General features: G+C 72.6%; 45 protein-coding genes (2 of these 45 running past the window's edge). 25 read left to right on the forward strand and 20 right to left on the reverse strand.

The window, feature by feature from the left end; translation table 11 throughout:
- The 3 genes from AB0C33_RS44010 to AB0C33_RS44020 all read left to right on the forward strand — a co-directional run.
- Positions 1-200: the end of a sugar-binding protein gene (locus AB0C33_RS44010; protein WP_358299395.1), read on the forward strand. The gene continues 2,953 nt to the left of window position 1, outside the view; the window shows 200 of its 3,153 coding nt (coding positions 2,954-3,153); its start codon lies beyond the left edge, outside the window; the stop codon is at positions 198-200.
- A gap of 94 nt (positions 201-294) precedes the next feature.
- Positions 295-1,002 (forward strand): RraA family protein, encoded by a 708-nt coding sequence (locus AB0C33_RS44015; protein ID WP_358299398.1) that lies wholly within the window; start codon positions 295-297, stop codon positions 1,000-1,002.
- Positions 1,002-4,154, forward strand: coding sequence for a hypothetical protein (locus AB0C33_RS44020; RefSeq protein WP_358299401.1), 3,153 nt, complete (start codon positions 1,002-1,004; stop codon positions 4,152-4,154). The genes AB0C33_RS44015 and AB0C33_RS44020 overlap by 1 nt, the downstream gene beginning before the upstream one ends.
- On the opposite strand, the gene AB0C33_RS44025 is transcribed toward AB0C33_RS44020, so the two are convergent.
- Positions 4,079-4,861, reverse strand: a complete 783-nt coding sequence (locus AB0C33_RS44025) for a polysaccharide deacetylase family protein (protein WP_358299404.1) — start codon at positions 4,859-4,861, stop codon at positions 4,079-4,081. The two genes, AB0C33_RS44020 and AB0C33_RS44025, sit on opposite strands and share 76 nt — an antisense overlap.
- Positions 4,862-5,003: 142 nt before the next feature.
- Here AB0C33_RS44025 and AB0C33_RS44030 point away from each other — a divergent pair, with 142 nt between their 5' ends.
- From AB0C33_RS44030 to AB0C33_RS44040, 3 genes are read left to right on the forward strand one after another with little or no spacing between them, the layout of a single operon-like run.
- Positions 5,004-6,488, forward strand: a complete 1,485-nt coding sequence (locus AB0C33_RS44030) for a twin-arginine translocation signal domain-containing protein (protein WP_358299407.1) — start codon at positions 5,004-5,006, stop codon at positions 6,486-6,488.
- Entirely contained in the window at positions 6,485-10,096 is a 3,612-nt protein-coding gene (locus tag AB0C33_RS44035; RefSeq protein WP_358299410.1) for a beta-galactosidase, read from the forward strand. Before AB0C33_RS44030 ends, AB0C33_RS44035 begins: the two co-directional genes overlap by 4 nt.
- A gap of 42 nt (positions 10,097-10,138) precedes the next feature.
- Complete coding sequence (locus AB0C33_RS44040; protein ID WP_358299413.1) at positions 10,139-12,004, forward strand: glycoside hydrolase family 97 catalytic domain-containing protein; 1,866 nt, start codon at positions 10,139-10,141, stop codon at positions 12,002-12,004.
- Here AB0C33_RS44040 and AB0C33_RS44045 read toward each other — a convergent pair.
- Positions 12,001-13,290: an ROK family transcriptional regulator gene (locus tag AB0C33_RS44045; protein ID WP_358299415.1), complete on the reverse strand. Its 1,290-nt coding sequence runs from the start codon at positions 13,288-13,290 to the stop codon at positions 12,001-12,003. The two genes, AB0C33_RS44040 and AB0C33_RS44045, sit on opposite strands and share 4 nt — an antisense overlap.
- A 128-nt stretch (positions 13,291-13,418) precedes the next feature.
- Here AB0C33_RS44045 and AB0C33_RS44050 point away from each other — a divergent pair, with 128 nt between their 5' ends.
- Both AB0C33_RS44050 and AB0C33_RS44055 read left to right on the forward strand, forming a co-directional pair.
- Positions 13,419-15,650, forward strand: a complete 2,232-nt coding sequence (locus AB0C33_RS44050) for an FAD-dependent oxidoreductase (protein ID WP_358299418.1) — start codon at positions 13,419-13,421, stop codon at positions 15,648-15,650.
- An 18-nt stretch (positions 15,651-15,668) separates the two neighbouring features.
- A complete protein-coding gene (locus AB0C33_RS44055; protein ID WP_358299421.1) occupies positions 15,669-18,638 on the forward strand; it encodes a glycoside hydrolase family 38 C-terminal domain-containing protein in 2,970 nt (989 codons plus the stop codon).
- On the opposite strand, the gene AB0C33_RS44060 is transcribed toward AB0C33_RS44055, so the two are convergent.
- Positions 18,619-19,653 carry a LacI family DNA-binding transcriptional regulator gene (locus AB0C33_RS44060; protein ID WP_358299424.1) on the reverse strand — a complete coding sequence of 345 codons (1,035 nt, stop codon included), beginning with the start codon at positions 19,651-19,653 and terminating at the stop codon, positions 18,619-18,621. The genes AB0C33_RS44055 and AB0C33_RS44060 overlap by 20 nt on opposite strands.
- Positions 19,654-19,902: 249 nt before the next feature.
- Between AB0C33_RS44060 and AB0C33_RS44065 the strand changes: the two genes are divergently transcribed.
- The 5 genes from AB0C33_RS44065 to AB0C33_RS44085 all read left to right on the forward strand — a co-directional run bounded on the left by AB0C33_RS44065 (position 19,903) and on the right by AB0C33_RS44085 (position 27,232).
- Positions 19,903-21,243 (forward strand): extracellular solute-binding protein, encoded by a 1,341-nt coding sequence (locus AB0C33_RS44065; protein WP_358299427.1) that lies wholly within the window; start codon positions 19,903-19,905, stop codon positions 21,241-21,243.
- On the forward strand, positions 21,227-22,114 hold the full coding sequence (locus tag AB0C33_RS44070; protein ID WP_358299430.1) for a sugar ABC transporter permease: 888 nt from the start codon (positions 21,227-21,229) through the stop codon (positions 22,112-22,114). Before AB0C33_RS44065 ends, AB0C33_RS44070 begins: the two co-directional genes overlap by 17 nt.
- Positions 22,111-22,989 (forward strand): carbohydrate ABC transporter permease, encoded by an 879-nt coding sequence (locus AB0C33_RS44075; RefSeq protein WP_358299433.1) that lies wholly within the window; start codon positions 22,111-22,113, stop codon positions 22,987-22,989. Before AB0C33_RS44070 ends, AB0C33_RS44075 begins: the two co-directional genes overlap by 4 nt.
- A 4-nt stretch (positions 22,990-22,993) precedes the next feature.
- The gene (locus AB0C33_RS44080; RefSeq protein WP_358299436.1) at positions 22,994-26,122 is read left to right on the forward strand and encodes a glycosyl hydrolase; all 3,129 of its coding nucleotides are present in this window, start codon (positions 22,994-22,996) and stop codon (positions 26,120-26,122) included.
- A 108-nt stretch (positions 26,123-26,230) separates the two neighbouring features.
- Positions 26,231-27,232 carry a LacI family DNA-binding transcriptional regulator gene (locus AB0C33_RS44085; RefSeq protein WP_358299439.1) on the forward strand — a complete coding sequence of 334 codons (1,002 nt, stop codon included), beginning with the start codon at positions 26,231-26,233 and terminating at the stop codon, positions 27,230-27,232.
- Positions 27,233-27,327: 95 nt separating this feature from the next.
- Here AB0C33_RS44085 and AB0C33_RS44090 read toward each other — a convergent pair whose 3' ends face one another.
- The 5 genes from AB0C33_RS44090 to AB0C33_RS44110 all read right to left on the reverse strand — a co-directional run bounded on the left by AB0C33_RS44090 (position 27,328) and on the right by AB0C33_RS44110 (position 31,455).
- The gene (locus AB0C33_RS44090) at positions 27,328-28,047 is read right to left on the reverse strand and encodes a cupin domain-containing protein (RefSeq protein ID WP_358299442.1); all 720 of its coding nucleotides are present in this window, start codon (positions 28,045-28,047) and stop codon (positions 27,328-27,330) included.
- Positions 28,044-28,988 (reverse strand): PmoA family protein, encoded by a 945-nt coding sequence (locus AB0C33_RS44095; RefSeq protein ID WP_358299445.1) that lies wholly within the window; start codon positions 28,986-28,988, stop codon positions 28,044-28,046. The genes AB0C33_RS44090 and AB0C33_RS44095 overlap by 4 nt, the downstream gene beginning before the upstream one ends.
- Positions 28,989-29,265: 277 nt before the next feature.
- Positions 29,266-30,450 (reverse strand): lipase, encoded by a 1,185-nt coding sequence (locus tag AB0C33_RS44100; protein ID WP_358299448.1) that lies wholly within the window; start codon positions 30,448-30,450, stop codon positions 29,266-29,268.
- A gap of 226 nt (positions 30,451-30,676) precedes the next feature.
- The gene (locus AB0C33_RS44105) at positions 30,677-31,072 is read right to left on the reverse strand and encodes an STAS domain-containing protein (RefSeq protein WP_358299451.1); all 396 of its coding nucleotides are present in this window, start codon (positions 31,070-31,072) and stop codon (positions 30,677-30,679) included.
- A complete protein-coding gene (locus AB0C33_RS44110) occupies positions 31,072-31,455 on the reverse strand; it encodes an STAS domain-containing protein (RefSeq protein ID WP_358299454.1) in 384 nt (127 codons plus the stop codon). Before AB0C33_RS44110 ends, AB0C33_RS44105 begins: the two co-directional genes overlap by 1 nt.
- Before the next feature lie 228 nt (positions 31,456-31,683).
- Here AB0C33_RS44110 and AB0C33_RS44115 point away from each other — a divergent pair, with 228 nt between their 5' ends.
- Genes AB0C33_RS44115 through AB0C33_RS44125 form a run of 3 tightly spaced genes read left to right on the forward strand, consistent with a single transcriptional unit; the run spans position 31,684 to position 32,800 of the window.
- The gene (locus AB0C33_RS44115) at positions 31,684-32,001 is read left to right on the forward strand and encodes a winged helix-turn-helix domain-containing protein (RefSeq protein WP_358299457.1); all 318 of its coding nucleotides are present in this window, start codon (positions 31,684-31,686) and stop codon (positions 31,999-32,001) included.
- 51 nt (positions 32,002-32,052) lie between these two features.
- Entirely contained in the window at positions 32,053-32,625 is a 573-nt protein-coding gene (locus AB0C33_RS44120) for a dienelactone hydrolase family protein (protein ID WP_358299460.1), read from the forward strand.
- Between the two features lie 52 nt (positions 32,626-32,677).
- On the forward strand, positions 32,678-32,800 hold the full coding sequence (locus AB0C33_RS44125; RefSeq protein WP_358299463.1) for a hypothetical protein: 123 nt from the start codon (positions 32,678-32,680) through the stop codon (positions 32,798-32,800).
- 18 nt (positions 32,801-32,818) lie between these two features.
- Here the strand turns inward: AB0C33_RS44125 and AB0C33_RS44130 are convergent, their stop codons facing one another.
- Positions 32,819-33,304: a DUF4232 domain-containing protein gene (locus tag AB0C33_RS44130; protein ID WP_358299466.1), complete on the reverse strand. Its 486-nt coding sequence runs from the start codon at positions 33,302-33,304 to the stop codon at positions 32,819-32,821.
- 242 nt (positions 33,305-33,546) lie between these two features.
- Entirely contained in the window at positions 33,547-36,552 is a 3,006-nt protein-coding gene (locus tag AB0C33_RS44135; protein ID WP_358299469.1) for a M4 family metallopeptidase, read from the reverse strand.
- 419 nt (positions 36,553-36,971) lie between these two features.
- Between AB0C33_RS44135 and AB0C33_RS44140 the strand changes: the two genes are divergently transcribed.
- Positions 36,972-38,981 (forward strand): hypothetical protein, encoded by a 2,010-nt coding sequence (locus AB0C33_RS44140; RefSeq protein WP_358299472.1) that lies wholly within the window; start codon positions 36,972-36,974, stop codon positions 38,979-38,981.
- Between the two features lie 15 nt (positions 38,982-38,996).
- On the opposite strand, the gene AB0C33_RS44145 is transcribed toward AB0C33_RS44140, so the two are convergent.
- The 3 genes from AB0C33_RS44145 to AB0C33_RS44155 all read right to left on the reverse strand — a co-directional run bounded on the left by AB0C33_RS44145 (position 38,997) and on the right by AB0C33_RS44155 (position 44,594).
- Positions 38,997-40,412 carry an amino acid permease gene (locus AB0C33_RS44145; protein ID WP_358299475.1) on the reverse strand — a complete coding sequence of 472 codons (1,416 nt, stop codon included), beginning with the start codon at positions 40,410-40,412 and terminating at the stop codon, positions 38,997-38,999.
- 86 nt (positions 40,413-40,498) lie between these two features.
- Positions 40,499-43,870, reverse strand: a complete 3,372-nt coding sequence (locus AB0C33_RS44150) for a PDZ domain-containing protein (protein WP_358299478.1) — start codon at positions 43,868-43,870, stop codon at positions 40,499-40,501.
- 298 nt (positions 43,871-44,168) lie between these two features.
- Positions 44,169-44,594 (reverse strand): hypothetical protein, encoded by a 426-nt coding sequence (locus tag AB0C33_RS44155; RefSeq protein ID WP_358299482.1) that lies wholly within the window; start codon positions 44,592-44,594, stop codon positions 44,169-44,171.
- 159 nt (positions 44,595-44,753) lie between these two features.
- Here AB0C33_RS44155 and AB0C33_RS44160 point away from each other — a divergent pair, with 159 nt between their 5' ends.
- The 6 genes from AB0C33_RS44160 to AB0C33_RS44185 all read left to right on the forward strand — a co-directional run bounded on the left by AB0C33_RS44160 (position 44,754) and on the right by AB0C33_RS44185 (position 50,124).
- On the forward strand, positions 44,754-45,413 hold the full coding sequence (locus tag AB0C33_RS44160) for a DUF998 domain-containing protein (protein ID WP_358299485.1): 660 nt from the start codon (positions 44,754-44,756) through the stop codon (positions 45,411-45,413).
- A 40-nt stretch (positions 45,414-45,453) separates the two neighbouring features.
- Complete coding sequence (locus AB0C33_RS44165) at positions 45,454-45,825, forward strand: YciI family protein (RefSeq protein WP_358299488.1); 372 nt, start codon at positions 45,454-45,456, stop codon at positions 45,823-45,825.
- A complete protein-coding gene (locus tag AB0C33_RS44170) occupies positions 45,822-47,060 on the forward strand; it encodes a DUF6596 domain-containing protein (protein ID WP_358299491.1) in 1,239 nt (412 codons plus the stop codon). The genes AB0C33_RS44165 and AB0C33_RS44170 overlap by 4 nt, the downstream gene beginning before the upstream one ends.
- A gap of 122 nt (positions 47,061-47,182) precedes the next feature.
- Entirely contained in the window at positions 47,183-48,307 is a 1,125-nt protein-coding gene (locus AB0C33_RS44175) for a winged helix DNA-binding domain-containing protein (protein WP_358299494.1), read from the forward strand.
- A 63-nt stretch (positions 48,308-48,370) separates the two neighbouring features.
- Positions 48,371-48,997 (forward strand): PAS domain-containing protein, encoded by a 627-nt coding sequence (locus AB0C33_RS44180; RefSeq protein WP_358299497.1) that lies wholly within the window; start codon positions 48,371-48,373, stop codon positions 48,995-48,997.
- Positions 48,994-50,124, forward strand: a complete 1,131-nt coding sequence (locus AB0C33_RS44185; protein WP_358299500.1) for a pyridoxal phosphate-dependent aminotransferase — start codon at positions 48,994-48,996, stop codon at positions 50,122-50,124. The genes AB0C33_RS44180 and AB0C33_RS44185 overlap by 4 nt, the downstream gene beginning before the upstream one ends.
- Here the strand turns inward: AB0C33_RS44185 and AB0C33_RS44190 are convergent.
- From AB0C33_RS44190 to AB0C33_RS44205, 4 genes are all read right to left on the reverse strand, one after another.
- On the reverse strand, positions 50,111-50,920 hold the full coding sequence (locus AB0C33_RS44190) for a TetR/AcrR family transcriptional regulator C-terminal domain-containing protein (protein WP_358299503.1): 810 nt from the start codon (positions 50,918-50,920) through the stop codon (positions 50,111-50,113). The genes AB0C33_RS44185 and AB0C33_RS44190 overlap by 14 nt on opposite strands.
- 126 nt (positions 50,921-51,046) lie before the next feature.
- A complete protein-coding gene (locus tag AB0C33_RS44195) occupies positions 51,047-51,400 on the reverse strand; it encodes a hypothetical protein (protein WP_358299506.1) in 354 nt (117 codons plus the stop codon).
- Positions 51,401-51,610: 210 nt separating this feature from the next.
- The gene (locus AB0C33_RS44200) at positions 51,611-52,246 is read right to left on the reverse strand and encodes a GNAT family N-acetyltransferase (protein ID WP_358299508.1); all 636 of its coding nucleotides are present in this window, start codon (positions 52,244-52,246) and stop codon (positions 51,611-51,613) included.
- 73 nt (positions 52,247-52,319) lie between these two features.
- Entirely contained in the window at positions 52,320-52,709 is a 390-nt protein-coding gene (locus AB0C33_RS44205) for a MerR family transcriptional regulator (RefSeq protein ID WP_358299510.1), read from the reverse strand.
- 55 nt (positions 52,710-52,764) lie between these two features.
- Between AB0C33_RS44205 and AB0C33_RS44210 the strand changes: the two genes are divergently transcribed.
- Positions 52,765-54,069 (forward strand): MFS transporter, encoded by a 1,305-nt coding sequence (locus tag AB0C33_RS44210; RefSeq protein ID WP_358299513.1) that lies wholly within the window; start codon positions 52,765-52,767, stop codon positions 54,067-54,069.
- On the opposite strand, the gene AB0C33_RS44215 is transcribed toward AB0C33_RS44210, so the two are convergent.
- Positions 53,993-55,444, reverse strand: a complete 1,452-nt coding sequence (locus tag AB0C33_RS44215) for an LLM class flavin-dependent oxidoreductase (protein WP_358299516.1) — start codon at positions 55,442-55,444, stop codon at positions 53,993-53,995. The two genes, AB0C33_RS44210 and AB0C33_RS44215, sit on opposite strands and share 77 nt — an antisense overlap.
- Before the next feature lie 78 nt (positions 55,445-55,522).
- Between AB0C33_RS44215 and AB0C33_RS44220 the strand changes: the two genes are divergently transcribed.
- The gene (locus AB0C33_RS44220) at positions 55,523-55,993 is read left to right on the forward strand and encodes a MarR family transcriptional regulator (protein WP_358299520.1); all 471 of its coding nucleotides are present in this window, start codon (positions 55,523-55,525) and stop codon (positions 55,991-55,993) included.
- A 22-nt stretch (positions 55,994-56,015) separates the two neighbouring features.
- Here AB0C33_RS44220 and AB0C33_RS44225 read toward each other — a convergent pair whose 3' ends face one another.
- Together AB0C33_RS44225 and AB0C33_RS44230 are read right to left on the reverse strand one after the other, a co-directional pair.
- Complete coding sequence (locus tag AB0C33_RS44225; protein WP_358299523.1) at positions 56,016-56,861, reverse strand: alpha/beta fold hydrolase; 846 nt, start codon at positions 56,859-56,861, stop codon at positions 56,016-56,018.
- 59 nt (positions 56,862-56,920) lie between these two features.
- Positions 56,921-57,671 carry the 3' portion of a DsbA family protein gene (locus tag AB0C33_RS44230; protein WP_358299526.1) on the reverse strand. It continues 209 nt past the right edge of the window, so only the last 751 of its 960 coding nucleotides appear in the window; its start codon lies off the right edge, out of view; the stop codon is at positions 56,921-56,923.

A 57,671-nucleotide genomic window follows, 5' to 3' on the forward strand; every position in this document is an offset into this window, starting at 1 on the left:
CCGAGGAGACCGTCTACGAGTTGTCGCTGCCCTGGGCGGCACTCGCCCCCCTCACCCCGCAGGACGGCCTGTTCAGCCTGTCCGTCGTCGCCAACGACAACGACGGGACCGGCCGCGAGGGCTGGATCGAATGGGGTTCCGGCATCGCCGGGACGAAGAACCCCGCCCTCTTCCGCCCCGCCCGCTTCATCGGGCAGTAGACGAAACCCCCCTTGCCCCGCACCTCACCCTGCCCGCCGGGACCCGCACCGGTCTTCGCGCGGGGCCCGATCACGAGCGTCACCTAGGAGTGGCATGCATCGGCTGAAACGCTGGAACACCCCCACCGTCTACAACGGCTGGGAACAGATCACCCAGCGCGACATCGCCTTCCACCAGGAGGAATCGCGCGACTTCATGCCCCAGATGGGCCCCATGGTCGGCCGGGCGGTCACCGTCGTCATCGAGCCGGGCAACCCGGAGCACCCCGCTGACGTGTGGGACGACTACCGGCGCTACGTGGCCTCGGTCGACGGGCCGAAGATCGTCGTCGTCCAGGACCTCGACAAGCCCAGGACCGTCGGCTCGTTCTGGGGCGAGGTCAACAGCGGCGCGCACCGCGCGCTGGGCTGCGTCGGCACCATCACCGACGGCGCGATCCGTGACCTGGACGAGATGACCGGCGCCGGGTTCAAAGCCCTCGCCAGGCGGCTGTGCGTCGGGCACGCCCATGTCCGCCCGGTGCGCTGGGGCGTGCCGGTCGAGGTGTTCGGGCAGGTCGTCGAGCCGGGGCAGCTCGTGCACGCCGACCAGCACGGGTTCCTGGCGATCCCGGCCGAGGACGAGGACGGGCTGCTGGAAGCGGCGGCCTTCATGGACGCCAACGAGTGCGGCACCGTCATCCCCGCCGCGCAGGCGGCGGGCCGCTCCCACGAGCAGGTGATCGCCGACCTCGGCGCGGCGGGCGAGGACTTCGCCCGCGCGGCCGCAGAGCGCTACGGACGGCAAGGAGAATCCCGCTGATGAAGATCACCTCAAGGAGGGTGGCCGCCGCCTGCGCGGCCACCCTGGCGGCCGGGCTGCTGACGGCCCTGCTGACGGCCCTGCCCGCGCAGAGCGCGAGCGCCGCGGCGGCGGCCACGGCCGTGCTCGGCGCCGACCCCGTCTACACCGGCGTCGTCAAGGCGTGGCCGGGCGACGGCGACAAGGACCCGGCCCACGCCGTCGGCGAGCGCGGCGGCGAGTCGTGCTGGCAGATGTCCGGCACGCCGTACAACCGCTACGTCTACGTGGACGTGGCCGACGCCGCGATCCCGGCCGGGGCGACCCGCGCGTGGGTGGTGGTCCGCTACTTCGACGCCGGACCGGTCGGCCTCGACGTGCACTACGACGGCAAGGCCGGCGCCTTCACCGGCAGCGCCAACGTGGCGCTGACCGGCACCGGCACGTGGAAGAGCTCGGTCATCGGGCTCAGCGACATCAACTTCAAGAACCGGGCCAACGGCGCCGACTTCCGGCTCAACGTCAAGGCCGACGCCGCCTCGATGCCCGCCGTGTGCTTCAGCCGGGTCGAGGTGCACTTCACCGACCCGTCGCAGCTCACGATCACCAACCCGTCGCTGGTCTTCACCCAGGGGACGAACACGATCGACGTCGCCGCGGCGGCCGACCAGGTGGAGTGGACGATCGGCGACCCGAACGGGGTCCCGCTGCGGTCGGGCACGCGGGCGGTGGCCGGCGGCACCACGAAGATCGACATCTCCGATCTCGGCCCGGGTTACTACCGGCTGACCGTCTCGACCGGGCTCACCACCCGCTCCACCTCGTTCGGGGTCGTCACCCCGTTCGCCACGAGGGATCCGTACTTCGCCGCCGCCATCCACTACGGCTGGCAGCCGGGCATCGAGGAACAGCTGCTCAGGACGGCCGCGCAGATCGGATGGACCGAGGTGCGCTCCGACGCCAACTGGTCGGGCATCGAGAAGCAGGCGGGCGCTTACGACTTCACCGGCGCCCTCGACACCGGCCTGCGCAAGGCGCATGAGAACGGCATCACCACGATGCCCATCCTCGGCTACCGCAACCCGCTGTACGACGGCGGCAAGACGCCCAGCACCCCCGCCGGCCTGGCCGCGTTCGCCCGCTTCGGCGCGGCCGTGGCGGCCAATTACGCCTCCTTCACCAAGGACGTCTCGGTCTACAACGAGTACAACTCCACCGGCTTCAACGACGGCGCCTGCGGCATCACCCCCCAGTGCTACCTCGACGTCGTCAAGGCCCTCTACCCGGCCATCCACCAGGCGGTGCCCGCGGCCAACGTGGTCGGCCCGACCTCGGCCGGCACCCAGCTCGCCTGGCACGACCAGTTCCTCGCCCTCGGCGGCCTGGACTACCTCGACACGCTGAGCGTCAACTTCTACGGCTACGCCGACGCCGGGGCCGGCACGCCGCCCGAGCGGACCGTGATGACGACCGAGTTCCCGCAGCTCGTGGCGAAGGTCAAGGCCAGGAAGGACATGCCGATCTGGATCAGCGAGAACGGCTGGCCCACCCACACCGCCGGCTCCACCGAGGCCCAGCAGGCCGACTATCTGATCAGGGCGCAGACGCTGGCCAGGAGCGCGGGCGCGGACAAGTACTTCTGGTACGACCTCATCGACGACGGCGACAACGCCGGCGAGCGCGAGCACCGCTTCGGCCTGTTCCGCCGCCCGGTCTCCGGCGTCGCCGCCCCCTCGCCCAAGCCGGCCGCGATCTCGCAGGCCGTGCTGATCCGCAAGCTCGCTGGCCGTACGCTCGGCGCCCGCCAGGACACCGGCGACGCCGACGTCCACTCCTACCCGATCAGCGGCGGCACCCGGCTGCTGTGGGCCGTCCAGCCCCGCTCGGTCACGCTCTCCGCGCTCGGCGACGTCACGCTGACCGACCAGTTCGGCGCGGTCAGCACGCTCAGACCGCAGGCCGGCAAGGTGCGGCTCGACCTGGACGGCAGCCCCGTCTTCGTCTCCGGCCCCGTCTCCTCGGTCGAGGCCGGCGCCTCGCCCCTGTCGGTCAGCGCCCCCGAGCAGTCGGTCACCGGCGAGAAGCTGGCCGTGACCGTCACCGCCGACCGCACCGGCGGCGCGAAGCTGCCGGGCAGGCTGGCCGTGGCCGCCGGCGGCGTCAAGGCCGACCTGGTCACCCGCAAGGGCAGGAAGACGTCGGTCACGCTGGAGCTGCCCGCCACTCCGGTGACCGGCCGCAGGCCGGTCACCGCGACGGCCGCCGCCGACCGCGGCCCCATCGCCCGGCTGCGCTCGGGAACCCAGGTGGTCAGGCCGTACACGGTCAACGGGCGGCCGGTCGTCGACGGGAGGAAGCTCCGGGTCACCGTGACCAACAACAGCCCGTCCGCGCCGGTCAAGCTGAGCTCCGTCGGCTGGCAGGTGGGCTCGTGGCGCGGGGTGGTCGCCGATCCGGCCGAGGTGCCCGCGCTGGGCTCGGCCTCGGTGGAGGTGCCGGTGCCGGACGCCCTGCCGTACGTGAACTACAGCTACGCGGTCACGGCCGGGAACGCGAGCGACACCGGGTCGCTCAGCTTCAGCCCGATCGAGAAGGCCGGGGCGACCACCCTGGACCCGATCGACCTGAACGGCCTCGGCCGCTGGGTGGGCCTGCGCGGCGGCACGCGGACCGGCCCCGACGACCTGTCCGGGACCATCCGGTTCACGCACAGCCCGGACGCGCTGATCCTGGACGCGGTCATCAAGGACGACGTGCACAACGCCGCCCGCACCGACCCGTCGCTGACCTGGCAGGTCGACTCCGTGCAGTTCAGCCTGTACTCGGCCTTCCCGGGCGAGCTCACCGGCGACCGCGTCGAGATCGGCGCGGCCCTGCTGCCGTCGGGGCCCGCCGCCTACACCTGGACCGGCCCGGCCGGGCCGCCCCCGGGCGCCGACGTCGCCATCACCAGGGACGAGACGGCCAAGACCACCACGTACCGGCTGGCCGTGCCGTGGGCGTCGCTCGGCTACGACCAGCCGCCGACCGGCGTGATCGGGATCTCGTTCCTCGTCAACGACGCCGACGGCGGAACGGGCGGCGACGCCCGCGACGGCTACCTCGAATGGGGGAGCGGCGTCGGCAGCGCGCCGAAGAACCCGGCGCTGTTCCGCTCCGCCCAGCTCGTCTGAGCGGACCGGTCCAGGTCGTCGAAGCCCAGGACGTCGAGTCCCAGCTCGGCGGCCTGGGCCAGCACCGTCTCCAGCCGCGCCGGTGACACGTGGTTGCACTCGTGCGAGTCGGCGACCGCGTGCGCGTAGAACGTCACCGCCTCCTGCCGCCCGGCCGCGCGCACCAGGGCCGAACGCACCGAGGCGTCGTCGACCCCGGCGGGCTTGAACAGCTTGCCCGTGTCGATCCCGGCCCCGATCAGCACGCGGCGCCCGGCGAGCTCGGCGACCGGGGTGAAGATCTCGTCCACGGTGTCCAGGCCGCCCTCGGCCGGGTGCCGGGCGCCGCCGCGCAACCGGGGGAACACCCCGCCCAGCACCGCGTCCGATCGTTCGTCGCGGCGGCTCACCGGATAGGCGAAGCAGGCGGCCTCGAACCCGTGCGCGCGCAGCGCCGCCAGGCACGGGGTGACGTCCTCGGCCAGGTAGCCGTCGCCGCCGAGGGCCGCGATCCGGTCGGGCGCCCACAGGTGCCGGTAGCCGTGCGCCCCCACGGTGTGCCCGTCGTCCGCCAGCTCGCGCAGCCGTTTCCAGCCGTCGTCGTCGATCCTGTACGGCTCGCTGACGAAGAACGTCACCCGCGCGCCGTACTCCCTGAACAGGCCGCGCACCGCGCTCCATTCGGGGACGAAGAAGTCGTCGAAGGTCATCAGCAGGAGGCCGCTCATGGCGGTGATCATAACGTGTTAACGCGTCAACTTGAAGGCGTACACGTCACTCGTACGCGTCCGTTGACGGGAGGCGGTCCGGATCTCTAGTCTCCACTTAATCCGGGGGATGGATTTAGTCGCCGTTCGCGAAGGAGAACCCGTGACCGCAGCCGATCCGCCCGACGTTCCTCGTGCCCTCTCCCGCCGTGCCGTCCTCGCGGGCGCGGGTCTCGGCACGGCCGCCGCCGTGCTCGGGCTCCCCGGGCCGGCGAACGCCGCCGCGACGCCCGTGCCGCTGGGGGCGCTGCTCGGCACCAACCACGCCGCCGGGGCCGGTCCCGGCATCGGCGCCCTGGCCGGGATGTCGTGGGATCGCGCCGACGTCCTCTGGGCCGCCGTCGAACCGGCCCAGGGGACGTACGACGACACCGCCGTCCACGCCTTCGGCGCCCGGTTCGCCGCCGCCGCGCTGAACGGCGTCACCCTGCTCCCGGTCCTGGCCTACTCCGCCCCGTGGGCCGCCCGGACGACGGCGTACGGCTGGACGCACTGGGACGTGCGGTACGAGGTCGGCGCCGCCCAGGCGAACACCGGCTCGGGCTGGTCGCGCCGGGTGACCAGGACCCGGATCAGCACCGGCGAAATCCTCCAGGACGAGGTCGTCGTGCTGCCCAAGGACAGGACGCCGCCGGCGGACCCGGCGAGGTGGAGCGCGTTCGTCGACCACGTCGTGGGGATCCTGCGCGGCACCTACGGGGTCGAGTACTTCCAGGTGTGGAACGAGGCGTACTGGTCGGCGGGGTTCTGGTACGGCAGCCCGTACGAGTACGTCGACCAGATCCACAAGCCCGCGTCGGCGGTGATCCGCGGCCACGGCGGCAAGGTCGTCTACGGCGGCTGGCCCTCGGTGGCGGCGATCGCCCGCTTCACCGCCCTGCTGACCGAGACGAGCGCCTGGTCCAGCATCGACGTGCTCGACGTGCACTACTACAAGCCGTCCGACCTGGAGTCGCTGCGGGTCGCGTGCGTCGCCGCGCTGGGGACGTCGCTGCCGATCTGGCAGACCGAGATCGGCTACTCGACCAGCCCCGCGGCGGCCGCCCTGGTGTACCCGGGACTGCTGCACTGGGCGATCACGCGCGGCCTCGCGCAGCGGCCGGACGGCTTCAAGCTGCTCTGGTACGCCTGGCAGGCGCCCGCCTCGGCGTCCGCCGCCGACGCCGGCCGCTACCTGCGCAAGGCCGACGGGACGCCGACCTCCCACGGGGTCTGCCTCGGCACCGTCGCCGACCTCTTCGACGGCGTGGTGCCCGAGACCTACGACACCCACACCAACGACGCCGGGCTCACGACGTCCCGGGACTGGGCCTCCGGTTCCGTCGAAGGGTTCCTGGTCGGCGGCAGCAGGATCGTCATCGCCGTCCACACCCCGGCCGGCTGGGCGGGCACGCACGTGACCTTCACCCTGGCCTCGCCGCCGCCCACGGCCGTCGCGGCCCGCGTGGACCTGACCGGTCAGCGCACGCCGCTGACCCTCACCGGCGACACGGTCACCGTGCCGCTGGCCGACGCGCCGGGATCGGCCGCCGCCTCCTGCAACGCCGCTTCCAGCATCCGCACCTGCTATCTCGAGGTCTCCTTGTGACAATCTCCCGCCGTACCTTCCTGCGCGGCGTCGGCGTCTCCGCCACCGCCGCCGTGCTCCCCGCCGTCACCGCCCAGTGGGCGGCCGCCGACCCGCGCTCCGCCCTGCTGACCCGCGAACAGCTGACGGCGCTGCTGGGACGGGGCGCGCACCTCCCGCTCGTGAGGCTCGCCGCGGCGGGGGACCTCGGCGGCGCGTTCGGCGCCCGCCTGCCGAGCCGCGACGACCAGGTGTCCATCACGGGGTGGGCCGGCGCGGACGACCTGTCGGCCGACCTCGCGCTCGGCTACGACGCCGAACGGCTGTACGTCGCCGCGACGGTGACCGACGACGTCCACCACCCGATCGGCGGCACCAACCAGTGGCAGGGCGACGGGCTCCAGATCGCCTTCGGCGACAGCGGCGGCGGATACGGCCCGGAGTACGGCCTCGCGCTGCTCGACGGCGGCCCCGAGGTCTACCGGTTCAGCGACGGCCCGGTCACCTCGCCGGTCGGCGACGTCACCCTGACCGCCCGGCGCGAGGGGACGAAGACGCACTACCTGGCGGCGTTCCCATGGGCCTCGACCGGCGTCGACGCCCCGGCTCCCGGCGGCTCGGTGCTGTTCAACGCGATCGTCAACGACAACGACGGCGCGCACCGGCGGGGCTGGATCCAGTGGCGTCCCGGCATCGCCACCGGCAAGTCCGCGCAGGAGTTCGTGCGGCTGGCGGCCCTGCCCGAGTCGGGCGCGTGCCAGGCCTGGATCACCCTCGACGAGGACGAGGTCGAGGCTGGGTCCACGATCGAGGCGGCGATCTACGTCCTGAACTGGGACGACGCCGACCGCCGTGTCGAGGTGACCGGCCCGGACGGCGCCGCCACCTCCGCGACGATCCCGGCTCGCACCACCCTGCGGCTCACGATCCCGATCACCGCGACGACCGCGGGCGAGCTCGCGATCAGCGCCTCGGTCAAGGACCTGACCGGCGGCGCGACCACCGATCTGGCGGCGACCGGCCGGGTCACGATGTCGGCGGAGGCGATCGCGCGGGACCTCGCCGCGATCGCCGCCTCCGTCAGGACGGCCGGGGACCTGCTGGCACAGTGCGAGGACCGGGGGATCCCCGCTCACTACGAACGCGTCGACGCGACCACCTTGGAGAAGTTCACCGGCTACACCCGCGACGACGTCACGGCAGGTCAGAGGTGGCGTGCCACCTACAACACGGTCACCATGACGGCGATGGCCGACCACCTCCTCACCCGCCTGCGATCCCTGGCCGCCGGGAAGGCCCAGGGGACGCGGGTGCCGCGCTACGTCACCGGGCCGATCGGCCGCGACGACTGGATGTTCACCGGCACGGTCTCCGACGGCACGACGACCAGGAAGGGCCGCCCGGTCGTGTTCAGCGGCCCGATGGGATGGGCCGAGGTGGTCGCCGACCTCCCCAGGCTGGCCGATCTCGGCTTCAACGCCTGCGCCCTGGAGATGGGGCCGCAGAGCGCGATCGTCCCGCCGGACGCGATCCCGGGCTGGGGCACGGCGGGCGTCGGCGACGCCGCGGTGACCTTCGCCCGTGACCCGTCGGTCGCGCACGGCTCCGCCGCGTCCCTGCGGGTGTCGTTCGCCGGTCCGAGGCGGCCGAACAACTACCGCCAGCTCTCCCAGCTGCTGACCGTGGAGCCCGGGGCCGCCTACCGGGTCCGCGCGTGGATCAAGGGGCAGGACGTCACCCTTCGCGCGGTGTCGATCCCCACCGCCACCTGGGCCACCCGCTACTACCCGCCGGCGGGCAGCTACGACTGGCAGCAGGTCGAGTTCACCCTCACCCCCGGCAACGTGTCGTCCTACCGCTTCTCGATCATCTGCGAGGGCCAGGTCGGGGCGCTGTGGATCGACGACCTGACCATCACGCGCGCCGACGGGACGGGTCCGGAGAACATCGCGGGCAACGGCGGGTTCGACGAAGCGGTGACGGTCGCGGCGAGCGGCGAGTACGCGGTGTCGCCGTACGAGATCGACCGGGGCCCGGTCCGCTGGCTCGCGGCGGCGGCCGAGGCGAACGTCGCCCTGAGCCTGCTGCTGGCGCCGCAGTACTTCCCGGCCTTCCTGACGGCCAGGCACCCCGAGCTCAAGCTGGCCGAGGGATACGAGGTGCACCACCCGCTGGCGCGGGAGGTGATCGAGGCGTTCCTGCGTGCGATCGTCCCCAGGATCGCGAAGTCGCCGGCGCTGCACAGCCTGATCCTCAGCAACGAGCCCCGCTACGTCGACACGGCGAGCCCGTCGACCAGGCTCGGCTGGGCGCGCTTCCTCACCGCGGAGTACGGCGACATCGCCGAGCTCAACAAGGTGTACGGCACCGTCCACCGGACCTTCGACGAGGTGCCCGCCCCCGGCGTGCGGGCGGTCGAGCCGACCGTGCGGTGTCACGACTGGATCACCTTCAACACCAGGGCGTTCGCCGCGTGGCACGCGTGGATGGCCGAGGTGGTCCACGACATCGCCCCGGACGTCCCGGTGCACTCCAAGATGGTGGGCAGCACCCTGAAGGACCGCAACTACCTGCTGTGGGGCCCCGATCCCGAGCAGTGGGCCACCTTCTCCCAGCTGTCGGGCAACGACGCGTCGAACTACCCGGGACAGGGCGCCGACGGCTTCCTGGGCAAGTTCGCGTTCTACGACCTCCAGGCCGGCATCGCGCGGACCCCGGTGTTCGACTCCGAGGACCACGTGATCCCCGACCGCAGCACGTCGTACTCGAAGGTGGAGGCGGCCCACGTCGCGGCGGACCTGTGGCAGGGCGCCCTGCACGGCCGTTCCGCCACCGCCTTCTGGGTGTGGGCGCGGACCACCGAGGCGGCGTCCACGCTGGCGGGCAGCATGCTGCACCGGCCGGACGTGATCGCCGCGGCCGGCCGGACCAGCCTGGACCTGAACCGGTTCGCCGCCGAGGTGGCCCTGCTGCAGGACGCCGGGGCCGGGGTCGGCATCCTGTACTCGCGCACCTCGTCGGTGTACTCCGCGCAGCACCTGGCCGCGGTGCGCGAGGTGTACAAGGCCCTGACCATGAACGGGGTCCCCGTGCACTTCGTCACCGAGTCCGGCCTGTCCGGGCGGCAGGCCGCCGAGGGGGTGAGGACGGTGATCGCACCCGGGGTGACGCATCTGCCGTCCGCCTGCCTGCCAGGGCTGCGGGACCTGGCCGGCAAGGCCCGGCTCGTCGTCGCGGGCGCCGACGCCCTGACGCGCGACGAGCGGAACCGGGCCCTTCCGGCCGGTGAGCGCGCGCAGGTGCTCAGGAAGGCGACCGTCCTGCAGGCCGACGGCCCGGCCGGCATCGGGGCCGCCGTCCTCGGCCTGGCACGGCGGCTCGGGCTCGACGTGGTGACGCTGGAGCGGACGTCCGGCGGCACGCCCGCGGACGTCGAGTGGCGGCCGGTGCACGACGGCAGGCGCTGGCTGGTCGGCGTGACGAACTACGGCAAGCGGCCGGAAGTGGTGACGATCAGGCTCCACGGCCGCGGGCCGCGCGACCTCCAGGACCTGCTCACCGGGGAACGGCTCGACCGGTCGCGGACGGAGCTGGCCCCGCTGACGCCGCGCCTCCTGACCCTCCGGTAATGCCGCTTTTTATTCCATCCATCGGACTAAAGGAAACCCAACGTGTTGTGGACCGTGAAGTCGCCCGAGGGCGCGGTCGAGCTCGACGTCTCACTGGACGACCGGGGCCGGCTCTTCTACGACGTGCGGCGGCGCGGCGTCGTACTCCTGCGGCGGTCCAGGCTCGGCGTCGAGCGGCGGGACGCGTCGTTCCACGACGGGCTCACGCTGGTCGCCGAACCCGTGGCCGAGGTGCGGGAGGACGGTCACGCCGCGCAGCACGGCAAGCGCGCCGTGCTGCGCGAGCGGTCCACGGCGGCGACGCTGTCGGTGCGCGGACGCAACGGCGCGCGCCTCGACCTCGACCTCCGCGTCCTGGACGACGCCGTCGCGTTCCGCTACCGCTTCCCCGAGGGCTCCGGCACGGCCACGGTCACCAGGGAGCTGACGACCTTCGCGTTCGCGGCGGAAGGGCGGGCCTGGGCGCAGCCGACCTCGCCCTCCGACGGCGGCGGGCCCGCCCACGAAAACCTCTACACCAACGGTGTGCCCATCGGCACCCCGACCGGCGCGCGCTCGTACGACCTGCCCGCCACGTTCGAGGTGAACGGGCAGTGGCTGCTCCTCTCCGAGGCCGGGCTGGACGAGACCTTCCACGGCACTCGGCTGGCCCCCGTCCCGGCCGGCCGGGAGTACGGCGTGCTGGGCCCCGACCCGGACGAGGGCCTCGGGCACGGCGACGCCCTGGCCACCTCGGCGTTGCCGTGGACGCTCCCGTGGCGGTTCGTCGCGATCGCGGACACCGCGGCCGGGCTGATCGGGTCCACGACCGTGTGGCACCTGGCCGAGCCCGCCGCGATCACCGACACCTCGTGGATCAGGCCGGGACGCGTGTCGTGGAGCTGGTGGTCGGAGAACGCCAGCCCGCGCGACCTGGCCGCGCTGCGGCGCTTCGTGGACCTGGCGGGCGAGATGGGCTGGGAGTACTCGCTCGTCGACGCGAACTGGACGGTCCACACCGAGCAGGAGATCCGCGACCTGGTCCGCTACGCCGCGGAACGGGACGTGCGCCTGTTCCTCTGGTACAACTCCGCCGGGCCGAACAACGACTCGACCGAGGGGCCGCGCGACCTCATGCACCTGCCCGAGACGCGGCGGGCGGAGCTGGCCAGGATCGCGGGCTGGGGGATCGCCGGGATCAAGGTCGACTTCTTCCACTCCGACAAGCAGGCCGGGATCGCGCACTACCTCGGCATCCTGCGGGACGCGGCCGAGGCCGGGCTGATGGTCAACTTCCACGGCAGCACCATCCCGCGCGGCTGGGAGCGGACGTGGCCGCACCTGATGACGCTGGAGGCCGTACGCGGGGCCGAGTGGTACCTGTTCGGGCCGGCGTTCGCGGAGGAGGCCGTGTGGCACAACACCGTGCTCCCGTTCACCCGCAACGTGATCGGCCCGATGGACTACACGCCGGTGACCTTCGGCGACGCGCTGCGGCCCCGCAGGACCACGGCGGCCCACGAGCTGGCGCTCGCGGTGGTCTACGAGTCGGGGCTGCTGCACTTCGCGGACTCGCCCGAGTCCTATCGGGCGCAGCCGGCGGAGGTGCGCGAGGTGCTGCGGGCCGTGCCGGCCGCCTGGGACGACACGGTCGGGCTGGCGGGGGAGCCGGGCGACCACGTCGTGCTGGCCCGCCGTACGGGAGGGACCTGGTGGCTGGCGGGCATCAACGGCCCGGTCGCGCGCCCGGCGGCCACCCTCGGCCTCGGGCGCCTCGGGCCGCTGAGCGGCACCTGGCGCCTGGTCGGCGACGGCGCGGACCGCGACGCGGTGGCGGTCTCCGACGTCGCGGCGGGCGAGGCGTTCCAGGTGCCCGCCATGCCCCCGGGCGGCGGCTTCGTGGCCCGCCTGCTTCCCGAGCAGACCTAGGGGCGGGCCGAGAAGCGTTCGTCGAGGATCAGGCAGGCGGCGCCGATCGCGGCCACGTCGGCGCCCAGCGCGGTCCCCATGACGCCGAGATCGTGGATCTCGCGCATCACGAACCGCTCGGCCACCGCCGACCTGAGCAGCGGCAGGTAGTGGTGTGCGGCCGGCGCCCATGCGGGCCCGCCGCACACCACGAGCTCGGTGTCGAGCAGGTTGCCGACGGTGAGGATCGCGCGGGCGAGCCGCCGCCCGGACCGGCGCAGGATCTCCACCGCCCGCGCGTCGCCGTCGTCGGCCGCCCGGCACAGCGCGCCGAGCCGCCGGACCGCCTGGACGAGCTGACCGTCCTCCGGCGTGGCGGGCAGGACGCCCGCCGCGACGGCCTCCTGAATGAGGAACAGCGGCGAGCAGGCGGTGCCCAGGCAGCCGCGCTGCCCGCACTCGCAGGGCGGCCCGTCGGCGTCGACGATCAGGTGCCCGATGTCGCCGGCGTTGCTGGACCGGCCGCGTACGACGATGTCGCCGCTGACCAGCCCCACCCCGACGCCGGTGCCCAGGTAGAGGAAGACGAAGTCGCTGTTGCCCGTCGCGCCGCCGGCCCAGCGCTCGGCCACCGCGGCGGCGGTGACGTCCTTGTCGAGCACGATGGGCAGCCCGGTCGCCCGGTGCAGCCGGTCGACGAGCTCGACGCGGTGCCAGCCGGGCAGGTGCGGCGGGTCGACCATGGCCCCGCCCGCGATGTCGAGCGGGCCGGGCGCCGCGATGCCGAGGCCGAGCACCCGGTCGCGCTCGACGCCGGATCCGGCGAGCAGGACGTCGAGGGCCGCGGCCATGCCGGTCATGATGGCGTCGGCGTCCTGGGGGCTGGCGGTCTGCCTGCTGAAGTGGGCCACGAGGTTGCCGCCGAGGTCGAGCAGCACGTACGTGATCGTGGCCGGGTCGATGTGCACGCCGAGCGCGTAGCGGCTGGCAGGGACCAGCTCAAGGGTGCGGCGCGGCCGGCCGAACCCGGTCGTGGACGTGCCGGTCTCCGCGATGAGCCCCTGGTCGAGCAGCCGCTGGCAGACGTCCGACACGGTCTGTGCGGCGAGGCCCGTCTCGACGACCAGCTCCGCGCGCGAGCTCCCGGTCCGCGCCCGCCTGATCGCGTCGAGGACGACCGAGTCGTTGAAGTCCGCGACGTGTTCGAGATTGGAGCCGCGCCGGAGCCCGGAGGATCGGGCCGGCGGCCCGCCCTCGCGCCTGGCTGCCTTCCCGGCCGTGGTCGACTCCCGCCTGGCTGCTGCCACTGCTCCCCGTTCCCCTCGCCGTCGTCGCGCTCTGCGCCTACCTTAGCCAACCCGTCGTTGACTTATTCAAGACGTCGGAAATATTGTAGGTCCGCGTTGCTGGATTCGACCCGAGAAAGTCGGCAATCATGATGCAGATCGCACACACCGCCGATGTCACCGTGGTCGGCGGCGGCCTCGCCGGTGTCACGGCCGCCGTGAGCGCCGCGCGCAACGGCGCGAAAGTGGCCCTGATCAACAACAGGGGAGTGCTGGGCGGCAACTCCAGCAGCGAGATCCGGGTGTGGGTGGTGGGCGCCACCGCGCACGGCGCGCAGAAGTTCGCCCGCGAGACCGGCCTGATGGGCGAGCTGTTCGCGGAGAACCAGTGGCGCAACCCGGAGGGCAACCCGATCCTGTGGGACCACGTCGTGCTCGACCTGGTACGCGCCGAGCCCAACATCACCCTCTTCCTCAACACCGAGGTCCGCGAGGTCGAGGCGGGCGGCGAGGAGGAGGACCGGGTGATCCGCTCGGTCACCGGCTGGCAGTCCGGCTCGGAGAAGCTGATCACGTTCGAGTCGCCGATCTTCCTCGACTGCACGGGGGACGGCCTGGTCGGCCTGCTCGCCGGCGCCAGGTTCGCCACCGGCAGGGAGGACCGCAGCGTGTACGGCGAGGATTGGGCCCCCGACGTCGCCGACGACAACATGCTCGGCAGCACGATCCTCTTCTACACCAAGGACACCGGCCGCCCGGTCCGTTTCGTCCCGCCGGGCATCACCAAGGACGTCGAGGCGTTCGACCTGCCGCTGCGCCGCCACATCGACCCCGGCATGAACGGCTGCGACTACTGGTGGATCGAGTGGGGCGGCGAGCTCGACGCGGTCGCCGACAACGAGCGCATCCGCGACGAGCTGTGGGGCATCGTCTTCGGCATCTGGCACCACATCAAGAACTCCGGCCGCTTCGACGCCGACAACCTGACGCTGGAGTGGGTGGGCAGCCTGCCGGGCAAGCGCGAGTACCGCCGCTTCCTCGGCGACCACGTCCTGACCCAGCAGGACATCGTCGGCCAGACCCGCTTCCCCGACTCGGTCGGCTTCGGCGGCTGGTCCATCGACCTGCACCCGCCGGGCGGCATCTACGCCGCCGACAGCCCCTCCAAGCACCTGTTCGGCCCCGGCCTGTACGACATCCCGTTCCGCTGCCTGTACTCCGCCAACGTCCGCAACCTGATGCTGGCGGGCCGCGACATCTCGGCCAGCCACGTCGCCTTCGGCAGCACCCGCGTGATGGCCACCTGCGCCGTCGTGGGGGAGGCCGCGGGCGCGGGGGCCGCGCTCGCGGTGCGCAGGGGCGTGACGCCGCGCGAGATCGCGACCTCGCACCTGGGCGAGCTGCAGTCGATGCTCCTGCGGCAGGACGCCTCCCTGCTGGGCGTGCCCTGGCAGGACCCGTCCGACCTGGCGCTCAAGGCCACGGTGACGGCGTCGTCCACGCTCACCCGCCTGGCGGGCGACGGAGGCGGCGAGCCGGAACCGCTTCCGATCGGCGAGGCCGACTTCGGGCTGCTGCTGCCCGCCGACCCGCGGATCGACGTCGTGCGGATCGGCGTCGACGCCGCCCGCGCCACCACCGCGACGGTCGAGCTGTGGGGCACGGGCGGCGGGCTGAACCACATCCCCGTGGAACCGCTCGCCCGGCGCGAGGTCCGGGTGGAGGCCGGGCGCGGCCGGCTGGAGGCCCGCTTCGACGACGTGCCCTTCGACGGGGGCGAGGTGGTCGTGGTCGTCCGGCGGAACGCCGACCTCGCCGTCCAGGTCGGCGCGGGCCGCCCGCCGTACGGCGTCCTCGGGCTGCTCAGCAGGGAACCGGCGCTCGACACCGGCAAGCCGCAGAGCAACGCGTGGTCGGCCTTCGAGCTGCGCAGGCGCACGCCGCGGTTCGAGGTCGAGCCCGCGACCGCGGCCTACCGGCCTGAGCAGGTCGCGGGCGGGCTCGCCAGGCCCTACGACGGGCCGAACCTGTGGGTCTCCGAAGGCGGCGGCGAGCAGCACGTCGAGCTGCGCTGGAGCGAGGCGCGGGCGATCGGCCGGGTGGAGCTGATCTTCAACGACGACGTCGACGAGGACCTGGTCAACCTGCATCACCATCGCACGCCGTACCTCGTCATGCCGGAACTGGTGAAGGACTACCGGATCGAGGTGGCGCGTACGGGCGGCTGGGAGACGGCCGCGTCCGTCACCGGCAACCGCATGCGCCGCCGGGTCCATGTGCTTGACCCCGCCACGCGGGCGGGCGCCCTGCGGGTCGTCGTCACGGCGACCAACGGCGACGAGCGAGCCATGATCGTCGCCGTGCGGGTCTTCGAAACCTGACTTTGGAGAGAGTGCATCGTGCATGACAACCGTTTGATCGTCGAGGGACGGCTGGCGCGTTTCGTCCAGCAGTTCCTGCCCGGCGCCCTCTACCGGGAACGACGGCCCCTCACCGTGGAGGCATGGAACGTGCCCGGCGAGCCGGTGCCCGCCCAGGCGGCGTTCGCGGCCGGCTACCAGCCGGTCACGCTGCCGCACCGGTGGGGCGACCCGTGGGGCACGACCTGGTTCCACGTGACGGGCCGCACGCCGGAGATGATTCCCCCGGGCACCCGGCTGGAGATCGTCGTCGACCTGGGCTTCTCCGGGCCGCGTCCCGGGTTCCAGGCCGAAGGGCTCGGCTACCTGCCCGACGGCACACTCATCAAGGCCGTGGCGCCGCGCAGCTCCCACCTGCCGTGGGACCCGGCCGAGCCGTACGTCGACCTGTACGTCGAGGCGGCGGCGAACCCGGAGCTCGCCGGCGAGAACACCTACGAGCCGACGACGCTGGGGGACCGGGCGACGGCGGGCGGCGGGCCGTTGTACACCGCCAGAGCCTTCGACGTGGCGCTGCTGGACATCGGGGTGTGGGAGCTGGCGCAGGACATCTGGACGCTGGACGGGCTGATGCGCGAGCTGAGCCCCGAATCGGCGCGCCGGTGGGAGATCCTGCGGGCGCTGGAGCGGATGCTCGACGCCGTCGACCCCGCCGCCGTTTCGGCGACCGCGGCGGCGGGACGCGCGGCGCTGGCCGACGTGCTGGCCAGCCCCGCCGCGGCCAGCAGCCACCGGATCGTCGCCGTCGGGCACGCCCACATCGACACGGCCTGGCTGTGGCCGGTGCGCGAGACGATCCGCAAGTGCGCGCGCACGTTCGCCAGCGCGGTGACGCTCATGGACGAGCACCCCGAGTACCGCTTCGCCTGCTCCTCCGCCCAGCAGCTGGCCTGGGTGAAGCAGCACTACCCGGCGCTGTTCGAGCGCATCAGGAAGAAGGTGGCCGCCGGGCAGTTCATCCCGGTCGGCGGCATGTGGGTCGAACCCGACATCAACATGCCAGGCGGCGAGTCGCTGGCCCGCCAGTTCCTGTACGGCAAGCAGTTCTTCCTGAAGGAGTTCGGCGTGGACACGCTGGAGGCCTGGGTGCCGGACACCTTCGGCTACTCGGCCGCGCTGCCGCAGATCATCGCCGCCTCGGGCAGCCGCTGGTTCCTCACCCAGAAGATCTCCTGGAACCAGGTCAACCAGATCCCGCACAGCACCTTCCTGTGGGAGGGCATCGACGGCACCCGGATCTTCACCCACTTCCCGCCCGCCGACACCTACATCTCCGAGCTGTCCGGCGCCGAGCTCGCCCACGCCGCGCGCAGCTACAAGGAGAAGGGCGTGGCCGGGACCTCGCTCGTGCCGTTCGGCTGGGGCGACGGCGGCGGCGGCCCGACCCGCGAGATGCTCGCCGCCGCCGAGCGGCTCAGGTCACTGGAAGGCTCGCCGGCGGTGACGATCGACTCGCCCCAGGCCTTCTTCGAACGCGCCGAGGCCGAGTACGCGAACCCGCCGGTGTGGTCGGGCGAGCTCTATCTCGAACTGCACCGCGGGACCCTGACCAGCCAGCACCTGACCAAGCAGGGCAACCGCCGCAACGAGCACCTGCTGCGCGAGGCCGAGCTGTGGGCCGCGACCGCCGCCGTCCGCGAGGGGGCCGCCTACCCCTACGACGAGCTGACCGACAGCTGGCACACCGTGCTGCTGCAGCAGTTCCACGACGTGCTGCCCGGCACCTCGATCGCCTGGGTGCACGACGAGGTGGAGCAGAACAACGCCGACCTGCTGGAGCGGCTGGACCGGGTGATCGACCAGAGCGTACGCGTCCTCGTCGGCGACGGCGACCTGGAGCTCGCCACGGACGGGCTCGGCATCCGCGAGCGCGTCACGCACCCGGCGGGCGTCTCCCTCACCGCGGAGGACGCGGGGTTCGTGCTCGACAACGGGCTCGTCCGGGCGGTGATCGACCGCCGGGGCCACCTGGTGTCGCTGCGCGACGCCGGGACCGGCCGCGAGGCGATCGCGCCGGGCGCGGCAGGCCACCGCCTGGTGCTGCACCGCGACATCCCCAACGAGTGGGACGCCTGGGACATCGACGAGCACTACCGGCGCGTCGCCCGCGACGTCGACGAGGTCGAGAGCCTGGAGACCGGCGACGGGGAGGTCGTCGTGACCCGCCGCTTCGGCGACTCGACGATCAGGCAGACGCTGCGGCTGCGCCCGGGATCGGCCGCGCTCGACCTGGTCGCCGAGGTGGACTGGCACGAGCGCCACGCCCTGCTCAAGCTCGTCTTCCCGCTGGACGTGCACGCCGACAGGTTCGCCGCCGAGACCCAGTTCGGCCACGTGTACCGGCCCACGCACACCAACACCTCCTGGGACGCCGCCCGCTTCGAGGTGTGCGCGCACCGCTGGATCCACGTCGGCGAACCCGGGTACGGCGTGGCCATCGCCAACGAGTCGACGTACGGCCACGACGTGGTGCGCGACACCCGCCAGGACGGCGGCACGACCACGACCGTCGGCCTGTCCATGCTGCGCGGGCCGATGTTCCCCGATCCCGGATCCGACCTGGGCAGGCACACGCTCGCCTACTCGATCAGGCCGAACGCCGGCATCCGCGAGGCCGTCGCCGAGGGGTACCGCGCGAACGTGCCGGCGCGTGCCGTGCGCGGGGGGCGGGAGGTCGAGCCGCTGGTGCGGGTCTCGCACCCGGCCGTGATCGTGGAGGCGGTCAAGCTCGCCGAGGACCGCAGCGGCGACGTGATCGTGCGCCTGTACGAGTCGGAGGGGACCAGGGCGCCCGTGCGCGTCGAGGGGGTCGGGGACGCCCGCTTCGTGGACCTGGTCGAACGCGACGTCGAGCCGCCCGCGGACGCGCGGTTCGAGCCGGGGGCCGTGTCGCTGACGCTGCGCCCGTTCCAGCTGGTCACGCTGCGCTTCACAGCAGCTGGTCGATGAACTCCAGCAGGGTGGCGAGATCGCCGGCGGCCTGACCGCCCGCGGTGGTGCGGCCGACGACGAGCTTCGGCGCGAAGTCGGCCGCCGTGCCCGGCGCGATCAGGTGCCGCGCGGCCGCGTCGCCGAGCGCGGGCAGGTTGGGGTCGATGGTCGTCAGGAACCCCGACCTGCGCTGCGGCGGATCCATCGAGAAGTGGTCGTGGCCGACCAGCGCCACGTCCTCCGGGATCCGCAGGCCGTGGGCGCGCAGGCCGACGTAGGCGCCGTAGGCGATGAAGTCGTTGGCGCAGAAGATGGCGTCGACCTCGGTGCCCGCCTCGATCAGCCGGTTGACGGCCTGCAGGCCCCACGCCTTGGACCAGTCGCCGACGATGGGCTCCACCGCGTGCCCGGCGGCGGCCAGGGTCTCCACGAACCCGCGCGTGCGCAGCTCGGCGCCCCGCTCGCTGCCCTCGCCGATGTGCGCGATCTTCGTCCTGCCGAGCGACAGCAGGTGCTCGGCGGCGATCCGCCCCGCGCCGTGGTCGTCGGGCAGGAACGAGACGTCGGCCGGATTGTCGGACTCGCAGAAGGCGTAGGCGACGGGGCACGACAGCCGGTCGGAGACGGACGGGTAGAGGCCCGACGGCCCCGACCCGATGACCAGCACGGCGTCGACGTGACGGGCTTCGAGCGCCCGGACGAACTGGGCCCGCCGCTGGTCGCTCTCGGCGGCGTCGCACACGAGCGTGGCCAGCCCGGCCGCGGCCAGTCTGCGTTCCGCGCCGCGCAGCACCATGCTGCTGAAGATCTCCGAGGCGTCCTCGATGATGATCCCGACCAGCTCGCTCCGCCCTCTGGCGAAGGACTTGGCCAGGGCGTTGGGCCGGAAGTCGAGGCGTTCCACGGCGTCGTGGATGCGCCTGCGGGTCTCCTCGGAGGCGCGTCCGGTGTTGTTGAGCACCTTCGACACCAGCGACACCGAGACGCCGGCGGCCGCGGCGACGTCCGCGAGGGTAGCGGCCTTGCGCGCCATCAGTTCCTGTCCTCCCGGTGACAACAGGTGACGTCCACGTTTCTCCGGACTCTTGACAAAGTACCAGGATCAGCACGACCATGGCGATGGTCAACCGGTTGACCATCGCCACGAAATCCGCCGGCACGCCACTGCTGCCCGCGTGAGCCCCCAGCGGTCACGACACCGCCCGAGCTCGATCGCCACCATGCCCGCAAAGAGGGATTCGTCATGCTTTATCACAAAAACTGGCGGCTCGCCGGTATCGCGATGACCGGAATCATAGCTCTCACCGCGTGTTCGTCCGGACGTCCCGAGGCCGGGACGGACCCGGACGCCAAGGTGACGATCCACGTCGGCAACATGCCCACCAAGGACAACGCCGACAATCTCGCTCTGTTCACCAAGCAGGTCACGGCCTTCCAGAAGCTCCACCCGAACATCACGGTGGTGGGCGAGGAGACCAAGTTCGACCCGCAGACGTTCGCCGCCCTCGTCGCCGGCGGCTCGATGCCCACCACGATGCAGGTGCCGTACACCAACATCCAGCAGCTCGCCCTCAACGGCCAGGTACGCGACATCACCGACCTGGTCAAGGGCGACGCGGTGCTCTCCAAGCTCAACCCGGCCGTCGCCAAGCAGACGCAGAACGCGGAGGGCCACACCTTCGGCGTCGTCTCCGCCGCGTACACGATGGCCTTCATCTACAACCGGGCGCTGTACGAGAAGGCGGGCCTCGACCCCGACACCCCGCCGAAGACCTGGGACGAGGTGCGCGCCAACGCCAAGGCGATCAGCAGGTCGAGCGACGCGGCCGGCTTCACGATCGCGACGACGACCAACTCCGGCGGCTGGATCCTCACCACGATGGCCTACGCCAACGGCAGCATGATCCAGCAGCGCCAGGGCGACACCGTCACGTCCACGATCGACGCGGCCGGCGTGCAGGACGCGCTGACGTTCCTGCACGACGTCCGGTGGACCGACCAGGCCGCGGGCAAGAACTTCCTGCTGAGCCAGGACGACATGCGCAACTCCATCGCCGCCGGGCGGATCGGGCAGACCGTCCTCGGCGCCGACCTCTACCGCGACCTCGTCGGCAACCGCGACATGCCCGGCGACGACCTGGGCATCGCGCCGCTCCCGCAGTCGGCCGCCGGCATCGGCACGCTGGGCGGCGGCGACATCGCCGTCGTCAGCCCCAAGGCCGCCCCGAGCGAGGCGGCCGCCGCCCTGGAGTGGGTGAAGTTCCGGTACCTGAACCGCTTCCTCGACCAGCAGGCCGCCGTCGAGTGGGCCGAGACGTCCAAGGCGGGCGGCCTGCCCGTGGGCGCGCCCGAGGTGCCGCTGTTCTCGCCGGAGATCTACGACCGCTACCTGACCTGGGTCTCCGGCTACGTCAACGTCAAGCGGGACAACTACCGGGCCTACTTCGACAGCCTGGGCAAGCTGCCCATCCTCGGCGAGCCGCCCGTGGCCGCGCAGGAGACCTACGCGCTCCTCGACGCCGTCACCCAGCAGGTCCTCACCAAGCAGGACGCCGACATCCCGGCGGCGCTCACCCAGGCCCGGACGGACGCGCAGGCGCTGATCGATGCCGCCGCTCAGTAGGTGGACCCAGCGCGGCGGCCTCGGGAAACTCCTGTTCACCGCGCCCATGCTCATCGTGTTCGGGCTGTTCTCGTGGTGGCCGATCCTGCGCAGCCTGGTCCTCAGCTTCCAGCGCACCAACCTGGTCACCGACCCCACCTGGGTCGGGCTGCGCAACTTCAGCAGGGTGCTCGCCGACCCGCTGCTCGCCACCGCCGCCTGGAACACCGTCTGGTTCACCGCGCTGGCCCTGGTCGTCGGCTTCCCCGTGCCGGTGCTGCTCGCCGTGTTCATCGGGGAGCTGCGCCGGACGCGGACGATCGCCAGCGTGCTCGTCTACGTGCCGATCATCATCCCGCCGGTCGTGGCGGTGCTGCTGTGGAAGCAGCTGTACGACCCGAGCGAGCACGGCCTGCTCAACACCGTGGCCGGCTGGGCCGGGCTGGGACCGTTCCCCTGGCTCCAGAGCGCCGAGACGGCGATGCCCAGCATCGTCGTCCAGGCGACCTGGGCGGGCTTCGGCACGACGACGATCATCTACGTCGCCGCGCTGATGTCGGTGCCGCCCGAGCTCTACGAGGCGGCCGAGCTCGACGGCGCCGGGGTGCTGCGCCGGGTGTGGCACATCACGCTGCCCCAGCTGCGCCCGGTCATCCTGCTCATGCTGATCCTCCAGGTCATCGGCACCTTCCAGGTGTTCACCGAGCCCTACGTCATGACCGGCGGCGGGCCGGACAACAGCACGGTCACGCTGCTCATGCTGATCTTCAAGTACGCCTTCGTCGCCGGCGACTTCGGCAAGGCGACGGCGCTGAGCCTGATGCTCGCCGTCCTCCTCACCGCCCTGTCGGCGGTGTACCTGCGCGCGACGAGGGGGTGGAAGCACTCGTGAACGAGCGTGGCATCCTGTCCAGCGGCGAGCGGCGCAGGCCGGCGACCCGCGTGGTGTTCACCGGGCTGATCGTGGCCGTGCTCGCCTGCCTCGCGATCGTCGCGGCCGGGCCGATCCTCTGGCTGGCCAAGTCGGCGGTGTCGACCTCGCAGGACATCCTGCGCGACCCGTTCGGCTGGTGGCCGAGCGGCATCCGGTGGGACAACCTGGCCAGGGCGTGGAACGGCATGGACATCGGCCGGGCCCTGGCCAACACGGTCTGGATCGCGGCCGGCAACTGGTTCTTCGGCCTGCTGGTCGCCCTGACCGGCGGCTACTCCCTCGCCATCCTGCGGCCGAGGTACGCCGGGGTCGTCTCGGCCGCGGTGATGGCCACCCTGTTCATCCCGGGAGTCGTCTCCCTGGTGTCGCTGTACCTGACCGTGATCGACGTGCCGGGCGTCGGGGCCAACCTGATCGACAGCTACTGGGCCGTGTGGCTGCCCGCCGCCGCGCACGCCTTCAACGTGCTGCTGGTGAAGAACTTCTTCGCCGAGCTGCCGAAGGAGGTCTTCGAGGCGGCCAAGGTCGACGGCGCCAACTCCTTCGAGGTGTTCCGGCGCATCGTGCTGCCGATGTCGCGGCCGATCATCGCCGTCGTCTCGCTGCTCACGCTGGTGTCGGCCTGGAAGGAGTTCCTGTGGCCGCTCCTCGTGCTGCCCTCGCCCGATCTGCAGCCGCTGTCCGTCGTCCTCTACAAGATCTCGGCCACCGCGGAGACCAGCACGCTCATCGCCGCCATGTTCATCGCCGTGATCCTCCCGCTGGTCTTCTTCCTGCTGTTCCAGAAGCAGTTCCTACGAAGCGCCGGCCGCGCCGGCGCCGTCAAGGGGTGACCCGATGAAAACACTGTCAGCGCTCCTCCTCGTCACCACCGCGTTAGCCGCCCCGAAACTCCCGTACTCCAACACCTTCGACCCGTGGGCCATCAGCAGGAGCGGCTCGGCCGAGGTCGCCTTCACCGCCACCGCGCAGGGCCACACCGGGTCGGCGGTGCGCATCGTCAACCAGACGCCGAGCAGCCCGAACACCTACGGGCAGCTCGCCCAGACCGTGCCGGTCAAGCCGGGCACGCTCTACCGGTTCACCGCCTGGGTGGCCTCGGAAGGGCTGTCGAAGGCGGCCGCGCTGCAGGCGGTGCTGAGCCCGGACAGCACCCAGCGCTTCAACTTCCCGATGGGCGTCTACGGCTGGCGCCAGGTCTCCTGGACCTACACCACCCCGGCCACCCAGACCAGCTTCTCCCTGCGCATCGTCTCCCAGGACGTGACCCCCGGCGTACGGCTGGACGACCTGACCATGACCGAGGACGGCAGCGGCCGGAACCTGCTGGCCAACCCCGGCTTCGAGGAACACTCCACCTACTTCGGGGTCATGAACGACTCCCTGCTCTTCGACCCAGGCAAGGCCGCCCTGGAACTGTTCACCGACGCCCAGAACCCGGCCCCCGCCCCCTGGGCCGTACAGGACGCCCGGGGGACGCAGGTCGCGAGCGGCACGGCCGCCTTCACCGGCGGGAACAGCGTCGTGGACCTGGCCTCGCTGCCCAACGGCTTCTACACCTTCACCTCCGGGACGCTGAGCACGAGCTTCGGCATCGTGCCGCCGATGCCCGCCGAAGCGGCCGGCTCGCCGTTCGGGGTCGGCCTGCACGGGTACGAGCAGGAGCTCATCGACGGCCTCGCGCGCATCGGCTACACCCACTCACGCAACGACGTGGGCTGGTCGGCGGTCGAGAAGCAGGCGGGCGTCTACACCTTCGACCGCTACGACGCCGGATTCGCCGCCCTGCACGCCGCCGGGATCGAGCCGCTGCCGATCTCGGCCTACCGCAACCCGCTCTACGACGGCAACCGCACGCCCAGCTCGCCCGAGGGACTGGCCGCCTACGGACGCTTCACGGCCGCCGTCAACCAGCACTTCGCGAGCTACACCCGGGCGACCGAGGTCTACAACGAGTTCAACATCAACTTCAACGACGGCCTGTGCGGCCGGACCCCCGCCTGCTACGCGCAGCTCCTCCAGGCCGCCGCCGACGCCAAGCCGCAAGGAGCCCGGCTCGTGGGCCCGGCGATCTCCGGCGCCTCGGCCGACTACGTGCGCCAGGTGCTCGAACAGGGCGGTGCGCAGGCGCTGGACGCGGTGTCCGTCCACCCCTACCGCCACCCCACGCCGCCCGAAGGCATGGACACGCAGATGGCGTCGCTGAGCCAGGCCATCGACGCCGCCGCCGGCCGCCCGCTCCCGCTGTGGCTGACGGAGTACGGCTGGCCGACCCACACCGCGGGCGGCACGACCGACGCCATGCAGGCCGACTACCTGGTGCGCTCGGCGGTGCTCTCCCTGGCCGGCGGCGCCGACCGCCTCTACTGGTACGACGCCCGCGACGACGGAACCGATGCGAACAACCAGGAGCACAACTTCGGCGTCTTCGAGGTCCGGCGCGCGACGGCCCGCTACGCCGCCGAGCCCAAGCCGGCCGCGGTCGCGCAGGCGGTGATGGCGGCCGAACTCGCCGGACGCACGATCGCCGAGCGGGACACGCTGGACGCGACCACGTACTCCTTCCCCTTCAGGAGCACGGCGGGCGACCTCGTCCGCGTCATGTGGGCGTCGGACGGCCCGCGGACCGTGACGCTGCGCACCGCCCAGCCGCTCACCCTCACCGACCAGTACGGCGTGCCCGCCACGCTGAGCCCGCACGCCGGGGCGGTCCAGGTGACCCTGACCGAGCACCCGGTCTACGTCAGGGGCCAGGTCGACTCCCTCGTCCTCGACCCCGCGCCCGCGATCACGCTGAAGACGTCACCGACCGTCGCCGACGGCGAGGGCATCGAGGTGCGCGCGGTCGTCGACCGCACCGGCCGCAACTGCCGCGCCGTCCCCGCCAAGGTGACGATCACCCTGGACGGGCGGCGCCACGACGTCAAGGTCAAGGGCTGCGGCACCGCCGAGACCGTCTTCGACCTCCCCGCCCCCGCGGGCGGCAAGGCGAGCTGGGTCACCGGCTGGGCCACGACCGGGAACGAGAAGGTGGCGCGACTCGCGACGCCGACGATCAGGGTCACCACCCCCGTGGTCGCCGCTGTGGAGGCCGACCTCGTCCGCGACGGCGGCTACCGGGCGCAGGCGTCCGTCTCCCTGTCCAACACCTCCCGCAAGACCCCCGTGACGCTCGACGGCATCACCTGGACGCTCGGCAAGGAGTCGGGCACGATCGACGACACCACCACGCTGCAACCCGGCAAGCAGGTCTCCCACGCCGTCCCCCTCCCGTCGCTGCGCGTGTGGGAGCAGGGCTACCTCGACGTGTCCGTCAGGCTGCGCGGCCGTCCCGCGCTCCAGCTGCGGCAGTCCGTCGGCGCGGGACCGATCGAGCCCGACACGGCCACCACGGTCGCGCCGATCGACCTGGCGGCCGACGCGACCTGGTTCCGCTACACCGCCGGCTGGGGCGGTGCCGCCGACCTCGGCGGTCCCGTCCGGATCACGCAGACGGCGACGGGGCTGCGCCTCCAGGCCACGGTCCAGGACGACGTGTTCACCCAGAAGAACCCGGCGGGCAACCTGTACAACGGCGACTCCATCCAGCTCTCCCTGTCGCCCGCGCTCCCCGGCGCCTCCACCGAACGCACCGAGATCGGCCTGGCGCTGACGCCCGCCGGGCCGGCCGCCTACACCTTCGCCGCCTTCGGCATCGCGATCACCGGCCCGACCCCGACGGAACGGCTCGCGGTGACCAGGACCGGCGCCACCACCGCCTACGACGTCGTCCTGCCCTGGCAGAGCCTGGGGCTCAACGGACCGCCGGCCGGGGTGTTCGCGCTGTCCCTGCTGGTCAACGACGACGACGGCCCCGGCAGGAAGGGCTATCTGGAGTGGTCGTCCGGCATCGGCCACAGCAAGGACACCGGCCGGCACTTCCCCGTACGACTCACCAGCGGCCTCCAGGGGGCGTCCGGCTCCTGAGGGCTCCACGAGGGCCGGGGCGACGGCGAGGTGATCGATCACTTCGTCGTCGTGCGGCGCGCGGGCGACCGGCTAGGCTGTGACGCGCAGCGCGAGGAGAGGGGGCCCTTGGACGAGGCTGAGACGCCGCGCCTCACGATCCACGAGGTGGCCCGGCGCGCGGGCGTGTCGCACCAGACGGTCTCCCGGTACTTCAGACAGAACGAGACCCTGAGACCGGCGACCCGCGCCAAGATCGACCTGGTCGTCCAGGAGCTCAACTACCGGCCGAACCTCGTCGCGCGTTCCATGCGCACGCGGCACACGAACCGGCTGGCGGTCACCCTGCCCGCCTCCGACTACCTGTGGCCGGCGCGCATGCTCCGCGCCGCCGCGGCCGCGGCGCACGCCGAGGGCTTCCAGCTGGAGGTGCTCAGTGTCGAGGGAGATCCGCGGGCCAGGGCGGAGCGGGTGCTGGAGCTGGCCGGCTCCGGGCAGGTCGAGGGCGTTCTGTCGCTGACGCCCCTGGAGACCGATCCGGCCGCCTCGCCGGTGCCCATCGTGGTCACGGGCGACTACGACGACCGACTGCGCGGGACGAACGAGCTGGCGGACGCCTCGCCGGTCGAGGAGATCATCGACTATCTCGCCTCGCTCGGCCATCGGGTCTTCTTCCACATCGCGGGCGCGCAGAGCTGGGCCTCGGCCCGCAACCGCAAGCTCGTCTTCGAGCAGACGATCGCGAGCCGCGGGCTCGTCTCGTACGGCGTCGCGCTCGGTGACTGGAGCTCCCGGTCCGGCTACGACGCCGTTCGCGGTCTGCCCGACGGCTGTGGCGTGACCGCCATCGTGGCCGTGAACGACCACGTGGCGATGGGGGCCGTACGCGCGGCGCTGTCACGGGGCTGGCGGATCCCGGGCGACGTCAGCGTGTTCGGCTGGGACGACGAGGAACTGGGACGTTTCGCCACCCCCTCCCTGTCCACCGTGGCGGTGGACAGGGAGGTGCAGGGGCGGGAGGCGATGGCCCGGCTCATCGCGGCGGTGCGCGGCGAGCCCGCGCCGCCGCCGTCCGACCGGTCGATCAACCGGGTCATCGTCCGCGAGACGGCCGGTCCGGCGCCCGCCTGAGGACCGGCTCGCACGCCGGCGCCGATCCAGCCGCAGGACCCGCCGGCCGCCCGATCAGTGGCGCGGCGCCCACGTGCGCGCAGCCGGCCGCCCGATCAGGGGAGTGGCGCCCACGTGCGCAGCCGGCCGCACATGCCGAAGGCGCGAGGGCCCGGCCCGGCAGTGGTCCGCACCACGGCGGCCCGCCCGAGATGGGCGGGATCACCACCCGCGATCGCGTCGAGCTGTGACGCCGTGCGCTCGGTCTCGGCGGCGACGGTCTGGTCCCACAACTCCTTCCAGGACGCCACCCGGGGACGCACGATCGCCGCCGCCAGCCGATGGAAGTCCGCCAGCGCCTGCCCGCCGCGCTCCTCGGCGTCCGCCACCAGCCGCCGGAACCCGGTGACCGCCAGGTCCCTGCGGGCCCGCGCGGCCGCCGCCCGTTCGTCCTCCGAACAACCCACCGGCAGCGTCGCCGCGGCGAGGTAGGCGTCGCGGTCGCGCAGGACGTCGGCGGGGAAGGTGAGCACGGCGTCCCCGGCCTCGGGCAGGCCCGCGTTCTGCATGATCACCAGCAGCCGGAGCCCGTCCTCGTTGACCAGGCGGTGAATCGTCCCGGGCGAGAACCACAGGACCGTGCCCGCTTCGAGCCGGTCGCGGGCGAAGCCGGCGGCGCCGAGGGTGTGCACCTCCCCGCGGCCCGCGGTCACGACGTACGCCTCGGTCGAGACCGTGTGCAGGTGCGGCGTGCCGCCGTGCACACCGTCGGCGCACTCCCAGTCGTAGACCGCCAGATCGCTGACCGAGGTGCCGCCGGGGAACAGCGGGGTCACAGCGCGAACTCCGTGCCGAGTTCGTCGAGCTCGGCCCGGTCGCACCTGTGGTCGATGAAGACGTAACGGTGCGCGAGTTCGAGGGTGTCGCCGTCGGCCAGAGCGATCTCCTCGTCGAAGGAGGGGGAGGGGCTGATCACGGCGAACGCCTCGCTGCGGACGAACCACTTGATCGGCGTCGGCGCGCTGGAGTGCCCGGCGACGGCCAGCACGGTCCCGCCGCCGTCTATCCCGTCGTGCTGCCCGACCACGGCCAGCCATGGCGCCTCGACGCCCATCATCTCCTCGCCGCCCAGACCGCCGGCGCCGATGATCGTGCCGCCGGTCCAGGACCTGGGGCCGCGCCAGAAGTAGCCCGCGTACCCGGCCATCGGCCGCCCGTGCGTGGTGGGGCTGCCGAAGTCGAGCGTGGCGCCGCGGACGTTGTGCAGCGACGTGGTGAAGTCCAGGGCCCAGATGTCGCGCGCGCGGTCCACGCCGTGGAAGACCTGGCGGCGCTGCTCGGTGATCCAGTGCTCGCCCCGGGCCGAGAGCCAGTGCAGGCTCTCCTCGACCACGACCCGCTTGCCGTCGGAGGTGACGTCGGTGAAGGCGAGGTGGTTGATGTGGCCGTGGTTGTCCTCCCAGTGGTAGTCCCGCTCCGCCGAGAAGGTCGGGCCGCCCCAGAAGTTCTGCCCCGACAGGTGCGCCCAGGTCATCTGCAGGCCCTTGTGCCAGCGGTGGTCGTGCGGCCGGTAGACCGACATGGGCGCGCCGGACAGGCTGCGGATGGGGTGGATGTAGGGCTTGGGGGACTCGGCGTCGGGAGCGTCCGGCCGGTGGACGTATCGGGCGATCCGCACGGCTCCGGCGGTGATGGCCAGGGCGTCGTCCTCTTCGCGGACGGCGAGCGTGGTGTCGGGCGTGGTGTCGGGCGTGGTGTCGGGCATGGTGTCGGGCATGGGGCGGGTCCTTCTGCTGGGAACGGGGGGCGGCGGCGGGCGGAGCGTGGCCGCCGCCGGGGGAGTGCATGGCCGGTGCGTGGCCGGACCGCCGCTCCCGGTCTCCCGCCGGCCGCGCCACGACGCCGCGCGGGCAGGGACCAAGAGTGATCGATCACTTTTGCTTGATCAAGCTATGCCGACCGCCCCTCGGGGTCAACCCCGTGCCCAGGGCTCATGGCGGGGTTCCGGCCGGCGGAAGCGCCGGCTCGGACGTCACGAGATCAGGCCAGGGAACTCAGCGGGCGATCACCTGCACCTCGGGGAACCGTGAGGACGGCTTGCCGAGCAGGGTGCCTTCGCGTCGAAGATGCAGATCGAAGAAGGCCCTGGTGTAGGCGCGGGTGACGGCCACGGAACGCGCCGCAGAAAGCGTCCCGTTCACCGCTCGCAACTGCTCCTTCGACAGGCCCATCGCCGCGGCCGCCTGCTCGTACACCACCGGCAGGTCGGTATAGGAATTGTGCTTGGCGCCGTTGGTCCGCACGTGCAGCCGCCAGCCCTTCAGCCGCGACCAGAAGGCCTTCTGCCCCCGGATGGGCTTGTCGAAGATCTCGGCCTCCATGAGCATGTACGGCTTGGCCAACCCCTTGGCGGCCACCTTGCCGAGGGCGGGTCCGTCCAGGTTCAGCACCGCCTTGATCCGCCGGTCCGCCAGCATCGTCGCGGCGGCCGTCGCTCCTCCGGCGGAATGGCCGAACATCCCGACCCTGCCCAGGTCGAACGCGCCACGCAGCCCCTCCGGCAGCGTCCGGCGTTCAGCGTCGGGGTTCTGCCCCTTGTTCAGCTCCTTGAGCCGGTCCAGCACGAAGCGCGCGTCAGCCACCCGCACCTTGATCTCGTCGGCCTTCTCCGCCAGCCGGCTCACCGGGACCGGCTTCAGCACGCGGCCGGTGACCGTGCCGTCGGGGAACTCCACCTCGCCGGCGTCGCCCGGATGGTCGATGGTGACCACCATGTAGCCCCAGCTGGCCAGTTCCTCGACCGTGGTGGTGTTCATGGAACGGTCGGCGCCGTTGCCGGGCGAGAACAGGACGACGGGCAGCCCCCGGCCGGCCACGCGGGCCCCTTCGCGGCCATGGGTCAGGGGCAGGCCGACAGCCGCGGGCGACAGGTCGTTGCTGCGGTAGAAGGCCTCGGCGGCGCGAGGCGGCAGCCAGGGTGCGGCGGGGTGGCCGTCCGGACGGTGCGTGGGGTACCACAGGCTGACCATCAGCTCACGCCGGTCATGGGCCTTGATCCACGGGTCGGCCCTGGAGCCGTCACGCAGGTGCAGTGTGACAGTGCCGATCTCGCGTGGGCCCGTCGGCTGCGGCAGGGTCACGGTGACGGGCTTCGACCTGGCCTGTACGGCGGGTCCGGTGAGCAGGAGGCCGACCGTCACCGCGGCGGCCAGACCCCGTCGGAGAAGTGCGCGATTCATGACCGCCACGCTAGGGAGACGCAGCGCGCAAAAACTCCGTACCGGAGATGATTTCGGCACTCATGCGCATGAACGAAGCCGCCGTCCACCTGGAGGGGAGGGCACGGCCGGCTGGGCCTGGACACCGAGTGCACTTCCTGCTAGCGACGGCGAATGTCGTGGAGCAGGTGGTGGGGCGGCACCCGTCTTCGGCGGCCATCGATGACGACCGGCGGCCGCGCGACGGTCAGACGGCCTCGGAAGGCTCGGCGGGCGCGTCCGGCTCGCCCCGCCCCGCGTCCCGGAGCGCCTCCACCGCGGTGACGGCCTGGGAGACGCGGTCGTGGATCGTCACGAGCTCGACGGTGCCGGTGATCTCCAGCAGCCGGGACACCGTGGGCTGGAGACCGGCCAGGTGCACGTCGACGCCGTGCGCGCGGGCCAGCGTGGCGGCGGCGAGCAGGACGGACAGGCCGGAGCTGTCGAGGAACGTCAGCCGGTGCGCGTCGATGATCAGGTGCTCGTCCAGGCTGCGGCGCACCTGGTCGAGGTAGGTCTCCAGGTGGCCGGAGGCGGTGGCGTCGACCTCACCGGCCACCGTGATCACGGTGATCCCCGGCAGGTAGCTGCTGGCCAGGTGCATCACAACCGCTCCACATCATCCGGCAGCCGATCGGGTTGAGCGTCCGCGGCCGCGCCGACGGCCTCCTCCACGCAGGCGTGGATGTGCAGCGTGTCCCACACTCCGGTGATCTGCAGGATGCGGGCCGGGATGTCCCGCACGGTGGCCAGGCGCAGGCTCCCGCCCGTGTCGTGGACGTCGTCGTGCGCCCGCAGCAGCACGTGCAGGCCGCTGCTGTCCATGAAGGTCAGCTCGCCCAGGTCGAGGATCACGGACCGGCCGGGGCGGTGGGCGTCGCGGATGGCGGACTCCAGGCGATCGGCGTTGGTGGCGTCGAGCTCACCGGAAACCGTGACCAGCGCGCCGGCCGGAACCGGCCGGCAGCTCATGCTGAGCACGGACATGGCGGCCTGGTGGCGGCGCTCGGCGCGACGGCAAGGTACGTCTGGGTGGCGGACATCTGTTGTTCCCCAAGTGGGCCTGGCCGGTAGGGACGGCGTCGGGGCCGCCCCACGACCCAAGGTTAGGGGGGAAGAGGGTTGCAGGAAAGAGCTTTCGTCATAGGATCTTCAGGTAAGCATTTTCGTCCGCCCCGCGGATCCGGGACGTCCAGGCAGAAAGCGTCAGAAGCTGTGCCCGACCCTGAAGACCATCCGGCGACGTGGACGTTCCTGACCCATCACGCCCGCGTGCTGGTGGAGATCGCCCGCGACCCCGACGCGCGGCTGCGCGACATCGCCGCCCGCATCGGCGTCACCGAACGCACCGTGCAGAACATCGTCTCCGATCTCTACCAGGCCGGCTACCTGACCCGCGAGCGGATCGGGCGCCGCAACCGCTACAGCCTCGACCTCGACCGGCAGTTCCGCTACCCGACCGAGGCCGGGCTGCCCGTCCGCCTGCTGATCGACATGTTCACCGCCCACGACCTGCCCAACGGGGACGGCTGACCCGCCGCCGCCGGGCCGGGCGCACCCGTCCAGGGCCGCTAAGCTGCGCGTATGGCGCGGATTCTCCTCCTGCACTCGATGTACGGCCTGCGGCCCGCCGTCCACCAGGCCGCCGACAGGCTCCGGGGGGCGGGGCACGAGGTGCACGTCCCCGACCTCTACGACGGCCGCGTCGTCGACACGCCCGAGGAGGGCATCGCGATCAAGGAGGAGATCGGCAGCGAGGAGCTGCTGAAGCGGGCCATCACGGCGGCGGCCCCGCTGTCCGGCGACGGCCTGGTCTACGCCGGTTTCTCCCTCGGCGCGGCCATCGCCCAGAACCTCGCGCTGGGCGACGAGCGTTCCCAGGGGCTGCTGCTCATGCACGGCACCTCCGACATGGCCGAGGGCGCCGTCGCCGACGACCTGCCGGTGCAGCTGCACGTCGCCGACCCCGACTTCTACGAGCCGGTCGACTGGCTCAATGCCTGGTACCTCCGGATGCGCCGGGCGCGGGCCGACGTCGAGGTCTTCCGCTACCCGGGGGTCGGCCACCTGTTCACCGACCCCGGCCTGCCCGACTACGACGCCCCGGCCGCCGAACGCGCCTGGGCGGTCGCCCTCGACTTCGTCGCCGGACTCTGACCTCCGCCCCGGCCCGGGTACGACCCCGGCCGCCCCCGGGTAGGGGCCGGGGGTGAGGTTCGGGAACTGGGAAGTGCGACCGCTGGGCGGCTGGCCGGGCTGCCTGGCGATGATCCTGATCTCGCTGCTGCTGTCGGCCGTGCTCACGGTCGTCGTCAACTGGCTGCTGCGCTGACCGCCCCGCGTCTGGACGTCAGGCCAGCGGGGTGACGTCGAGCCGTCCGCCGTCGCACACCTGGCCGGCGTCGAAGGGCACGTTCAGGTACGAGCGCTCGTCCGGCGGGATGACCAGCAGGCGGGCGGGGCTCGGGCAGGCGGTCTCGGCGCCGGTCTCGACGACCGTCCAGTGCAGGGTGGTGCGGGCGCTGCCGCCCGGCTTGACCGTCACCCGGTGCTTGGGGCCGGCGGTGCGGCGGACGCGGGTGCGCAGGGTGTCGCCCTGCTTGTCGATCATGATCAGGCCGGGGTGCCCGTACAGGGTGCAGGCGGTCCGTGAGCTGTTGGTGAACACCAGCGGCGCGTTCCTGTTGCCCGCGCCGGCGTCGATCGTGCCCAGGCGCACCTGGAGCTGGGCGGCCGAGCAGCGGCGGACGGGGGCGGACTCGCCGGCCAGCGCCGGCGCGGCCCCGCCCGCCAGCAGCAGCCCGGCCACGAGCGTGGCGGTGGTGAAGCGTCTCATGTGGTTTTTGACGCAGGGAACGCGGTGAAAGTTATGCCCGGACGTCAACTCGTCCGGGCGGCAGCGTCCGGGCGGCAGTGTCAGGACGACGGCGTCAGGACGACGGCGGAGGCGAGGAAGGCGGCGCCGAACCACAGCCCGTGCCGGAGCGTCCGGAAATCCAGAGCGGAGGGGGCCCGGTGGGACCCCCTCCGCTCCGGCCCTCAGTCACCCCCCGGGTACGTGGGGCACCGGGCGGACCGTCATCCGATCCGCTGCCACAGAGCCGGTACGACGTCGGGCGTCCAGTCCGGCTGCGAGGTGTGGGCGATCACGCAGCGGTAGCGGACACCCTGGTAGGTGACCTCGTCGCCGGCGTTGTAGGCGTGCCATTCCTGCCAGGTGTCACCGGTGCCGCCACCGTTCACCGTCAGCGAGAACGACGTGCCGTGGCTGGCGGAGCCGTTCGCGTTGAGGGTGATCGTGTACGTCTGCGCCGGCGTGCTCGACGACGTGGCCACCGTCACCGTGGACGACTCGCCCGAGTTGATGGACGACGGGCTGAACGTCACGGTCGCGCCCGGCGGCACGCCGTCGGCCGCCAGCGTGAGCGGGATCGGCCGGCCGGTGGTGACCTGCGTGCTCAGCGTGGTGGTCGCCGTCGCGCCTGCCGTGACGGTGGCCGAGGACGGGTCGGCGGCGACGGTGAAGTCGCCCGCCGGCGTGCCGCCGGTGACCGTGAGCGCGTAGCTCGCCGTCTGCGTCTGGGCCGTGCCGGTGGCCGTCACCGTGATCGGGTACGTGCCGTTCTTGGCCGTCGAGGCCACCGTGAAGGTCAGCCTGGACGACTGGCCCGACTGGATCGTGGCCGGGTCGAAGGCCACGGTGACGCCGTTCGGCAGCTTGGCCGCCGACAGCGTGACCTGCTGGGGCTGCCCGCCGGTCGTCGCCGTGTTCACCGTGGTGGCCACGGTGCCGCCGGCCGTCGCGGTGCCCGCCTCCGGGTCGAGCCGGACGGAGAACGCGTCCGGGTCACCGGGCCGGGAGACGGTCAGGGTGTAGTTCTGCGTCTGCGTCTGGGCCGTGCCCTGGGCGATCACCTGGACGGTGTACGTCCCGGCCGGCACGGAGGACGCCGTCGCGAGCGTCAGCGCCGACGACTGGCCCGACTGGATGGTGGCCGGGTTGAACTGGGCGGTCACGCCCGCCGGGAGCGTGCCCGTCCTGAGCTGGATCTGCTGGGCGTTGCCGCTCGTGGTCGTGGTGGTCAGCGTCGAGGCGGTGCTGCCGCCCGCGTCCACGGACCCCGACGTGGGGCTGAGCGCCAGCGAGAACTGGTCGGGGATCGGCCGGTTGACGGTCAGGGTGTAGTTCTGCGTCTGCGTCTGGGCCGTGCCCTGCGCGGTCACCTGGACGGTGTACGTCCCGGGGGCCGCGTTCGCCGCCACGTTGAGGGTCAGCGTGGACGACTGGCCCGACTGGATGGTGGCCGGGTTGAACTGGGCGGTCACGCCCGCCGGCAGGGTGCCGGTCCTGAGCTGGATCTGCTGGGCGTTGCCGCCGGTCGTCACCGTGCTCAGGGTCGTGGCGGCCGAGCCGCCCGGGTCGGCCGCGCCGGAACCGGGGCTGACCTGCAGCGAGAAGGTGTCCGGGTTGGCCACGCAGGTCGGGTCGCTGGTGCCCCGGACGCTCACGGCGTCCCAGGCCGACTTGACCGCGTTGAACTCCACGCAGCTGTTCGGGAACAGCGCCTTGGCGGCGTTGAGCGAGGCCACCCGCGCCTTGGCGTGGGTCCACGGCTGCGTCTTGGCCTGCAGCGTGCCCATGAAGATCTTGCCGGCCTTCTGGATGCCGATGCCGGTCACCGAGGACGGTCCGCCGGAGCAGATCGGGCTGGAGGGCTTGCCGCCGCCGGGGTTGTTGCCCTCGGCCAGCAGGTAGAACCAGTGGTTCTGGGGCCCGGCCGCCGCGTGCACCTCGGTGGTGGGGATCGCGGTGCTGTAGCAGTTGGGGTCGCCGACCTGGGACGGGTTGTACATGTACCGGATCGGGCCGTTCCCGACGAGGTTGACCTCTTCGCCCACCTGGTAGTCCGGCGGGTCGTTCGGGTTGTTGGCGTAGGCCTCGGTCAGCGCGCCGAAGATGTCGCCCGTGGACTCGTTCAGGCCGCCGACCTCGTTGTTGCCGTTGTCGCCGCCGGGGGTGTTGGTGAAGACGGAGTGGCCGAACTCGTGGCCGACGACGTCCATCGGGGTGGCCTGCTGGTTGCCGGCCTGGTTGTGGCCGAAGGTGGTGTACGAGCCGTTCCAGAACGCGTTGACGTCGTTCAGCCCGACCCGGATGGGGAACGAGCGGCCCGTCCCGCTGTGGCCGTTGCGGCCCAGCCAGTCGCGCAGCATGTTCCATTCCATCTGGGCGGCGTACAGCGCGTCCACGCAGGCCGTCTCCAGGTCGGTGCCCGAGCCGTTGCCCCACGAGTCGCTGCTCTTGGTGTAGGCCGAGCCGTTCTGGCCGCCGCACTGGAGGCCCGGCCTGGTGGTGTCCACCATCCGGTACGAGCCGGCGGAGCCGCTGGTGTCGATCGTCACCGTGCCGTCGTAGAAGCCGCGGCCGGTGCCCTCGTGCACCTTGTCGAACTTGTCGATCAGCGAGCCGGAGCGCGCGTCCACGAACACGTCGAGGATGCTGGGCCTGCCGGTGGCCGTCCGCCCGGTGACCTGGACCCGCCAGGCCAGCTTGGGGGTGGCGCTGGTGGCGTGCACGACCAGCTTCGCCGTGGTCACCTCGTCCACCTGCGGCAGGAGGTCCCTGGCGGTGGCCGCCGCCTGCCTGGCCGTGATCGAGGGCTCGGTGCCGACCTTGATCTTCGCGGTCTGGCCGGTGACCACCTGCTGGATCACCTGGCCGGCCCGGTCGGTGCCCACGACGACCTCGCCGCCGTAGACGGGCAGGCCCTTGTACGTGCGTTCGTAGGTCAGATATTGCAGGCCGTAGGTTCCGGCGACGTTGGACGAGAGAGTGAAGGCGTCGCCGGAGCCCTTGTGCAGGCGTTCGGCTCCGGCGGCGAGTGCCGCGTCGGCGTTCACTTTGGCGCGGTCGCGCGATTTGGCGTCCGCCGGCGCGAACGCCGGGGGGTCGGTCCTGGCGACGGTGGTCGCCGCGGTGGATAAGTGCGCCTTCGAGGTGGCGCCGGCGGCGCCTGTCATCGAGGCGGTAAGGGCCGCCGCCGCCAATACGGCGATCGTGCCCGACTTGAACGTGCTGTTCACTCTGGGTGACTCCTCTCACATGTCCCCGGGGGTGTGGGGATCGAAGGAGCCCGTTGGCTGGGGCTTGATTAAAGTTGGCACCCAGGGTGGTCAGGCGAACAGCTCACAAATTTCCATAACGCCACGGTATGCCGGGGGCACCGGCAGATCCGGCTCTGCAAATCCTTGATCTTCAGCAAATGGACGCTGATATCCTCCGAAAAAGGGCGGGCTCGAAGGGCGGGGAGAGCGCACGTGCGGCACGCACCGGAGCAGGCAGACCGGATCCGCGCCTGGGCGCGCGTCGCGCTCGACGCGCCCGACCTGGAGACCGGGCCGCCGCGCCCGGGGCCCGAGCCGACACGGTCGCGCCGGGGGTTGCGGACGGCGCGGTCGCGCCCGGGGTCCGAGCCGGCCCTGTGGCCGAGGGACGCGGCCCGATGAGCGACTCGACGAGCGACTCGGGCATCGGCGACCCGGGCAGCACCGGCCCGACGAGCGGTCCCGCGAGCGGCGCCGACCGGGCGGACCTCGTCCTCGGACGGCGTCTCGGGCCGGACGGCCGGGGCATGGTCCACGAGGTGCCCGGCCGCCGGATCAACGGCCAGTTCGAGGTCGTCTACAAGGAGTACGACCCCGACGCCCTGCCCGGCCTCGACGCGGGCGTCCTCACCGAGATGGCCGGGCTGATCGGCCGGCTACCCGGATGGGACGCGGCCTGGTTGTGCGACAAGGCCGCCTGGCCCGCCGGAATCGTCGTGTCCGGCGGCGCGGTCCGTGGATTCCTCATGCGGTCGGTGCCCCACCGGTTCTCCTTCGACCTGCGAACGCCGTCGGGAACCGAGCGCCGCCCGGCCACGATGGAGCTCCTGCTCGACGACGACGCCCATGGCGGCGGCATCGGCCGGCGGGTCGGCGATCGCGATCGTCTGCTGCTGCTGGCCGACCTGGCCGACACGCTCGCCCGCCTGCACACGATGGACATCGTCGTCGGCGGCCTGTCGCCCGAGCACCTGCTGTTCGCCACGGAGGGCTCCCCGGAGTGCTTCCTCATCGGCTGCGACGCGATGCGGCTCGCCGGGGCGGCGGCGTTACCCCAGGTGGACACGTCCGGGTGGGAGATCCCCGCCGACGAGCCCGAGGGCACGCCGCAGGGTGACGCCTACAGGTTCGCGCTGCTGGCCGTACGGCTCCTGGCCCGCGACCGGACCTCCACGGACCCCGGCCGGCTGGCCGCGGTCGCCCCCGCGGCGGCCGACCTCGCGGCGGCGGCGCTCCACGGGCCCGCGGACGAGCGGCCGCGTCCGGAGCGGTGGGCGCAGGAGCTGCGGCAGGCCGCCTCGTCGGCCACGACCGCGCCCACCCACGCACCGCCCCCACCACCCCCGCTCCTGCCACCACCGCCGCCGTCACCTCCACTGGCGCCATCGCCATCACCCCCGCCGCCATCACCCCCGCCGCCGTCACCTTCGCTGCTGCCACCGGCGCCGCCGCAGGGGCCACCGTTCCTGCCGCCGGCGTCCCCCTCGCTGCCGCCGCAGGGGCCTTCGAGGCCGCCTTTTCCCGGGGCCGGGGGGCCGCGCCCGTCCGGCGGTGGGCTCAGTACGGGGATGAAGGTCGGTCTGGGGGCCGGCGTGGGAGTGGTCGGTGTGGTGCTCGCCGTGGCGGCCGCGGTGTTCGTGGTCTCGGTGGTGAAGGATCTCGGCCCGGAGCGCGGGGACGGCAGGCTGACCGCGGCGTCCTCCGGCTCGCCGGACGCGGTCGTCCCCACACCGTCGCCGTCCTCGGCCACCCCGTGGCCCAGCGAACAGCCCACCGAGACGCCCACTGAGACGCCCACTGAGACGCCCACTGAGACGCCCACGCTCGAACCGCCCACCGAGGAGCCGTTCGATCCGGGTGACCTCGACCGCCAGGACACCGACCCGATCCCGCTCACGCCGAGCGCCCTGCTTCCCAGCTCCTTCACCACGGCCAAGGGCGTGCGCTACACCCTCCGGTCGAGCGGCGTGGACAAGTGCCCGGACGCCTACCACGCGGCCAACGTCCGCTCGGTCCTGCGCAAGGCGCGCTGCTCCAAGATGGTCAAGGGCTCGTACGTGAACCCCGGGGCCCCCGGGAACAAGCGCATCATGGTCTCGGTGTGGGTCGTGCCGCTGAAGAACGACGGCCGGGCCGACACCGCGTACGCGCGGCTCGACGACGCCTACGCCGACGCCTGGGGGATCGTCTGCCCCAGGAAGGGCCCCGGCTCCGGGCTGTGCCACTCGACGAGCTGGAGCAGGGCCCAGACCTGGGGATGGGTCGGGTACACCCACCGCTACCTGCTGCACACCATGGCCCTCTACACCAACCGCGCCAACTCCACCAGCACCCGGCCGTGGCTCAAGGACGCCTCCAAGGCCGCGTACAAGGCGATCGGCCCCAAGGTCTACCAGGACACGAACTGAATCCGCCGCCGGACGTCAGTCGCGGCGGTTCAGCGCCGAGTGGCGGCGCCCGTAGGCGAAGTAGATCACCAGCCCGATCAGGAACCACACGACGAACCTGAGCCAGGTCAGCGGCTCCAGGAACGTGATCAGCCAGAGGGAGAAGAGCACCCCGATCGCCGGCACCACCGGCATGCCCGGCATGCGGAAGCCGCGCGGCAGGTCGGGACGCCGGTAGCGGAGCACGATCACCGCCGCGCAGACCACCACGAAGGCCAGCAGGATGCCGATGTTGGTCAGCTCCGCCGCCTCCCTGATCGGCAGGAACCCGGCGATGAGCGCGGAGCCGGCGCCGACGATCCAGGTCACCCTGGACGGCACGTGCCGTACGGGGTGGAGCTTGGCGAACCAGGAGGGCAGCAGCCCGTCCCGGCTCATCGCGAACCACACGCGGGTGACGCCCAGCATGAACGTGAACATGACGGTCAGGATGCCGACGATGGCGCCGACCGCGATGACGCTGGCCAGCCCGGACAGCCCGACGGAGGCGAACGCCGAGGAGAAGCCGCTCTCGGGGTCGATGTCCTGGTAGTTCTGCATGCCGGTGAGCACGAGGCAGGCCAGCACGTACAGGACCATCGAGATGGCCAGGGAGTAGAGGATGGCCTTGGGCATGTGCCGCTGGGCGTCCTTCGACTCCTCGGCCGCCGTGCTCATGGCGTCGTAGCCGAAGACCGCGAAGAACACGGTCGCCGCGCCCGTCACCGCCCCGCCGAACCCGTAGGGGAAGAACGGCGTGTAGTTGGCGGTCTCGATGTAGAAGAAGCCGACCACGATGACCAGCAGCACCACCGCGACCTTGATCGCGACGACGAACGTCTCGAACCGGGCGGCCGACCGCATGCCGAGGTTGAGCAGGAACGCGATGAACAGGCACAGGATCGCCGCGAACAGGTCCACGACGTGTCCGGGCCCGGTGCCCGGCGCGCCGAGCATCCAGGCGGGCAGGTCGATGCCGAACTGGCCGAGGAGGAAACCGAAGTAGCCCGAGATGCCGATCGCCACGACCGCGACGATGGCGGTGTACTCCAGCAGCAGGTCCCAGCCGATGAACCAGCCGACGATCTCGCCGAGCACCGCATAGCCGTACGTGTACGCCGATCCGGCCTTCGGGATCATGCCGGTGAACTCCGCGTAGGAGAACGCGGCGGCGGCGCTGGCGATGCCGGCGATCAGGAAGGAGATCACCACGGCGGGCCCGGCGGTCTGGTTGGCGACGGCGCCGGCCAGCGCGAAGATGCCGGCGCCGATGATGCCGCCCACCCCGATCGCGGTGAGCTGCCAGAGCCCGAGCACGCGGTTGAGCTCGCCCTCGTGCTCGGTGGCGATCTGTTCTACCGGTTTGCGGCGGAATATCCCGGACCCGCCGCCGAAGCCTCGCGCAGACGTCATGGCGGGGTCCTGCCCTGACAGGAAGCCCGCCATGCGCATGACGGCGGAAGTCGGACGAACCGGCTCGAAGGAGCCGGTTCGTCCGTTCACTGACCGGCGCGTCCCACGGTGACCTGGGCGCGGGTCTCGGTGGCGTTGCCCGCGCGGTCCACCGCCCGGTACGTGATCGTGTAGACCCGGTCCTGGCCGCCGTCCCGCTCGGCGCGCAGGGCGAAGGACGTGTCGGCGGTGCCGGTGGCGGCCTCGCGCACGTCGTCCCGGGCGTTGCCCTGGGAGCTGGTGATCGAGACCAGGGTGACGGTGACGGGCCCGGCGTCGGACGCCTTCAGCGCCACCTCCACCGGCACCAGCCTGCGGTTCGGCGGCCACAGCCGGGCGGGGTCCGGCGTGACGGTCAGGGTGGGGGCCGTCGCGTCGATCCGGACGGTGACCGACTTCGGCTCCTCGACGTTGCCGGCCTGGTCGGCGCTGCGGAAGGCCAGCACGCTCTCCCCTTCGCGGTCCACCCGGACGGGGGCCGTGTAGGGCTGCCAGGAGCCGTCGCCGAGCCGGTACTCGGTGCGCGCCACGCCGGAGCCCGCGTCGGCGGCGGTCAGGACCACGTCCACGGGCCCGTCCGACCAGCCGGCGGGCACCCCGGACGCGGTGGTCACCGGCGGCTCGCCGTCCTCGTTCGCGGGGGCGGAGTGGATCTTGAAGCCGTCCACGATGAAGTACGAGCCGTCCTTCTTGACGCCCTTGAGCGTGTGCGGGCCGGGCGGCAGCCCGGTCCTGGTGTAGACGACCTTCTGGTACTCGCGGGTCGGGTTGCTGTTGTCGATGGTGGTGTCGAGCTTGCCGTCCAGGTAGAGGTCGACCTTGCCCTCGTCGGAGTTGACCTGGGCGATGTACTCCACGCCGGTGCCGTGGAAGGCCAGCTCGAAGGAGTCGCCGTCGGTCTGGGTGGCGTGCAGGTCGTCGAGGGTCGAGCCGCCGCCGCCGCGCCGGTCGTTCTTCCAGTCCCAGCCCTCGCCGGTGTAGGTGACGCCGGAGACGTTGTCGATGGTCTCCACTCCGTACGCCTTGGTCAGGCTCAGCTCGGTCAGCGCCTGCGCGCGCCAGACCTTCAGCGGCACCGGACGCCCGGCGGGCGTGCGGTTGTAGACCTTCCAGAAGCTGTCGCGGCCGGTGACCTTGGTCCCCGCGATCTCCCTGATCACGTCGCCGGTGCGCAGCCCCTGCCCGTGGGCGTGGGACCCGGCCGGGACGGCGGCCAGGAACAGGCCGTCGTAGTCGGTGAGCCCGACCGAGGACTTCACCTCGTCGCTGTGGACCTCGGTGGCCGTCGCGCCCATGAGCGGCTCGGCCAGGTTGCCGATCGTCATGCCGGTCTCGGGCTCACGCCAGGTGAGCGGCGGCGGCGTGGGCGAGCCGGGCTTGCCGAACCCGGTCATCGGGAACGGCTGGAAGCCCAGCGCGAGGGCGGGGGAGCCGGCCTTGAGCGTGTAGTCGAGCTTGGCCGGGTCGGCGTACGGGCTCTGCCCCTCGAACAGCGGGTCGGCGACCACCGAGCGGGTGTCCAGCCCGCGGGCCCGCCAGGCGGCGGTGATGTCGGCGACCGGCTTGCCGTTGTTCCAGAACAGGTTGTCGTCGTAGACGGTGCCGGAGGTGGACGGGTCGCTCTGGATGAAGTCGTAGGGGTCGTCGGTGACGAAGATGTTCTTCTCGACGACGTCGCCGTTGCTCGCGTAGGAGACGTGGAAGTGGCCGCCGCCGTTGACGAAGATGTTGCCGCGCACGGTCCTGAAGAAGCCCTCGCGCAGCTTCACCCCGCCGTTGAGCAGCAGGTTCCCGGTGACCTCGTAGTTGGAGGAGCCGTCGTCGAGGTCGACGTCCCAGTGGGAGGAGTGCCGGATCCGGTTGTGCCGGATCTTCGTCGTCTCCATCGCGTCGAGCTTGGCGTACGCCTTCTTCTGGGCGTCCCCGGCGGTCAGCGGCCAGAAGCGGTCGCGGCCCCAGCTGTTGATCGGCCCGTGGTCGGAGGTCTCCTTCACGCAGTCGAAGATGTCGTTGTCCTCGATGACGTGGCCGCCCCAGGTGCCGTCGTTGATGTCGACGCAGGCGCGCGGGCCGTCGTGCACGGTGTTGCCGGACACCGTCACCCGGCGGCTCATCGAGATCTGCACGCCCGAGCTCTGCTTCTCGAACCGGCCGTTGCGGGTCATGTGGTTGCCGCTGATGGTGATGTCGCGCGGGTAGTCCTCGGTCTTCGGGCCCGGCGTGGTGTCGGTGATCGTGCGCCGCATGTCGTCCCAGGTGGACGCCTCGCGGACGGCCGCCGGAGAGCCGATGACCGCGACGTCGCTGGCCCCTGACTCGCGGAACTCGCCGCCGGAGACGACGTTGCCTTCGGCGTACCCGTCCATGAAGACGGCGTTGCCGCCGACCTGGTCGAACCGGGCGTCGCGGATGGCAACCCGCTGGGTGTCGCGCAGGTAGACCGCGCCGGCGCGGACGATGGCCCAGTCGCCGAGCTGCAGTTTCTCGTACGGGCGGCTGAACAGCGTGCGGTGGGTCTGGGTGAAGGTGAACCCGGTGAAGGTGAGGTCGCGCACCGGCGCGGAGGGCGAGTCGCCGACGACCCGCACGAGCTCCTCGCGCTCGGCGGTCTCGACGCGGGCCTTGGCCGGGTCGAGACCCGCGGGCGGCTGGAGGTAGAGGCGGCCGGCGTCCTTGTCGTAGAACCACTCGCCGGGGGCGTCCAGCTCCTCCAGGACGTTCTCGACCATGCGCTTCTGCGGATGCAGGCCGTCGCCCCGGTTGTTGTCGCCGACCCACTTCAGGATCGGGACGCCGCCGTCGCCGACGCCGGTCACCCTGAAGGAGTTCCCACCCCATTCGCCCTGGTGCAGCCCGCGGACCAGCGCGGTCGTGGGGTTCTTCCAGCGGGCCACCCGTTCGGGCGAGATCGCGTCGGCGGCGTACCCGTCGAGCACGGCCTCCTTGGGATCGACGTTGGGGTAGCGGGCCAGGACCTGCCGGGTGCCGTCGAGGAAGAGCTCGTCGAAGTCGAGGCCCGCGCCGATGTCGGCCACCAGGGTCGCACCCTGGTACGGGGTCCAGGCGGGGGTCAGCCGGCGTCCGCCGCTGAGCACGACCTGCTCGCCGGCGGCCGCCTCGTAGACGGCCCCGGAGTCGGCGGGGGTGAAGGTGAGGGGCTCGGCGAGGTGGTAGACGCCGCCGCGGACCCGTACCCGGGGCGGCTCGGCCGCGGTGGGCAGGACCGCGCGCACCGCGCGCTGGGCCCGCTCGATCGTACGGAACGGCGCCGCCTCGGTGCCGGCGGCGCCGTCGTCGCCGTCGGGGGAGACGTGGAAGACGGTGCCGGCCGCCTGGGCGGAGGCGGGGGAGAGAGCGGTCAGTCCGGTCGCGGCGAGAGTCGCCGCGAGGAGCAGCCGCCAGGGCTTGCCATGGCGCACAAGGGCCTCCAGTCGGGGGATGGCCCTCATTGTGGCCAAGCCCTCAGACGAAGGCGATCACGCCAAGGTCACGTTTCATCCGACCAATTCACTCCAGAAGGCTCATGGTGCACTGAAAATCGCGTTTTGTCCCCCAGATGATCGGATCTCTCCGGTCGTGCCTGAGCAGGTTGCCGGGGCGTCCGAGGCGCTGACCGCGCGAGCGCCCGCGATGGCCGACGAGCAGCCACGCGGGCGGAAGGCGGCGGCGGGCCGTTCAGGACGGCTCGCCGCCACCGTGGGCTTCCCCGGCCGGGCGTCAGACGCGCGTCGAGGTGGAGGCGTACCCGCCGCCGCCGGGGTAGACCCACTCGCCGGTGAGCGTGGTGCCCTCGGCGTCGAAGGTGCCCGCGTAGTAGGCCGGGCCGCCCTTGGCCCCGGCCCAGATGGTCAGCCGGTCGCCGTCCAGCTCGTAGACGTAGTCGAAGGTGTTGCCCGCCGAGTCGTAGTAGCGGGACACCACGTCCGCCCCGGTGGGCTCGCCGAACGGGCGCAGGTTGCCGATCACCTCGATGCCGGTGACCGGCTCGCCGAACTGGGTGAGCTCGACGTGCTGGACGAGGAAGAACCGTCCGGGCAGCCACTCGTAGCGCACGGTCCCCTCGGCGCCGCCGGTTACCTTCCAGGTGCCGACCAGCCGGTCCAGGGCCTTCAGCTCGGGGCTGGGCTGCTGGGTCTCGATCATGTCGTCCTCCTCTGTGGGTTGTTTCACCGGTACCTCGGAGCCCCCTGCCGGGCTTTGACACGAGATCGCTGTGACGTGAATCACACTCGATCGGCGTCAAGAAGGCCGATCCGGGTCCGAGGTAGCGAGCGGGAAACCCACCGACAAAGGAGGACGTTCATGACCACCACCGCCACTGACGTCCCCGTCCGCAGGAGCGCCCGGACGTCCGGACGCCTGCTGCTGGCCGGGGCGCTGGCCGGGCCGACCTTCTTCGCCTCGGCGACCACGCAGATGCTCACCCGTGAGGGCTTCGACATCACCCGGCACCCCATCAGCCAGCTGTCCACCGGCGACCTGGGGTGGATCCAGATCCTCACCTTCGTCCTCGCGGGGACGGGGGCGCTGGCGCTGGCCGTCGGCGTCAGGCGCACGCTCACCGAAGGGATCGGGCGGCGGGCGCTGCCGATCCTGGTGGGCGTGTTCGGCGCGGGGCTGGTGGCGGCCGGGGTCTTCACCATGGACCCCGAGAAGGGCTTCCCGGCGGGGACCCCTGAGGGACCGGTCGCGCAGATGTCCTGGCACGGCATCGCGCACTCCGCCGCCGCCGCCGTGGCCTTCACCGCGCTGGCCGTCGCGGCCGTCGTGATGAGCGTCCGGTGCGCCCGCCGCCGGTCGGCGCCGCCCGCCGTGCCGGGCGCCGTGCTGAGCGCCGTCGCCGCGCTGGTGCTCCTCGTGCCGATGTCGCCCGACCGCATGAGCGTCCAGATCGCCGTGAACGGCCTGGTGGCCTTCACCTGGACGACCGTCCTCGCGGTGTCGCTGCGGCGTGCCGCCTGAGGCGAACGTAGAATCGGCTGCCACGATCAAGGGATTCACCATGAAATACCTGCTGCTCGGCTACACCCCGGCCGCCGCGTGGGACGCCGCCACCGCCGACGTCCCCTCCGAGGAGGCGCTGGCCGCCTTCGCGACCTACCAGAAGCTGGAGCAGGAGCTGATCGCCTCCGGCGAGTTCGTCGGCAGCGAGGGCCTGGGACACCCGGCGGTCAGCACCACCGTCCACCGCGACGGTGACAAGGTGGTCGCCACCGACGGTCCCTTCGCCGAGCTCAAGGAGGTCCTGGCCAGCTTCGCCGTGATCGACGTGACCGGCAAGGAGCGGGCCGTCGAGATCGCCGCGCGCATCGTCGAGGCGCTCGGCGAACCGATCGAGATCCGCCCGATCATGGGTGCGGACTTCGGGGCGTGAACCGCGAGCTGGAGCACCTGCTGCGCACGGAGGCGCCGCAGGTGCTCGGCGCGCTGGTCCGCCGCTTCGGCCGGTTCGACATCGCCGAGGACGCGGTGCAGGAGGCGCTGCTGACCGCCGGGCGTACCTGGCAGGTCGAGGGCGTCCCGGAGAACCCGCGCAGCTGGCTGATCCGCGTCGGATACCGGCGCATGGTGGACCTGCTCCGCTCCGACCAGGCCCGCCACCGCCGCGAGCTGCAGGCCGGAGTGGCCGACCTGGCCATGCAGGAACCCGGGCGCCGGGCAAACCCCGCGGCCGAGAGCGACGACAGCCTGACCCTGCTGCTGCTGTGCTGCCATCCCGCGCTCGACCCCACCTCCCAGGTGGCGCTCACGCTGCGCGCGGTCGGCGGCCTGACCACCGCCGAGATCGCGCACGCCCACGGCACGACCGAGCCCACCATGGGCGCCCGGATCAGCCGCGCCAAACAACGGCTGGCCCGCGCCGGAGCCCGCTTCACACCGCCCACCGACGACGACCGCGACAGCCGTATGAGCGCTGTGATGCGGGTGCTCTATCTGATCTTCAACGAGGGCTACACCGCCACCGCCGGCGACCGGCTCGCCCGGGTCGACCTGACCCGCGAGGCCATCCGGCTGACCCGCATGCTCCACGCCACGCTCGGCGACGACGCCGAGGTGACCGGCCTGCTGGCGCTGATGCTGCTCACCGAGTCCAGGCGCGCAGCCCGTACGGACGGCGGCGACCTGGTCCCCCTGGACGAGCAGGACCGCACCCGGTGGGACCGCGACCTGATCGCCGAGGGCACCGCGCTCATCGACGGCGTCTGGGACCGCGGCCGGACGGGCCCCTACCAGCTCCAGGCCGCGATCGCCGCCGTGCACTCCGCGGCCGCCGCGCCCGACCGGACCGACTGGGCCCAGATCGCCATGCTGTACGTGTGGCTCGAACGGCTCACCCCCACCGCGCCGGTCCAGCTCGGCCGGGTGGTGGCGGTGGCCCACGCCTACGGACCGGCCCGCGGCCTGGCGCTCCTGGACGACCTCAACCGCCGCCACCACCTGGACCGGCACCCGCTCACCAGGCAACGGGAGCACGCGGTCCGCGCCCACCTGCTCCAGATGACCGGCGACACCGCGCGGGCCGCCGCGCTCTACCGTCAGGCCGCCGGCCTGACCGCGAACCAGGTCGAGCAGCGCTACCTGCTCGGCAAGGCCGGCGATCTCAGCTGACCGGCCCCCGCACCGGCACGGACGACACCGTGGGCGGATCGCCGGGGTGACACCCGCCGTAGCGGAACGAACCTTTCCGCCTGTCCCTCTACGGTGAGGGCGAACGCACCGAGGAGGAATTCGTGATCGAACTGTCGTGGCCGCAGGTCAGCGCGCGCCGTCTGGAGCGGGCGCATCTGGCCGCCCCCGCCGCCGACAAGGGCCAGGCCGCCGTCGTGGCCGCCATGTGCGGGGCGCACGCCCAGGTCATGTCGGCGGCCGAGCTCTCGATCGGCCTGCGGCTCGACGGCGTCACCCGCGCCCACGTGCGCGAGGCGTTGTGGGACGAGGGGACCCTGGTCAAGACGCACGGGCCGCGCGGAACCGTGCACCTGCTGCCGGCGGACGACCTGCCCATGTGGCTGGGCGCCCTGTCGTCGCTGCCCCCGGGGCCCGGCGGGGCCGAGGGCGTCCGGCTGACGGCGGAGCAGACCGACCAGGTCGTCCAGGCCGTCCGCGACGTGCTGGCCGGGGCCGACATGACGATCGACGAGCTGAGCGACGCGGTCGTCGCGGCCACCGGGCCGTGGGCGGGCGACCTGGTCATGCCCGCGTTCCAGGGCATGTGGCCGCGCTGGCGGCAGGCCATGCACACCGCGGCGCACCGCGGGGCGTTCGTGTTCGGGCCGGTCAGAGGGCGCAAGGTCACCTACCGCGCCGCGCCGGCCGCGCCCGTGCCGCCGGACGCTCGGGCCGGCCTGGTCAGGGCCTACCTGGCCGCGTACGGGCCGGCCACCCCGGCGCAGTTCGCCCAGTGGGTCGGCGCGACGGTGCGGTGGGCGGCCGAGGCGTTCGCGACGGTGGAGACCGAGGAGGTGTCGTTCGACGGGCGTCCGGCCCGGGTGCTGGCGGGGGACACGACGGTGCCGGACGAGCCGCCGCGCGGCGTGCGCCTGCTGCCGTACTTCGACGCCTACCTGATCGCGGGCCGGCCGCGCGAGCTGCTCTACCCCGGCCCGGCCTGGCAGCGGGCGCTGTCCGGGGGGCAGGCGGGCACCTTCCCCGTGCTGCTGGTGGACGGCGAGGTGCGCGGGGTCTGGCACCAGCGGCGCTCCGGCAGCCGGATCGACGTCACGGTGGAACTGCTGTCCGGCCTGACCGCCGCCCAGCGCGGCGAGCTCGACGAGCAGGTGGAACGGGTGGGGGAGATCCTGGAGGGCCGGCCGCGCCTGACCCTCGGCCCGGTCACGGTGGGCGCGCACGCCTGAGCTCGGGGAGCGCGCAGCGACCCAGGCTGGACAAAGCGTCCGAATTGGACATAGCATCCGAGCGTGACGAACACGGATGAGCGCGTGCGGCTGTGGTCGCCGGTGTGCGAGGCGGTGGCCGCGCTGCTGGCCCCGTACGCCGAGGTGGTCCTGCACGACGTCCGCGGCGACCGGGTCCTGGGCGTGTGGAACCCGATGTCCGGGCGCGGCCCCGGCGCCCCGTCGCTGCTCGGCGAGCTCGACCGGCTCGACCCCTCGCCCAACGGCGTCTACGGGCCCTACGAGAAGCTGCTGGCCGACGGGCGGCGGCTGTCGTCGGTGAGCGCCGTGCTGCGCGACCCCGGCGGCGAGCCGTCCGCCGTGCTCTGCGTGAACCTCGACCGCACCCCGCTGGAGCAGGCCGCGGCGCTGCTGGCCGCGTTCGCCGCGCCGTCGGCGCCGCGTCCGGAGGCGCTGTTCGAGCAGGACTGGACCGAGCGCGTGCGGCAGATCGTCGGCGCCTACGTCCGCGAGCACGGCCGGCCGGTGGAGCGGCTGACCCGCGAGGACCGCCTCGCCGTGCTGGCCGAGCTGGACCAGGCCGGGGTCTTCACCGTCCGGCGGGCGTCGTCCGTCGTCGCGGGGGCGTTGCGGACGTCCCGCTCCACCCTCTACGCCCTGCTCGCCGAGCTCAGGAGGAGCCGACCGTGACCCCGCTTCCCGACTTCCGGCTGGAGGTCTACTTCTCCCGCTGGGAGTTCACCGCCCGCCACCACCTGGCCGCCTCCGACGCGCAGACCATGACCATGGCCGAGCTGCTCGCCCTGGCCGGCGACGACGACAGGCATGCCTGGGAGACGCTGTCCCTCGGCTACACCGAGACCTTCGGCGACCCGGGGCTGCGTCAGGCCGTCGCGGACACCTACGAGCGCGTCGGCGCGGACGACGTGGTCGTCTTCGCGGGCGCCCAGGAAGCCCTGTACCTGGCCATGCAGGTGCTGCTCGGCCCCGGCGACCACGCCGTGGTGGTCACGCCCTGCTACCAGTCCGCCGAGACGGTGCCGATGGCGTTGTGCGAGGTCACCGGCGTCGCGCTCGACCCGGCCCGCGACTGGGCGCTCGACCTCGACGCCGTGGAGGCCGCGATCCGGCCGAACACCCGCGTGGTGTCGGTCAACTTCCCCAACAACCCGACGGGCAAGGTCATCGGCGCGGCCGACCTCGCCCGGCTGGCCGCGCTGTGCGAGGAGCGCGGCATCCACCTGTTCAGCGACGAGGTCTACCGCGGCCTGGAGCTCGACCCCGCCCGTACGCTGCCGCAGGCCGCCGACCTCTCACCGGCGGCGCTCTCGCTGAACGTCACCTCCAAGTCCCTCGGCATGCCCGGCCTGCGCATCGGCTGGATCGCCTGCCGCGACCGCGAGCTGCGCGCCCGCCTCGAACGCGCCAAGCACTACACGACCATCTGCAACTCCGCGCCCAGCGAGCTCCTCGCCCGCATCGCCATCAAGGCCCGGGACCGCATCCTGGAGCGCAACCGCGGGATCATCGCCGCCAACCTGCCGCGCTTCGAGGCGTTCTTCGGCGAGTTCGGCGACCTGTTCGAGTGGCGGGCGCCCGACGGCGGCTGCGTGACCTTCCCCCGCTACCTGGGGCCGGACGGCGTCGAGGCGTTCTGCGCCGAGCTGGTCGAGCAGGCCGGCGTGCTGCTGCTGCCCGCGGGCGTCTACCGCTCGGAGCTCACGTCCACGCCGGACGACCGGTTCCGCCTCGGCGTGGGCCGCGCCGACCCCGAGCCGGGCCTGGAAGCCTGGGCGTCCTTCCTCAAGGGGCGCTGACCGGCCCGGCGTGCGGGCCGGTCCGCTCGACGGCGGCCTGCACGCCGTCGAGCAGCACGGTGAGCCCGACCGTGAACGCCTCGTTCACCTGGTGTTCCAGGTACGGCTCGCCCTCGCCGGGGACGCTGCCCTCGCTCTCGATCCAGGCCACCATGGGGAAGCGGGCCGGGAAGCCCGGCGCGACCTCCTCCAGCAGCTGGGAACGGGTGTGCCACCACTCCTCGTCCGACACGCCGGTGGCCGACGGGGCCTGCCGGGACTCGGCGACCGTCCGGGCCGCGCCGCGGACGAAGTCGAACAGCAGTGACACCACGCCGCGCAGCGCGGGCGGGCGCAGGCCGGTCTCACGCAGGATCGCGACCAGGCTCTCCAGCAGCGCGAACTCGTTGGGGCCCAGCACCGGACGGGCCTGCGACACCTGGAGCACCCAGGGATGGCGCTGGTAGAAGTGCCACAGGTGCCCGGCCCACGCGGTGACCGCCGCCCGCCAGCCCCCGGCCAGGTCGTGGGCGGTGGGCAGCTCGCCCAGGGCCTTGTCGTACATGAGGTCCACCAGCTCGCCCTTGCTGGGGACGTAGGTGTAGAGGGCCATGCCGGTACGGCCCAGCCGTTCGCCGACCTTGCGCATGGACAGCGCGGCCATGCCCTCGGCGTCGGCGACGGCGATGGCGGCGTCGACGATCAGGTCCACGCTCAGGCCCGGCTTGGGGCCGGGACGCGACTCGCCCGGCTCCTCGGTCCGCCACAACAACGCCATCGAACGGCGCGCGTCCCCCTGCCCGGCGAAGACGACCACGGTACGACTCTCCTCTGCCCCGGATCTCTTTACGGCAGAAGATATCAGCGCTCTGAGTGGTAGGGCGGGGGCGTGCGTCGATCCCGGCGCCCCGCGGGGGTGCCGGGATCGAGGTGGGTGAGGGCGTCAGCCTCCGACGCCGACCCCCGCGCCGGGGCCGTAGCCGTGGCCGATCCAGTTGCCGTTGCCGCTGCCCGGCCAGTTGTGGCGGCCGTGGTCGTGCTTCCAACCCCATTCGTCGTCGTCGGAGTCGTGCCCGTGCTCGCCGCCCTTGCAGGCGTCGGCGTCACGGGTGCCGGCGAACCGGCCGTACTTCGTGACGTGGTGGTACGTGGAGTCGTCGTTCGTTCCGAGGCTGCAGTTGTCCGGGTGCCAGTGCCTCTCGTCGGACCAGGCGTCCGCGGCGGCCACGCCGGCCATGCTGAACACCGCGGCCGCGACGAGCAGTGCACCGCCGGCGGCGATGAGGTTACCTCTCATGAGCTCCCCCTGTAATCACGAAGTGACATCGGCCATCACTATACGTAGCGATCTTGGACGCCCTCCGCAGCGCCACACCCGGTTTCCCCCAACAGCGGGCCCCCTACCAGCAAACTCCCGGACACCGGCAACCCCGGTCTGGCAAGGGCGCACGGGCCTTCCGCACGGCGTTCCGGCACGAGCGCACGCCGGGCACAGGACGCCTCCGAGTCAGCCGTTCTCCGGAACGAGCAGCACCTCGGCGCCCATCGGCAGATAGCCCGCGGCCAGGAAGGCCCGTACGCTCGCGGCGTTGCCCGGCGCGATCTGCGCCCACAGCGGGCCGGGCGTCAGGTGCCTGGCCGCCGCGGCCAGCGACCTGCCGAGCCCGCGCCCGCGGTGCTCGGGCTCCACCTCGACGGCCGCCTCCCAGCGGCCCGCCACGCCGCGGCCCAGCGTGACCAGGCCGGCGCCGTCGCCGGTGACCCACACGCGCACGGCGTCCCGGTAGCGGCGGGCCCGGACGACGCGCGGATGGTCGCCGGCGGTGAGCTCCTCCAGCGGGAGCGGGGGCGGCCCGGGGGCGGGGGCGGCCAGCGCCAGCAGGTCGAGGTTGCCGGTCCGCCTGCCGGTCGCGGCCTCCATCGCCGTCAGGAACGCCGGCATGAGCGGCGCCGACAGGTCGCCGGCGGGCAGCAGGGCGTGCACCCGAGCCGGATCGAGGTCGGCGAAGACCACCGTGTGGGCGGTGAAGGCGATGATCCCCGCGTCGCGCTCCGACGGCTGGGGGAGGACGGTCACGCTGCCGTCGGGGGCGGGCGGGCGGCCCGCCGCCGCGTCCGAGAGAAGGTCGGCCAAGGTCTCCATGCCCTCATTCCAGCAGACCGGATGCGCAGCGGAACGATCAGGCCGAGGCCGGACTCCCGTCCCGGTGGAACGATCAGGCGGAGGACGCGCCCTCGTCCGCCGCGGACCGTACGGCGGCCAGGTAGGCGTGGATGGCGTCCCGGTTGCGGGACAGGCAGTCGATGCGCTGCTGGATGCGGCCCGCCTCCGCCCGCAGCAGCTCGGCCAGTTCCGGCGTCAGGCACTCCGGATGCAGGTGGATCTCGTCGGGCTTGTTCAGGAACGGCAGGATGCGGCGGATGATCTCCGTGGTGAGCCCGGAGTCGAGCAGCCCGCGGATCTGCTGGACCCGGTACACCGCCGACTCGGGATAGTCCCGGTAGCCGTTGACGGCGCGATCGGGGTGCAGCAGGTCCTGCTCCTCGTAGTAACGCAGCATGCGCGTCGGCACGCCCGTACGCTGGGACAACTGTCCGATCTTCATGCTTCCCTCGGAGGATTTGCCTTCACACTGATGTGAAGGTTTCAGCATAGGCGGCATGTCTCCTGCGAAACTCCCGTGGGCGGGGCTGCTCGCGCTGTTCACGGCGGCGTTCACGGCCGTCATGACCGAACTCCTCCCGGCGGGCCTGCTGCCGCAGCTCTCCGCCGCCCTCGGCGTGCCGGAGGGGACGGCGGGGTTCCTCGTGACCGCCTACGCGGTCGCCTCCTTCCTGGCCGCGATCCCGCTCACCGCGTTGCTGCGCGGGCTGCCCAGGCGGCAGGTGCTGGTGGCCGCGCTGCTCGGGTTCGCGCTGCTCAACGCGGTCACGGCGGTGTCGTCGTCGTACGCGGTGACGTTCGCGGCGCGGGTGGGCGCGGGGGCGATGGGCGGCATCCTGTGGGCCATGCTCGTCGGGTACGCCGCCCGCATGGTTCCCGCCGAGCGCCGCGGCAGGGCCATCGCGATCGTCTCGGCCGGGATCACGGTGGCACTGTGCGCGGGCATCCCGGCCGGGACGCAGCTCGCGGCGGCCGTCGGATGGCGGGCGGCGTTCGGGTCGCTGTCGGCGGTGGCGGTGGTCCTGGTGGGCTGGGTCCTGTGGAAGGTGCCGCCCTTCCCCGGCGAACCGGCGGCGCGGCGGGTGCCGTTGCGGCAGGTCGCGGTCGTGCCCGGCGTCAGGACCGTGTTGTCGGTGACGGCGCTGGTGCTGCTGGGGCACCAGGCGATGTACACGTACCTGGCGCTGTTCGCGGAGCAGGCCGGGTTCGGCCGGCCGGGGACCGTGCTGCTGGTGTTCGGCGTGGCCACGGTGGCGGGCATCTGGGTGGTCGGCGCGGTGATCGACAGGCGGCCGCGGGCGACCCTGCTCGCGGTGCTGGCCGCGGTGGCCGCGTCCATGACGGCCCTCGGTCTGTACGCCGGGTCCGCCGGGGTGCTGCTGGGCGCGGTCGCGTTGTGGGGCGCGGCGTTCGGGGGAGCGCCGACGCTGCTGCAGACCGCGCTGGTCATCGCCTCGGGGCCGGAGCACGCCGACGTGGCCACGTCGATGCAGACCACCGTCTACAACGCGGGCATCGCGGCCGGCTCGCTCACCGGCGGGCTGGTGCTGGAGGGCGCTGGGGCGGGCGCGCTGCCGTGGACCGCCCTCCCGGTGGCGCTCGCCGCCCTCGCGGTCGTGGCCGCCGCCCGCCGGCACGCCTTCCCGGCCCCCGGCGGCACGACCCCTGGTGACCCGGCCCCCGGCGACCCTGTTGCCGGCAGCCGGGCCGCCGGAACGGGCGCCGCTAGAAGCCGTGCCTCGACAGCGGCGGCACCAGCTCCCGCTCCTCGTACGACAGGTGGGACAGCAGCGCGTCGCTGAGCAGGTCGACGGCGGCGCGCAGGTCGCCCAGGCCGCCGGGCTCGCCGACGAAGGCGACCAGCGTCCGGTCCACCCGTTCGATGATCTTGTGGATCGCCTCGTGCTCCTCCTGCAGCCGGTCCAGGACGGGCGCGAGCCCCGGCTCGGCGCGGCGCAGCTTCGGGAAGACCATGCTGTCCTCCCCGGTGTGGTGCATGGTGACGAGCCTGCAGTACGACTCGCAGTACGCCCCCAGCGTCCAGTTGTTCTGCCGCATCGTCATGGTCGCGATCTGCGAACGGGCCGCGCCCGCGTCGATCGTGCCGGCGGCCACCTGCTCGACGAGGTCGCGGAGCTGGGCCAGCTCGGCGCGCAGGTGGTCGTGCACGTCCACGAGGTGCTGCCCGGCGGCCTGCTCCGCCGGGGTGTACCGGCGGCCGGGGTCGGGGTCGGGCGCGCTGGGCCTGGTGGCCTCGTCCCAGACCTGGATCGCGGCGCGGGTCCCGGCGTGGTTGGCCGGTTCCGGCGACTGTCCGCGTCCGGCGGCGACCAGCTCCCGTATGGCCGGGGCGGTCTCGGCGGCGAAGCGCTCGATCTCGCGCGGATCGCCGGACATGAGGATGAAGACGCTCACCCCGTGGACGAGCGCGAGCTCGGCGAGCTGCGCGGCGGGCAGCGGACCGCCCAGGTTGAGCAGCCGCCGCACGTCGGACGGCGACCGACCGGCCTCCAGCGCGGCCTCGTCGATGACGGCGTTGCCCTCGCCCAGGGCGGCGACGTCCTGGAAGCGGGGGAGCGAGGGCAGCCAGCCGTCGGCCAGCCGCCCGGTGAGCCGGAGCATGCGCGGCTTGTACGCCCCGAGCCAGATCCCGATGTCGTGGGCCGGTCGCGGGCCGCGCTTGAGCCCGTCCACCCGGTAGTGCTCGCCGCGGTGATGGATGCCGCCGCGCGTGCCGGTGTCCCAGACCGCGCGGATGATCCCGATGCCCTCCTCCAGCGCGGCCACGGCCTCGGACGGGGTGTGCCGGGGGCCGCCCATGGCCTCGATGGCGTCCCAGTAGCCGCCCGCGCCGAGCGCCAGCTCGAACCGCCCGTGGCTGAGCAGGTCGAGACTGGCCGCCGCCTGGGCGAGCACGGCCGGCGGGCGCAGCGGCAGCGGGTGCACGTTGCCGGCCAGCCGGATGCGCTCGGTGCGCGCGGCGACGAAGCTGAGCAGCGTCCAGGTGTCGAGGAGGGCGGGCTGGTAGGGGTGGTCCTGGAAGGTCACCAGGTCCAGCCCGGCGCGCTCGGCGAGCTGGGCGAGGGCCACGACCTCGTCCGCCTGCCCGGCGGCCGGGACGAGGTTGGCGCTGAACTGCAGGTCGTGACCGTAGTCGGGCATGAGGGGCTCACCCATTGGTTGGTTGTGCGAACTGTTGGTGTCGCGAAGTAAATTTAGTTCGTGCCGCCAACTACTGTCAATTACACTGGTCGCATGGTCGCCACCGAAGCCCCGGGTCTGAGCCTCACCGAGGCGCTCGTCCGCCTGGCGCACCTGGTCGAGCAGGTCTACGGCGAGGTCAGCAGGGAGCACGACCTGACCCCGCAGCAGGCCCAGCTCCTGTGCCTGCTGGTCGGCGGGCCCATCGGGATGACCGGTCTGACCCGGGCGCTGCACCTGGAGAAGTCGAGCCTGACCGGGCTCGTCGACCGCGCCGAGAAACGCGGGCTGGTGGCCCGGGTGCGCGACGCGCGTGACCGCCGCGCCTGCCTGATCGAGCTGACCCCGGCGGGCGCGGAGATCGCGGTGCGCGCCCACGACGGGGTGGCGGCCCGCCTGGAGACGCTGGCCGCCGGCCTGCCCGCGCGCCACCGCGACCTGCTGGCCGCGGCCATCGGGGAGATCCTGACCGAGGACACCGCCCGCACCGGCCGCGCCTGGGGCCGCCTGGAGCCCGGCCGCTGAACGGCCGCTGGTCAGGGGGGCGTCAGGGGCGGGGGAAGACCTCCGCCAAGAACGACGTCAACGCCGCCGTCACCTCTTCGGGGCGTTCGAGGGGCGCCAAGTGGCCGGTCTCGGGCAGGTCGAGGCGGCGCGCGCCCGGAATGCCCGCTGCCAGGATGTCCGACACCTCCTGGATGCCCGGCACGTCCGACAAGCCGTTGATCACCAGCGTGGGCGCGGCGACCTCGCGCAGCCGCCCCGCGGCCGGCGGGGACAGGAACCGCTCCGACGACCTGGGCCCGGTCCAGGACCGCTGGAACACCAGGGCGCACATCTCCACCGCCGCCTCCCACACCGGGCCGGGCAGCGCGTCGCGGCCGCGACCGGGCCCGGCGACCTGCCAGGCCGTGTGCGCCTCGGCCATCGCCCGCACGTCACGCGGATCGACGCCGGTCGCCCCGCCCTCGCGGTAGCGGGCCAGCCGGTCGGCGGGCACCGAGGTGTGCACGCGTTCGCGGGCCTGCGCCAGCATCTCCGGCGGCCACTGATGTCCGGCCAGGCCGGAGCCGACCAACGCCAGGGCTGCCACCCGGCCGGGCGCGGCCAGGGCGGCCTCCACGGCGTACGCGCCGCCCATCGAGCAGCCGACCAGCGCCGCCCGCCCGACCTCCAGCGTGTCCATCAGCTCCAGCAGGTCTTCGTGGTGGCACACCTCGCCCTCGGCGTCGCCGGACCCGCCGTGGCCGCGCCGGTCGTAGCGGATCACCCGATGACGCCGCGACAGCGCCGCGAACTGGTGCTCCCACATGCGCCGATCGGCCACCCCGGCATGGACCAGCACGACGGCGTCGCCCGACGCGGGCCCGGCCTGGTCAAAGGCGATCGTCATCCCCGCAACCTTCTCCCGCAGGGGTGCGGGAGAAGGTCGCGTTCGCCGCGGGCTCAGCGTCAGGCGTAGTCGGGGGTCATGACGGCGGCCAGGGTCAGGTGCGGGGCGGCCTCCTCCGGGCGGCCCTGGCGGTGCAGGGTACGGCCGAGGAGGTGGCGGGCGTAGGAGTCGTCGGGCGCCTCGGCGACCAGGCTCTCCAGGGCCGTGCGCGCCCGGCCGAGCTGGGCCGAGGCGAAGTACGCGCGGGCCGCCAGCAGCCGCACCCCGCGATCCGTGCCGTGCTCGTCGAGCAGCGGGCGCAGCATCGTGAGCGCGCCGAGCGGGTCGCGCTGGTCGAGCAGCGACTCGGCGTGGCGCAGGCGCTCCACCTCGGCGGGCAGCCGCCGGACCGGGTGAGCGGCGGCGTCGGCCAGGAAGTCCCTGATCACGTCCGGCGGCTGGGCCCCGGCCAGGGCGCGGCCGCCCGCCACGATGGTCGGCGACGTGCGCACGCCCTTGGCCTTGCCCGTGAGCAGCAGCTCGCGCACCAGGCCGGCGCCCCGGCCGTCCCACGGCACGCCGGTCTCGGCGGCGATCGCCGACAACACGGCCGGGTCGCCGATGTCGAGGGTCTCGACGAAGTGGGCCGACAGGACCCGGCCGACCACGGCCGACTGCAGCGCCGCGCCGCCCGTCTCGTACGCCACGGCGATCAGCCGGTGCGCCTCCAGCGTGTTGGGGCGCCAGGCCGCGCCCCACTGCTGCCCGAGCCCTTCGTCGGCGGCGATGCCGGCCACCCGCAGCCGGTTGTCGGCCGGGGACAGGCCGGGC

This window comes from Nonomuraea sp. NPDC048881, from assembly GCF_040649795.1.
GTDB lineage: Bacteria > Actinomycetota > Actinomycetes > Streptosporangiales > Streptosporangiaceae > Nonomuraea.

Bases quoted from the DNA above. Each gene is read 5' to 3' on its own strand.
- AB0C33_RS44015 (WP_358299398.1), top strand. From the start codon at position 295: ATGCATCGGCTGAAACGCTGGAACACCCCCACCGTCTACAACGGCTGG.
- AB0C33_RS44020 (WP_358299401.1), top strand. From the start codon at position 1,002: ATGAAGATCACCTCAAGGAGGGTGGCCGCCGCCTGCGCGGCCACCCTG.
- AB0C33_RS44025 (WP_358299404.1), bottom strand. From the start codon at position 4,861: ATGAGCGGCCTCCTGCTGATGACCTTCGACGACTTCTTCGTCCCCGAA.
- AB0C33_RS44050 (WP_358299418.1), top strand. From the start codon at position 13,419: ATGATGCAGATCGCACACACCGCCGATGTCACCGTGGTCGGCGGCGGC.
- AB0C33_RS44060 (WP_358299424.1), bottom strand. From the start codon at position 19,653: ATGGCGCGCAAGGCCGCTACCCTCGCGGACGTCGCCGCGGCCGCCGGC.
- AB0C33_RS44065 (WP_358299427.1), top strand. From the start codon at position 19,903: ATGACCGGAATCATAGCTCTCACCGCGTGTTCGTCCGGACGTCCCGAG.
- AB0C33_RS44070 (WP_358299430.1), top strand. From the start codon at position 21,227: ATGCCGCCGCTCAGTAGGTGGACCCAGCGCGGCGGCCTCGGGAAACTC.
- AB0C33_RS44080 (WP_358299436.1), top strand. From the start codon at position 22,994: ATGAAAACACTGTCAGCGCTCCTCCTCGTCACCACCGCGTTAGCCGCC.
- AB0C33_RS44095 (WP_358299445.1), bottom strand. From the start codon at position 28,988: ATGCCCGACACCATGCCCGACACCACGCCCGACACCACGCCCGACACC.
- AB0C33_RS44100 (WP_358299448.1), bottom strand. From the start codon at position 30,450: ATGAATCGCGCACTTCTCCGACGGGGTCTGGCCGCCGCGGTGACGGTC.
- AB0C33_RS44105 (WP_358299451.1), bottom strand. From the start codon at position 31,072: ATGCACCTGGCCAGCAGCTACCTGCCGGGGATCACCGTGATCACGGTG.
- AB0C33_RS44110 (WP_358299454.1), bottom strand. From the start codon at position 31,455: ATGTCCGTGCTCAGCATGAGCTGCCGGCCGGTTCCGGCCGGCGCGCTG.
- AB0C33_RS44120 (WP_358299460.1), top strand. From the start codon at position 32,053: ATGGCGCGGATTCTCCTCCTGCACTCGATGTACGGCCTGCGGCCCGCC.
- AB0C33_RS44130 (WP_358299466.1), bottom strand. From the start codon at position 33,304: ATGAGACGCTTCACCACCGCCACGCTCGTGGCCGGGCTGCTGCTGGCG.
- AB0C33_RS44140 (WP_358299472.1), top strand. From the start codon at position 36,972: ATGAGCGACTCGACGAGCGACTCGGGCATCGGCGACCCGGGCAGCACC.
- AB0C33_RS44145 (WP_358299475.1), bottom strand. From the start codon at position 40,412: ATGACGTCTGCGCGAGGCTTCGGCGGCGGGTCCGGGATATTCCGCCGC.
- AB0C33_RS44155 (WP_358299482.1), bottom strand. From the start codon at position 44,594: ATGATCGAGACCCAGCAGCCCAGCCCCGAGCTGAAGGCCCTGGACCGG.
- AB0C33_RS44160 (WP_358299485.1), top strand. From the start codon at position 44,754: ATGACCACCACCGCCACTGACGTCCCCGTCCGCAGGAGCGCCCGGACG.
- AB0C33_RS44165 (WP_358299488.1), top strand. From the start codon at position 45,454: ATGAAATACCTGCTGCTCGGCTACACCCCGGCCGCCGCGTGGGACGCC.
- AB0C33_RS44195 (WP_358299506.1), bottom strand. From the start codon at position 51,400: ATGAGAGGTAACCTCATCGCCGCCGGCGGTGCACTGCTCGTCGCGGCC.
- AB0C33_RS44200 (WP_358299508.1), bottom strand. From the start codon at position 52,246: ATGGAGACCTTGGCCGACCTTCTCTCGGACGCGGCGGCGGGCCGCCCG.
- AB0C33_RS44205 (WP_358299510.1), bottom strand. From the start codon at position 52,709: ATGAAGATCGGACAGTTGTCCCAGCGTACGGGCGTGCCGACGCGCATG.
- AB0C33_RS44210 (WP_358299513.1), top strand. From the start codon at position 52,765: ATGTCTCCTGCGAAACTCCCGTGGGCGGGGCTGCTCGCGCTGTTCACG.
- AB0C33_RS44215 (WP_358299516.1), bottom strand. From the start codon at position 55,444: ATGGGTGAGCCCCTCATGCCCGACTACGGTCACGACCTGCAGTTCAGC.
- AB0C33_RS44220 (WP_358299520.1), top strand. From the start codon at position 55,523: ATGGTCGCCACCGAAGCCCCGGGTCTGAGCCTCACCGAGGCGCTCGTC.
- AB0C33_RS44225 (WP_358299523.1), bottom strand. From the start codon at position 56,861: ATGACGATCGCCTTTGACCAGGCCGGGCCCGCGTCGGGCGACGCCGTC.